Source organism: Thermostichus sp. MS-CIW-34, assembly GCF_054060435.1.
The window spans coordinates 114,268-171,938 of sequence record NZ_JBSSDE010000001.1 but is presented as its reverse complement, the minus strand read 5'-3'; the positions used below and the strand labels follow the sequence as shown (position 1 = coordinate 171,938).

Here is a 57,671-nt window from a genome sequence, read left to right as displayed (position 1 = left end):
AGCGAAATAAAGTCAGGCAGCACCAGGACGCTTAGAGCGGGTAGTTTTTGTTGACTTTGCCAAGACATCCCCTGGTCGTCGCAACGTCAAAAAAGGATTGATTGCCTGAATGTGGGCCTGGGGATAGGCCTGACGGACTTGCTCAACAGTTTGTTGCCAGATGGGATGCTCATCAGTCCAAATAGGATGGCGCACAATCCGCACTTCCCGCCCCCGGTTTCCCGTCCACACCGGCAGGAGAAAATCCTGAGACACTTGCTGGAAGCCTAGGTTTTCCAGCAGTGGCGGCAGTACCTGCTCCACCAAGCGCCGCCAGGGATTTTCCTGCTCTTCCCCCCAAGGGCTCTGCAAATCGACCGGTGCCCTAGCATCTCGCAGAAGGCGCGCCATATCCAAGGCTAGTCGCCAATCCAAGAGCCCGTGGTAGGCTAGGTTGGAGTAATCGCGCAAGCAGTTGTTGCAGGACGTGTCGCAGGTCTGCTGGTGCTGCAGCCAACGGAAGGCCAAACTGTTGGGTTGAGACAAGTCCTCTTGTTCCAGCAGCTTCGAGAAGACCTCCGGCTGAGCGAGGTAGAGGCAATACCCCGCGCCATTCTCCAGCTTGTCGAACAGAAAAGCCTGACCCACCACTCGGCCAGCCTCTTCCTTTGTCTGAAAGCTGGCTTGCAACTCGTCAGGATCGACATCCAAAAAGGTGCAGGCAGCCGCTCGCAACCAGAAGGCGAAGGAATACAAAGCTGCTCGCCCTTCCACAGTTGTTGAGTCAGCAAACACGCCAGGCGGCCAAGTTTGAAGGCTGACCAGCAGCACGTCAGTGCGTCGCTTAGACAGTAGGGCAATCCGATAGGTAGGGCCTATTCCTTCGAAACGTTTCCCCTGAACTTCAGGACAAACATAAGCTCCTGGCCACTTCTTATCCGCTTGTAACAGGAACCCCCCCTCGCCGCCGCGATCATTGACGATTAAAACGTCATCGCTGCCTCCCCGCAGGTGAGCGTTGCCGGTCGTTGCGGTCGTCGCTTCCGCCTTAAGTCCGTCCGCGCCCAAGGTTGGCCGACTGACGCGGGGTTGCCACTCAAATTGACCATCAAAATCCCGCGGCTGCAAGTTGGTGAAAAAGCCCCTGGGTTCCCGCGCATCAATGCAGCGGAGGGTGGTTTGCTGGCATACCGGACAGGCTTGCTTTGCCGGCTTGTGGGTAGCTGGGGGAGGAGAGCAAAGCGGCTGCTGTGGCTGGTAGTCCTCTATCATGGCTTGACAGTTGCAGCACAGACCTAGCCAGCGATTGGGTTTGTCGAGGGGCGGCACCAAGCCGGGACGCGATTGTACGCCTCTTGGGTGAGGCACCAACTCCACCAATCCGCAGGCGGTGTGTACTGCCCGATCTTTGACGATTTCCAAGCCAGGGGCAAACTGTGCAATCGCCGTATCCAAGTCGCGATCAATGGTGCCTTCGCTGGCAGACCAGCGAGTGTAAAGTAACCTCACCCGTGTGGGAAAGCCAAACATGGGCAAAATGCCGGCATTGGCCAGACGTTCGCTAAGTTGATCTTGGCTGTAGGCTTCAGACTCAGCAATCTCGCGAATTTTATTGACCAACTCCTCGCGGATGTAGCGATACAGCTCTTCCTGCTGTTCGGCTGAAATGTAAGTCTGCTGGCAAAGTTGGGCAATCACAGCTCGAATGTCTTGGGGATGGTTGTCAATCCAATCCCGAACCGACGGTTCCACTTGCCGCCAGTTTTTGGCCAAGCCAAATTCGCCGTGGACACTGGTTGCATCTTCGAGATCCGCTGCAACCGATAGATCTTGAAAAGCCTGCCGCAAGACTTCTTTGGCGACGACGCGCCGAGCAATGGTGAGGCTGCGCAGGTCAATGTAGGGCGGGGGTGGCGGATCGCCGGTAATGGCCTCAGGGCGCTGAAAGTAAAAATCGTCATGGCTGCGACCCCGGCAAAACGTAACTGCCAAGGAGACCCCGGCACCGCGCCGACCAGCCCGTCCCACCCGCTGCTGGTAGTTGAACCGTCGGGGCGGCATGTTTGCCATCATCACTGCCAGCAGGCCGCCGATGTCTACGCCAGCCTCCATAGTGGTAGTCACGCTTAACAAATCAATGCCCTGAGCCAGCGGTATTTCTCCCTCTAGGAACACTTCCTGGAACCAGCGCTGCCGTTTGAGGCGATCCTCCTTGTCGGTTTGCCCTGTCAATTCGGCAGCATTCATCCGAAACGGTTCGTTTTCAGGGTCGGAGAGGTAGGCGTAGTAATCCAAATCGCGCGGCAAGCTGCTCGGCTGCAGTCGGATGGCCTGCGGGTCAGAGCGTTTGCTGGTGTTGCGACCGCCACTGCACTCTGGGCACCATCCCCCCGCAGTGTGCAAGTAAAAGGCCCCGCATTGAGGACAGCGGTAGCCTTGAAGACCTTCGCGAGAGACGGGCACAAGGTAGAGGCGATCTGGATCCAAAACCAATCCGTTCTCGCTACGGGTACCGATTTTGTTCAACTCCCGCTCGATCTGGGATTTTAAGTCTGGCTTGCCCTGTTCCTCTAATTTTCTCAAGTATCGCTCCACGTACTGGGGTAATTCCCGCCTAGTACCCGGTCTGCAGAATTTGGAGTATCGATGCCGCTTGCGAATTCCCAATTGGCGGATAACCGCGCTGGCAACGTCTTGCAGTTCCGGAGGAACTTGAGCTGTAACATAGCCCTGTCCAAAAGACTCGATGTTTCTGACCGCATGGGCAAACAGCGTAAACATCATTTCATCAGCTAAATAGGCATCGAGTTCATCGAGGTGTCTGTTTTGCTCTGGTGTTCGGGCAGCAATTCGTGTTACTGGTTGACTTTGCCAGTTGTAGAGCTCAGTCCAGGGATGCCGATCCTTATTGACGGAATAGTAAAGGGCGCTAAAGGACATCCCGCCAGGGCACAGTCCCAAATGTAAGAGCAGGTCTGCCAGGGTGCGCCGCAAGGCAAGGAGAGGAACTTTCTCGCCGTAAGACTTGAGCATCTCGAGCCACAGTTCACGAACTTGCTCGTTGGCAGGTCGCCGGTTTTGAGTCCAAAGCAGAGCTTCTGTAGCAATGTCACCTTGCCGATTAAGAAAGCGATCCCGTGCTGCCCAATCCTCCGCCATCCCCTCAACGTCTTGTAGCAACCGGGGATATTCTCGCAACCGTTGCTGTCGTTCCTCTGGACTGGGCAACTCACAGCGCAGAAAGGCCCGCAGGTCTTGCCTATACTCCTCTGCTGATCGCACTAGCAGCAAGCGCACCATATCGCGATAGTGATCCATTTCCATACCGGCGGCTAACTTGGCTGCGTCCTGGCGGCTATCGGAAAAAACCACCAGCTTGCGGGATTGCGGTGTTGGCATTTCCCGCAACAAAGCTCCGGCAATCACCTGACAGGCTTTTTGGAATCCAGTGCGGTGCACGCGCAAAGGAGTGGGATAGGCCTCACGGAGAGCGCGATCGGTATCGCAGCGAGGGCAGCGGCTCGGCAAGGCGGGCTGATTCCCATCCCCCTCTTTCACTTGGTACACCCAGCCGGGAACCTCGCCTTCTCTAGGGGGGCTTTTATCTTGTCGGAGTTCACCAGTAGCGGGGTTGAGCTTGGCTTCAACCCACCCCCGCTTCGCCTTGCCAGCAGTCCACTCCAAATATTGCGGCTGGGTCGCCCAAGGTTCCGGGTCGTGGGGCAGGGGCCAAAAAACGCGATAATTCCCAGACCTCTGCGTAAGGTTCACCAAATCAGGAATGCCTTCCAAGTCAGGTTGATCGGGAGTGAGGATAAGGGACTCGCCGGATTGGTATGCATAGCCCCCCAGGAATACCTCCCCGCAAACTTCGCAGACGATCAAGTCCAGGACACGCGCCCCGCAGTCGCAACTGAGACGGTGTTGGCTGTGCAAAGCGCCAATGGGTGAAGGCGGCTGGTTGTTCTCCGGAGAGCGTTGCGCAACGCTGCAGTGAGGGTTGCTGCACGCCCAGAGACCTTGCAGGTTGTGAAAGAAAAGGTGACCGCGCACGGGCTGGGGCGATCGCCCGTCTTCTCGCTGAGCTACCGCCGTCGCCATCAACAATCCTCGCAAGGCCTCGGAGACCAGACCGCCTTGGGGCACGGCCGCCCCCGGGAACAGTTGCTGGTCAACTTTTTGGATGGGGGTGGCGCGCACGCTGCCACTAGCTTGCCGACAGGCCTCCCGCAAGGCATCGCCAACCTTGAGTTCTTCGAGGCACTCCCCCAAAGCCTGCTCCAGTGGTTTTGAGCTGGGATCGCCCCCCAGCTCTTGCACCAGCTTGGTCAGAGCTTCTTCGGGGATAGGGAGAGGTCGCAGGGGCTGGAGGGGATCCGCCTGCACATCTCTGGCAAATTGAGCAAAAGCAACTTGATACTGACGCACTCGCGCTGGGGCTTCGGGATCCGGAGCAACTTGTTCTCCAGCGATCACCGCAAAGTTATCGCGCCCAAAAAACTCCCGGAGAAACCGGCGGCCCGCCTCGCCCTCTTCCAAGCTGGCGCTGGTCGCCAAAATTTGTAGCTGTTCTGAGTTGACTGTTAGCCCCAAGCGGTACAGCAGCAAGCGCAGCAAATAAGCTACTTCTGACCCTGGTGTCCCGCGATAGGTGTGCAACTCATCCACAATCAGCAAGAATTTATTACCTCGATCCGCTTGCAACCACGCTTTCGTTTGCTCGAACATCCCAGCCTCAATTTGCCGCATCAGCATAATGTTGAGCATGGAATAGTTGGTAATCAGGATATCTGGGGGATGTTCTTGCATGTCCCAGCGTGAGCGCATTTCTCCCCCATCTAAGCGAGGGAAATAAAATACTAAATCCGAATCTTTATCCGAATTCTTGTTCCGAACAGCAACTCTTCCCTGCTGCTCCTGAAGATCTCTCAATAGCTTGGCCAATTCTTTGACCTTTTCAGGGGTCTGACGACCGGGGAGGGGTGTCTGTCCCGTATAGCGACCGAAGGTGATGCGATTGCCGCCGCGCTCGCGATCGAGCCAGGCATGGGTTTCCGGACTGTCCAACACCTTGCGCAACCGTCGCAATTGATCCTCCACCAGAGCATTCAAAGGATAGAGAATCAAGGCCCGTATCGCCGCCGGTCGTTGTTGCCCTTGGCGCTGTGGTACCCACTTTGGATTGTCTTCCTGCTGCCACCAGAACGTATCGCCACTCTGAGGGGACATGGGATCCCAGGTACGGGATTCCCGGGCAAGGTGGGCTAGGATTGGCAACAAGAAACACTCGGTTTTGCCAGAACCAGTTCCCGTTGTTACTACAATATCCTTCTGGTTAACGATGGCTGCCTTCAAACTTTGCCATTGGTGCTCATACAGCGGAAAGTTTGGAAATAAAGACTGGCCTAGATGTACCAAATCTTCATAACCAGCGGGTAAAGCTTTCGCTGCTTCCTCAAGGGTTTTGCCAGAAGAAGGGTAGAGTGGTGTAGGCTCCAATAGGGGAGGAGTACTAAGCAGAGCATTCTCAGGTCTGTACTGCAAGTGGCGATCCCGCTCGGCGCTAAGAGCAGGGTAACGTAAGGGAAAAGCACTTCTAATGTAAAGCTGGTAGATTCGATCTAACCGCTGATAGATACCGACGAGGTCGTACATGGTTTTTCCTTTGCCTTTGGCAAAAACTGTAACTATTTCTCCAGATCAAAAAACGGCAGCTGTTCACCAATGACTTGCCACACAGTTGGTGCAATGTTCTGATAAATCAGTTCTTCTGTTGTGCGATTGTAGCGAGGCAGACAACCCGATTGCATGACCAAGTAGCGTTCGTAGGCTAGCGGCCAGCGCTGGCTGATAGGGATCGATAGTTCTTGGGCATTGGGGTCGTAACTAACTGATAGGTTTTTGGGAGCAAGATGAGTCAAAGCCAAAAAACGTAAACTGTACCATTCGGCGCTGTACCAAGCGTTGTGCTGGCGGTCGTAGAATAGGGCATGCTGCTGTTGGGATCCCTCCTCGTACAGCTCGTAGAAACCCGTTTCCTCGGCGTCTGGCACATCTACGAAGCTGCTCCCATCGTAGCGCTTTAGTCGATAGCGGTGAAGTGGCACCCAATCGACGACCTTTAGCGTAGCTACCCAATCAGCCCAAGGAGGAGGGGCCTCGACCGGACGAATGGCTAGGGCAGGGTATTTGGTCCGTAACTCGGCAATTGCATTGGCAGCATCAGCTTGCAGCTCAAGCTGCCAACAGGGTGGAGCATCCCTTCGAGGTTGAGGGATCTTCACAAGGCGACCAAACTGCTGCAAAGACTCTTGCAGGCTGGCGTTTCGCTGACCGTACAGCACGTAGCAATTTTTGCTCACTGGCTGCAGGGAAGGTGGCTGCATTTGCCAGTGTTGACCATCCTGAGCTGCCAGAAGATGCCCTAACAACTGCAGCCGACGCCACAACCGACGCGGTTGGACTAGATCTAGGTGACTGCATACGGCTTGAAAGGTTTCCCAAGAACCAGAACCGGCTGCCGATAACCACCAAAGCAGCTGTTCGCACGGCTGGGAGCGATCGCTTCCTGCCGCCTCTGCTATAGGTGTTTCCAAACCAAGTGGGTTGACTTTAGGTGGCCGCTTGACTTGGAAATACTCAATGGGTTGGGTATCCCGTTCCAACTCATAGGCGATACCCACCATGTGTCGAATATCTTCCCAGCAAAATCCTTCTCTTCGAATCCTAACTATACTGATACCTCTCACTGTTTTAATCAGTTGCTCAAGGGTGTTTTGTGTGGATGACCAATCAGAGCGCGCATTTGTCTTAATACCCAAGTAGAAGTAATACTCTCCCCTACTTCTTTCCTTAATGCCCTTCTCAATACGAACATGAGACACAACATCGGCCAAGTTTTCTTGAGTAACCCGCTTTTGTAAGTAATTCAGCAACTTTTGGGGTTTGTATCTGGAGGTATGGGTGCGAAAGCCCCAGTAAGTTTGCTCTGACCGAGAAGATTTTTTCGACATAGAGTTATGCCTCTACTCTAGGGAAGCTAATGACAAATCACCCCAACTCAGGATCTTCAAAAAGCGTTCCTGGTGGGCAGTTCCGCCCCGTACTTGGATTTGGTAAGTACCGGGAGGTAAGTCTGCGGGCAAATCCCAAGGCTGGTTGGTAGAGCGATGGTCTTCTGGAAGATATATGCTCCCGGTACGCACTTCAGTTAGAGTCACGGCTACCGTAGGCTGAAACCCGTACACAGTCACCTTTGGCAAGTGACCCTCGAGCCAACCTTGTCCTTGCGGTACCCGTAGCCCTCCACCCAAGGCAATGTGCAGACGATCGCGTGGTTGTAAGGCCTCTTTCAGCTCAGGATGTTGTAAAAACAAACCGTCCCATACCGGCGCCAGCACCTGACATTCTTGGATTTCCCACCAGCCAGAGGTTACTTCAAAGGCAAGCTGGCGATCGCCCTCCCACTGCAGCAGCTTTTCTTCTCGTAGCTGCTGCAAGTCCAACCAGAGTGCTTCCCGAAACAGCACTGTGAAATGACTGCCCAATTTAGGTGCTCCCCAACTAGCCAGCGCACTAGACTCGGGGTTCTCAGGATCGGGCACCAAGACCCAAAAGTCTCGAGCTGGCAGCTGGAGTTCCCGCAAGTGGGCATGATCTCGAATCGGCCATGACTTCCCCGTTGTTAGATCGGCAGCAGAAAGCGGTGCGCCAACAGGGAAAAACCAACCAGAGCGCTCACAACGCAAGCTACCTAGGTTTTCTACGGTCACCTCGGCAACTGGCCAACGACGCGGAACTTTGGGGTAAGGGTAGTACTCTGGATTCCCCCACCGATCTTCGGTGCGATACAGCCCTGCAATCAGGCACGTGGGGGGACGTCGGCTAAATTGTTCAGGTTTCGGGCATTGTGCGTCTAACCACTCCTGATGGACGGCTAGGATTTCGGCGCCCAGTACCTCGTGTCGCTGGCGATCGTCCAGCAGCTCTTCCAGATGGCGGTTCAGGTTTTTTTCGCTCGCCAAGTCCACCAGTAACTTAGTTTCGCTGCGGGCGGTAGTCCAGTTTTTCTCGTAAAACAGGCAACAGAGCTTTTGGATGTCCGCTTTCCGCAGCAGGGTTTGGGAAATGGGGTAATTCAAATACCGGCGCGGGCCTTCCCCTGGCTCGGCGGTGGCAATCCATCCCTTTACCTCTAGCCATTGGTTCCACTCCTGCCATAGGCCTTCTTCATCTCCAGCTTTCATCCCAGTGGGACGAGTGTCGCCGCCTACCCCCAATCGTTGACAAAAATGGGTAAAGAAGTCCCTCTCATCCAGCTCCTCATCCCTCACCATGTCGTTGGCGGCGAGCACCATCAGCGCCAAGAAGGCAACTCCTGCTGGTTCGGGCAAGCTTTGGTTTTGCAGAGTTGATAGCTGGACTCGCTGGCCATCTACCACCTGGGCGCGCACGGCTTGGCAAAAGTCCTCAACTGGGCCTAAGCCTAGACTTGCTAAAACTTCTTCATCTACGCTGAGGTAAACTGGCGTACCGTGAGGAACTCCCAGCGTTGCCCATTGAACAATTGCTTGGTTCCAGCGGGCATAGTTGTTGTGCAGCGCCACAGTAACCTCGCCCTGGGTTCCTTCCTCAAGCCTAGGCAGGCGTTGAATGCCCAGTTTCCTATTTTTTGAATCCCTTTATGTTTGTTTTAGGTCAAATTGGCAGCAAAACAGAGTCGGCGCTGTAGAGGCTAGCTGCCTCGGAGAGGAAATGGTCGGGCGAGACCGTCGGGAAGCTTACCCCAGATCAAGAGGAGAGGTTTGCCAGTGAGAGCAAGCGCTCCGCAACCTCTGCAGCCACAGGTATCACCGACAGGCGTGTGCCCCGCCGCACCACCTCCAGCTCCTCCGGGGTGAAGGTGGCCCGCAATTTGGCCAAAGGGATCACTCTTTCAAAAGCAGCCAAAAATTGCACCCGCACCGTGTACCACCGGGGATCTGCTGGAGTGGACTTGGGATCGTAGTAGGGGCTGGTCGGATCAAACTGGCTGGGATCCACCACGTGGGTTTCCAGGATCTCCATCAAACCGGCAATTCCGGGTGGCTCGGCATTGGAATGGTAGAAAAAGGCGCGATCCCCAGGCTGCATTGCCTTCAGATAGTTGCGGGCTTGGTAGTTGCGCACGCCATCCCAGAGGGTTTGGCCTTCCCGCTGCAGATCCCAGATGCTGTAAACGCTGGGCTCAGATTTCATCAGCCAGTAGTTCATGGGGCACTAAGCTCTGGGAGCAGATAAAAGGGAGCAACGGGCAGCAAACTCGACAAAGTTTTGCAACATCTGCAAGCCAACAGGGCCCGACTTTTCGGGGTGAAATTGGGTAGCAAACAAGGTGCCGCGGGCAATAGCGGCTACACAGGTTTGGCTGCCGTGTTGGGTGGTAGCAGCCACCCAGCTTGGGTCATTGGGCACTGCGTGGTAGGAGTGGACAAAGTAAACCCAGCTTTGATTCGGGATCCCTGCCCAAAGAGGCGATTGGGGTTGGGTAAGGTGCAACTGGTTCCAGCCCATGTGGGGGATACGCAAGCCCGGCTCCGGTCGAAAGCGCTGCACCCGTCCAGGCACAATGCTCAGCCCTGGCTCTGTTCCCTCTTCGCTGCTTTCGAACAAAACTTGCAGCCCAAGGCAAATGCCTAAAAAAGGCTGTTGCCGCTCCACAGCTTCCCGGATCGCTTTCCCAAAGCCCCGCGCCCGCAGCTGCTGCATGGCTGGGTCAAAGGCCCCATCGCCGGGCAGGACAATGCCGTCAAAAGCCGCTAGTCCAGTTGGCTCTGTTACTAGCTGCACCTCAGCTCCGGCCCGCTCCAGCCCTTTGCAAGCCGAATGCAGATTTCCCGCCTCATAGTCGATCACCGCCAGGCGTACAGTCCCCATGGGATCCCTTCTCGTGAGGAGTTTCGGAGTCTATCAGTATAGTGGTTCTAACCCGTTTGAGCTGACTCATGGCTGTGGCAATTGCTTCGCACGATCCCACTCCGACCGGTACTGCTCCGCAACCCTGTCGCGACCAGGTTGATTGGCCTGAGGCGGCTTACCTGCACATCCCTTTTTGTCGGCAACGCTGCCACTACTGTGATTTTGCCACCGGCCTGGGCACCCGCAAGTTGATGGAAACCTACGTGCAAATGCTCTGCCGAGAGATCGGCGGCGCCTACCGCTACCGCCATCTGGCCGGGGATCCCAGACCGTTGACCAGCATTTTTTTCGGGGGTGGCACCCCTTCTCTGCTGACGGTGGAGCAACTGGGGCGGATCTTGACTCAATTGAGGGAGAGGATCCCGTTTCATCCCGACTGCGAGATTTCTCTGGAGGCCAACCCCGGCACCCTGACGCGGGAGCAGTTGGCGGGCTACCGGGAGCTGGGGGTCAACCGCATCAGCCTAGGGGTACAGGCATTTCAGCCAGAGCTGCTGGCCGCTTGTGGTCGCCTGCATGGAGTGGAGGAAGTTTACGAAGCCGTGGCCGACTTGCAGGCGGCGGGCTTTGAGAATTTCAACCTGGATTTGATCTTTGGGCTGCCCTACCAGACTTTGGAACACTGGCAGCAGTCTCTACGAGCTGTTCTTGAGATTAACCCCACCCATGTCTCCGTCTATGATCTGACGATTGAACCGGGAACCCGCTTTGGTCGGATGTACCGACCGGGAGCAGCACCTTTGCCCAGCGAGGAAACCACAGTTGCCATGTACCTAATGGCGCGGGAGCTGCTCACCGAAGCGGGCTACATCCACTACGAAATCTCCAATTTTGCCCGCCCCGGCTACGCCTGTCGCCACAACCGAGTGTACTGGAAAAATCGCCCTTACTTTGGCTTTGGCATGGGATCCGTCGGCTACGAGGGGGGACGGCGCATTCAGCAGCCCAAAACCCTTTACCACTACTTCGAGCAGGTGAAAGTCGGAGTCCACCCTCTCCCTCCTGAAGCATCCCCAGAGGAAGTTTGGATGGATACTTTGATGTTGGGGTTGCGTCTAAAGGAAGGTCTGGATTTGTGCCATTTACAGGAGCGTTTTGGCCGGGCAAAGGTCGAGCAAGCTTTGGAGAGGCTGGATCCCTATTTTGAGAAGGGATGGGCCAGTTGTGAGGCAGGCCGGCTACGGCTGATTCCGCCCGATGGCTGGCTATTTTCCAATGAGATTCTCAGAGACTTGCTGGCTTGATTCCGACGGTTACTTTCACAAGATTTCTCACCAGAGCCCCCTGTCCCAATTGGCCGAAAACTCAAGCTTTGAGGAGCGTAGGCCATCACCATTTCCAGCAGCCATTAAACCCAACATTTCACAGATCCTGAGATCTCTAATCTTGCAAGAGGGGTTGAGGGGAAAGATACGGAAGCCCAGAGGATCCCTATCGATAGTTGACAAATTGCAGCGCCACCGGGTAGTCCTGCTGCCTAAGCATTTGAATGACCGCCTGTAGCTCGTCTTTATCCTTGCCGGAAACGCGCACCAGATCCCCTTGAATGGCAGGCTGCACTTTCTTAAAGTTGTCGCGGATTTGCTTGGCGATCTGTTTGGCCAGTGTGGCATCAATGCCCTTTTTCAGGTGAACCACCTGGCGCACTCGGTTGCCGCCGGCGCTCTCTGGGGGTTGGAAGTCGAAGATCTTCAGGGATAGACCCCGCTTGGCTGCTTTGGTAAGAAGCAGATCCCGAATGGAGTTGAGGGCCATGTCGTTGGCGGTGGTGATGGTCAGGGATCCCTCCTCCAGCTCAATTTCCGTCTGAGTATCCTTGAGGTCGTAGCGCTGTTTGATCTCCCGTCGGGCTTGATCCACAGCGTTCACCAGTTCCTGCCGATCGAAATCACTGACGATATCAAATGAGTAGGTAGAGGCCATAAACCTTATCTTCGCTATCGTTCAGTATCTTAAGCCCTCAGCCAAGCAGGGATCCCTAACTCTCGGAGAAGCTACAACAGGTAGAAGGATCCCAGTCCAGATTTGCGGAGAAGCAGGATGGCCGATGTTGTTTTAATTACAGGCGCCTCTGAAGGCATCGGCAGAGCTACTGCCTTTACCTTTGCCCGTGGGGGTTACCGATTGGCGCTGGCTGCCCGCACTGCCGAAACCCTGAAGCAAACGGCCATCGACCTAGAGCAAAGCCTAAATGCCGAGGTCTTGGCCGTTCCCACCGATGTCACGCAGCCAGAACAGGTGCAAAACCTGGTGGAGAGAACTCTGGAACGCTATGGCCGCATCGATTGCCTGATCAACAACGCCGGCATCTGCATGAGTGGCCCTTTTTTGCAAACTACCCTGGAACACTGGCAGGCTTTGATGGCGGTCAACTTTTGGGGCTACCTCCACACCATCCGAGCCGTGCTCCCCGACATGTTGAAGCGCAAAAAAGGCCAGATCATCAACGTGGGATCCATTGGCGGCAAAATGCCCCTGCCCCAGATGAGCGCCTATTGTGCCAGCAAGTACGCGGTCAGTGGGCTGACAGAAGCGCTGCGTCTGGAACTGCAACCCCAAGGGATCCAGGTAATTGGCGTCCATCCGGGCATCGTCAGCAGCAATTTCCTCAAGCGAGCCATTTTTCTGGATGAGGTGGGGCCAGAGTCCTCTCCCGATGGCCACTCCCAAACCTCAGGTGGCAAAGCCCGCGAGCAAATGCAACAGGCGCTGGAGAGTTTCTGGGCCAGCCAGCCGGAAGAAGTTGCCGAAGCCATTTGGGACGCCGCTCGCCAGTCCAAGTCAGAGGTGGTGGTGGGCATGGCCCAATGGGCGGTAGGAGCTTACACCCTCTTCCCCGGATGGGTCGGCTCACTGCTCCAGAATGTTCCTCGCTAGGTCAGGTTCTTGGGTGCTGGATAATAAGCGGTTTTGCAGACCCAGCAACAGCAGGAAGAGGGCTAAACTTGGGTATAGTTTGAGGTACCGTTAAACACTGGTATTGGCAGCGGAAGTATGGTTGAATCTGTGCCTTCTCCTTCCGGTACCCACCAGCACATCTTGATCGTGGAAGACCGAGATGGCCGCCGTACCCAGGTGCTGGGATCCGCCAAATACTTCATCGGTCGGGACTTGGCGAACGACATCTGTCTCAACTCTCAGTATGCCTCCCGCTACCACGCCATGCTGCTGCGGATTCCCGCCGAGCGAGAGGGAGAATATTGCTACCGCATTTTGGATGGGGATTTGGAGGGTCGGCCCAGCACCAATGGCTTGTTGATCAACGGCCAGAAATTGACCACCCACCAGCTCAAGTCGGGGGATGTGATCACCTTTGGCCCCGATGCCAAAGCCACCTACAAAATTGTTAAGGCTCCCTAGGCCCAGATCTCTGCAGAGCGTGCAATCGCCCCCCAATCAACAGCAGCAAAGCCAGCACCAAGGCCATCTCCGACAGCAAGGTCGCTAGGGCCGCCCCCTGCCAACCCCACCTTGGGATCCAAACCGCATTCAAAAGCCCATTCAGCCCCAGAGCCATCAGTTGCAGACGGCTGCGGGGCTTTTGCAACCCTGCCCCGGTGAGCAGGTGAGACAGCAAAAGGTGGATCCCCTCTAGCAAAATGACCGGGCTGAGCCAACGCAGGATGAGGGCCGTTTCCCGGTAAGCCGATCCCAGCACCCAGGGGATCCCGTAGGATCCCAGCGCCAGCCCCAGGGCGGCCAAACTGCCGTAGCCCACCACCCAAGGGGAAAGGTGACAGGCGTAGCGCCAGCCTTGTGGGAGTCCTTTTTGGCCTTGGCGGCACAGCTCGGCAAAATGGCTGGTGAGCAGAGCAATCATCGGCGTTTGCGAGAAGTTGATCACCCGATAGGCAGCGCTGTAAAGACCCCCCGCTGCTGCTGAGGCCAAACGGGGCAAGAGCAGCTTATCCAAATCGGTGAAGGTTTTCACCGCGGCCAGCCCCACCGCAAAGTCCCAGCCCGCTGTCAGCCGTTCCCGCAGATCTCTCCAGCTCAGGGCCAAGGGGAGAGAAGGCTCGCTCCACCGTCCCATCCCCCTCGCGATCAGCAGCAGCACGACCAACACCATCAGGCCGTACAGAACAGCCCATTGCACCAGGGATCCCCAGCCCAAGGCCACCGCCAACAACACTGCCCCCAATCGCCCCAGCGCCATGCCCGTGTCGATGAGGGCTACCCCAGCAGCCTGCTCTCTCCCGATCAGGATCCCCCTGTACACCTCTGGCACCGCGATGAACAGCAGATCGCTCAAAAGCAATACCCCCACCACCGCTGCCGGCGTCCCGGCCAGCCAAACGCTCAAGAGGGGCCACAACACCAGCGCCATCCCCCCACAGCCCAATCCCGCCAACCATAAGCTGGGGCCAATCCCCTGGGTGCAAGTCGGGGATCCCTGCCGGCTGAGGCGCTGGATCAGCAGTTCCGATTGGCCCAAATAGCCAAACGGGGCGGCCAGGTTGCTGCAGGCCAAGATGGCGGAGAAAACCCCGAAGGCTTCCGGCCCCAACAGCCGCGCCAACAGGATGAAATAGGCCCCAGACAACCCCAGGCGCAGGCCATTGCCCACCATCAGCCAGGCAGCCTGGCGTAGCCGCTGTTGTTCTGCTCTATCCACGCTGCCACTCCTGGACGAGGCTTGCCAGAGCCAGGGATACTGGATGGATGCTGAGAGGGCCCGCCCAAGAGCGGGCATCTCCTCTTGATTTTGGGTGTATCGGTTGCAATTCTTCTGGCAAGTTCATGGCCAAACTCTACCCCGTCAGCAACGCCGCGCGAAGCCCCCACACCTTGGCAGGACGGGATCCGCAAGCCCTGTTCTCCCCCCATTCCAGACCGCCTGCCCCCCGCCGGGTGCTTCCCCCACCCCCGCCGGACGGCGGTAGTCCTCGTTGGCTGGGATCCCTGCCGACCAAAACGGTGGGGCAAGGCTATCGGGCCGTTGTCTTGCTCTTGCTGGCCAGCCTGCTGCTGTTCGGAGGGCTAGGATCCCGTCTGGCCTACCTGCAGTTGGCGCGCACCCAGTATTACCGCCAGTTGGCCGATACCAACCGCATTCGCCTGCTGCCCCAGCCGCCAGAACGCGGGCGCATTGTGGATCGCAACGGTGTATTGCTGGCGGGCAGCCGATTGTCCCACTCGGTCTTCCTCTGGCCTCTGGTGCAGTCTCGGCAGCGCTGGCAGGAGATGATCCCCAAGTTGGCAGACTACTTGAACATCGCCCCTGAGGAGATCGCCCAAAAGCTAGAACAGGCTGGATATCGTTCCCCTTTTCCCGTGCGCATCCTGCGCAACGCCAGCCCCCAGGTGGTCATTCAACTGGAGGAGATGAGCCGCGAGCTGCCGGGAGTGATGGTGGAGGCGGAGACGGTGCGGTTTTATCCCCACGGCGACTTGGCTGCTCACCTGCTGGGCTACACCGGCGAGATCTCGCAGGAACAACTGCGGGCGGATCCCAGCTATCGCCTGGGGGATATCGTTGGCCTAATGGGAGTGGAGGAATTGTTCGAGAACCATCTGCGCGGCCAATGGGGCGGGCGACAGGTGGAGGTGGACGCCATGGGAGAGGTGCTGCGGGTGCTGGGGGAACAAGCGCCCCAACCGGGCAACACCCTGCAGCTCACTTTGGATGTGCGGCTGCAGCAGGCGGCAGAGCGAGCCCTCGGCCAGCAAAAAGGAGCGGTGATCGCCATGGATCCCAGCGATGGGTCGATCCTGGCCATGGCCAGCTATCCCACCTTTGATCCCAACCTCTTTTCCAGCCGCATCACCCAAGCCCAGTGGGAGAGCCTGCAGCAGCAGGATTTTCCCTTCCTCAACCGCGGCCTGCGGCCCTATCCCCCCGCCAGCACCTACAAAATCATCACCACCGCTGCCGGGATTGAGTCGGGAGCCTTTCCCCCGAATACGGTGCTGCAGACCGGCCCCTACATCCAGGTGGGAGGGTGGCGCTTTTGGGACTGGAACCGGGCCGGCTTCGGGCGGCTGAACTACCGGCAGGCGATGGCCTACAGCAGCGACACCTTTTTCTACCAAATCGCCCTCGGCACCAAGGCTGCCCCTTTGCAAGAATGGTCGCGCCGCTTTGGGTTGGGACAACTGACCGGGATTGGCCTCAAAGGGGAAGCCGCGGGTCTGGTGCCGGATGCTGAGTGGAAGCAGCGCCACTGGCGCGAGCCCTGGTATGTGGGCGACACGGTCAACATGTCCATCGGCCAGGGATTTATTACCGCTACGCCGCTGCAAATGGCGGTGGTAACGGCGGCAGTGGCCAATGGGGGCTGGCGGGTGCGCCCCTTGCTCTCGCACCAGGTGATCCCGGAAAGCCCTGTGCCGCTGCGCCAAAAGGTAGGTCTTTCCCCTGCCACCCTGGAGATCCTGCAGCAGGGGCTGCGAGATGTCGTGGTTTACGGCACTGGCGGCAACGCCAACCTGGGGCCAGGATTTCCCCCAACGGCTGGTAAAACCGGCACCGCAGAGGATCCGCCGCGGCGATCCCACGCTTGGTATGTTGGCTATGCTCCCTACGACCGGCCCGAATTGGTGGTCGTGGTTTTTCTGGAAAACAGCGGCGGTGGGGGTGGATCACGGGCCGCTCCCATCTTTCGAGAGGTGATGCGGGCCTACTTCCGACCCGAGTCGTGAGCCCTAGCTTTCTGTCGGATCCGAGCCAACTGGGTATATGCAGTCTCTTGTCTCCCAGAAAATTGCGTTAAGATCCCCTAAAACCCCTTGCCCAGCAGGCTTCTGCCCTAACTTAGCTGTAGAATATGTCAGTGATTTGGAGCTCAACTGCCACAATCCTGCCATTCGCGCCAGTGGCGCCTTGGCGCATTGCAGGGCAAGCCCCGCTCCCACACACTGAGAACACTCTGGGCCGTGGCCGCTCTGCAACGCCTGAGCGAATCCGCGATCCAGGGAACGCTCTAACTTTATTGCCTAACTCAAAAGGAGATCAGGATGAACAAGGCAGAACTTGTTGATGCCGTCGCTCATCGCGCCAATGTAACCAAAAAAGAAGCGGAGGCTGTCATTTCCGCCGCACTGGAGATCATTGTCGAGGAGGTCGCATCCCGCGATGAAAACGGTGAACCCAAGGGGAAGGTGACCCTGGTGGGCTTCGGCTCCTTTGAGGCTCGCAAGCGCAAAGAGCGGGAAGGTCGCAACCCGAAAACCAACCAAAAAATGGTGATCCCAGAGAGCATCGTCCCCACTTTTACGGCGGGCAAGTCATTCCGCGAAGCAGTAGCAGGGGGGAAATCTTAATTTCGCCGGGTTGGGACAAGGACTCCGTCCCGCTGACGCGAACGGCTGCTGGGTAGGGCGTGGAGCAGCCTCGACATGGTGGCAATTGGGCTTGGGGAGCAGCAATCGCTGGCTGCTCTCCCCAGGAGATTCTGGATTTTTCGGCCAGCTTGAATCCGCTGGGCCCACCGGAATCGGTCTTGCAAGCTCTGACTCAGGCGCTGTCTGCAGCAGACCCGGTTGTAATCAGCCGCTACCCGGATCCCGACTATCGGGAGTTGCGCATCTGTTTAGCCAACCATTGGGCCGTCGATCCTGAGTGGATCTTTGTGGGCAATGGGGCAGCGGAGTTGCTCACCTGGGCAGCCCGGGATGCGCAAGGGCGGGAGGTATGGCTGCCCCAGCCTGCTTTTGGGGATTATGCGCGGGCTCTGCGGGCAGCAGGGGCGACCATCAAGCCGCTGCCTTTTTTCCCCGGCCAGGGATCCCCTAGTTTCGCCTTTCTCCAGGAGCCGCTTCCGGCGGCAGGCAAGGGGAGCCGAGTGCTCTGGCTGAACAACCCTCATAACCCGACGGGCTGGCTGATCCCGCAGCAAGATATCCTGCCTCTCCTGCCCCAGTTCGACCGGGTGGTGGTGGACGAGGCTTTTATGGACTTTTTGCCGGGGGAGCCCACCCTGAGCTTAAACTCCAGGCCGTCGGCAATGCCCCGCAGCCAAACCTTGATCCCCCACCTGGCGGCTCACCCCAACACCATCGTCATCCGTTCCCTCACCAAGTTTTTCACCCTGCCCGGCTTGCGCATTGGCTTTGCGGTGGGGCACCCGGATCACTGGCAGCGCTGGCGGCAGTGGCGGGATCCCTGGAGCGTCAACGGATTGGCGGGAGTGGCAGTGGCGGCAGCTTTGGCCGATGAGGACTTCCGCCGGCGCACCTTGGCCTGGCTACCCGTGGCCCGAGAGCATTTGCTCAGGGGTTTGCAAGCGCTGCCCGGCTGGGATCCCTGGCCTGGTCAAGCCAATTTTGTGTTGGTGCGCTGCCCTGGCTCTGCCACGCAAATTCAGCGGGCGCTGCTGCAGCGGCACCGGATTCTGGTGCGGGATTGCCTGAGTTTTCCCGAGCTGGGAGATCGCTACCTGCGCATTGGCCTGCGCACCCTGCCGGAGCAGGAGCAGTTGTTATCCGCCTGCCGGGAGATCCTGGAGAATAGCTAGGGATTTTTCTGCGGGAGAAATTCTCATGCCCGAAGCTACCGCCTTTTGGCCGGAATGCAACGCCCCTATCGTGCGGGGGGTGGCCCATTACAGCGATCTGGAGTTGCTGCGGGCCTTTCAACGGCAGCCGGAGGTGGCCCGCTACTTCATCAGCCTGTTTTGCCGCTACTGCCAGTGGGTGGACGGGATCCTTGCCGAACATCTGCCGCCCGAGCAGTGGGCTGCCTATCGAGAGCAGGTTTGGTTGCGGCTTTACCTGCGCCTACAGCGCCTAGATGTCCACAGCCTTGTGGAAGAAGCGGCTGGCGAAGGGGATCCTGTGCTGCGACCCTGGCTGGCGGAGCAAACCCGTGAGCTGATCCAATCCTTGGATGGGATCCCCACCCGCCCTCAAGCTTCTTGCAGTCTCGACTCCACCAGAGGCGGGGCAAAGTCCTCTCTTTCACCGGCACTGGCCTGTTATTTGACTGCTGGTTTGGATACCTTGCCGGGGGATCTGCGCTTCATTCTGCTGCTGCGGGATCGCTTTGGCTGGCCACCGGTTCGCATTGCCGACCAACTCAAGGCTGACGGATATTACCTCGCCCCAGAAGACGTGGATGCCATCGTTGCCTCTGCCCGCCAGATCTTGCTTCAGAACCTACCGACAGATGTGCGTGCCCTCTATCTGGAGGCAAAGCCCTAGAAGACTGCCATAGCCCTGTGGCATGGTGGTTTATGGCAAGGTATGGGGCGCTGGCAATCCTTGTTCCCAAGGTGGGTTCTCCTGTTAGGCTGTTTCCGGCTGTAACAGTGGATCGGCATTGTTTGCTCTCCGACTTTACATCAAGTTGAGTGTGGGCTGTCTATGAGTCCTTCTCCGCTTCCCCCAGACCCTACCCAACCCCTGTCTCCGGCACAGCAGTCCCATTCACATCCAGTTCCTCAACTTGCTCTTCAGGAAGCGCTGAGCCATCTGCATTTGGATGTGCTGAAAGAACTGGAGCGATTCCGCCTCTGGCAGCGTTTGCAGCGCATGGACTCTGTCCCGCCCCCACGAGCAGGTCAGCTTGGGAATACCAGCTCTGTACAGCGCCCTTCACCTGTGCTCATTCAAGAGGTGGTGGAAGACTTGGAAGAGGAAGAGATGCCACGGGGATCCTTTTCGCCCCTCTGGGTCTTGCTGCTGTGGGTGCTTTCCTGCGCGGGGATTGGCTTTGGGGTGCGCTGGCTGATCTGGCCGGAAGAACTGTCCCTGCCCCAAAGTGCTGCCAGCAGGGCGGAAGAAGGGATCCCTGCCCAGCTGGATTTGGCCCAGTTGCCCCTGATCCCACTGGAACCGGTGGAAGGGCAGGTGGGAGAGGAGTTCTATTCCGGTGGCTTGGATCCGGATCGGCTGGCGCTGGGCTTGACGGCCACCCCGGACTTGAAGGACGTACAGGTGGATCCTCTTCAAGGCGTTCCTAACCTGCTGGACAGCCTGCAGACCGACTTGGCCTTGGCTTCCAAGGAACCCTCTCCCCCCAGCTTGCAAACGGTGGAGCAGTTGGCAGCCAGCCTGGAGCGCCCGTCCCAACCTTCATCGCCTACTTCTGCGGGATCCCAGAACGTGGTGCCCCTAAGCGACAACAGCGTAGACTCTCTGGGGCCGAACCGCGGCGAGGGAACCTTCTTGGTGCTCACTACCTACTCGGGAGATGAGAGCTTGGCACGTGCTCGAGAAGTTTCTGATGGGGCCTTTGTCAAAGATGTGAATGGCCAGAAGTTTGTGCAGTTGGCAGCATTTAAGCAACTGGAGTATGCCCGCTATCATGCGGAAACCCTGAAAAATAAGGGCTTTAACGTTACAATTGCTGAGCAGTAACTTTGGCCATCCCGTCACTGCTGACCTGCGCCAAAACCCAATTCATCCTGGTTGGCAGCAAACTTTGTATTTCAGGGATCCCATCTTGGGAGAAGAGCTGGAGTCGATCCCATTGTAGTCATTTCAAGTTAGGTTAAGACGCTTCCCAACTGCTCAGCGGTGCCGCCCAAGCCTTCCACGCCGCTTCCGCGACCACCCCCAGGCAATGCGACGGAACAGTTTCATTCCTCATTACGGTCGTTTCATTCCAACTAGGACACTGCACTCACACCTAAAACAACACTAAAACAAACGTTAAATGCACAGGGCCAGAGGGCTTTTCAAGGACTCCGTCCCGCTGGCGCGATCAGCAGCCCAGGAGTCTCACCCTAACCTGAAATAACTGAAACGACTATAAAATGACTGCGGCCGGCTGAAGACCGGAAAGGGTCTTAAGTTGGTTCGGAATAACTGGCTATAGATCCCGAATCCAAGGGATCCGAGAGAGAGGTAGCCGCCGCCAGATCCCTTCACTTCCTTCTGGATCGAGCAGGCGCCAGGCCAGCAACCCGGTTGCCGAGAGGAAAACCAGGGCCAGCAACAACGCAAGGGCATTCTGTAGGCTTTTCAAAAAGGGCCAGAGGCGGGCTGTGCTCGGCCCCACCTGAGCAGCTCCAGACCGCTGCCGCGCCTGGGCGGGGGGGTTCCCGGAAGCTGGAGAGGAACTCAAGGGACGGGCAGGTGGAGCGAGGGTAGAGGACGTCAACTGGGCGGCAGGAATGGGTGGCCCTGGTAACCGATTCAAAGCCATAACCACAGCCTGAGGGCGCTGCTGCTGACGCATCCACCGGTTCAGCTCTGCCAGAGAGATGGCACAGAGGTTGTTGAGACCCAGACCCTGAATTTGCCCCACCAAAGGCCGGTCGTTGCTGACCAAAACCACCAGCGTTCCCGGCTGCTGCTGGGCCAGGGCATAGGCGCATTCGGCAATCGCTTCTTCCAAACGTACCCTCATGGACTGATCGCCGGCACCAGCACCACCCACCAGGGCACGGGCTTCTGAGACGGCAAACCCTAGACTGGGCCAGTGGCGCAAAAACTCGCGGGCTGTCGATTCTTCTTGGGGATCAATAGCCTGCCGGCTCAGGCGTTCTAGCTCGGCCATCACTGCCTGCGGCAGCACACACACCCCAAATCGAGCCCACTCTTGCCATAGAGCCAGACGACCGGCCAGGATCACCGGGCTATCGAAGACGAGGAGAGGCGGGATCTCGGCCATGGGATGCGCCAGCGTTGGACTTAACCTCAATTGTGCAGCTTCCCCGAAGACTTGGGTAGCAGGGATCCCTCTGCCAGGCAGAGGCGGATGGCCAGTGGGTAGAGGCGGTGCTCCTGGGTCTGGATGCGCCGGTAAAGGGATTCCACGGTATCTTCGGGCAGAACCGGCACGGCTGCTTGGGCCACGATGGGGCCACTGTCCATTTCCAAGGTGACCCGATGGACAGTGCAGCCGGCAATTTTCACGCCGCACTTCAGGGCTTGTTCAACAGCCCGCAGGCCCTTGAAGCTGGGCAGCAGGCTAGGATGCAGGTTCAAGACGCGATCCGGGTAGGCGGACAACAACACCTGGGTAACCAGGCGCATCCACCCGGCCATGATCACCCATTCCACGTGATGCTGCCAGAGCACTTGGAGGATAGCTGCATCCAGGTCTTCGCGACAGGGGTAGTCTCGGTGGTCGAGCAAGACGCAAGGGATCCCTCGCTTTTGGGCCCGCTGCCGCACATAAGCTTTGGGATTGTTGGTGATGACCACAGCAATCTGGGCCTGCAGTTCCCCAGCCTCAATGGCTTGGGCAATAGCTTCGAAATTGCTGCCATTGCCGGAAGCCAAAATGCCAAGGATCCCCGGTTGAGAGGGCACTGGGATCCCGTCGGGATCCGGCCAGAGTAAGCTGGGTAGGTTCATGAGCGCTTGGTGGGAAAGTCTGCAGCCCCGCTATTTTAAACCCAAACAGATTCCCTTCTGGTTCTGGCCAGGTTGATCCAGAGAGGGATCCAAAAACTTGACCGTCGCCGGCTTTGACAGGCGCACCCGCGCCATCGAGCGCTGCACGGATCAAGCCCAAGAGGAGCTGCGGGAGATGCCTCAAGAAATGCGGAAAATGCAGCAGGAGATCCGCGATCTCTCAAGCTCCTCCAAAAATAGGCCAAGTCGATCAAGTCGATCCCAGCAGTTGAGGCCGGATCTTATGGACTCCGTCCCACTGTGGCGAGCGGCCACCTGATCTAGAGTGGGTCTAGAGTGGGAAAGCATGGGCAGTGGGTGTGAGAGCATGGCTCCTTTGCAACGACGACGCCGGCGGTTTTGGATTTGCAGCATGGTAGTCATCCTGTCCGGGTTTATGGGATCCCTGCTGGCGGGATCAGCGCAGAACCTGGGAGCACAAGCCCAGCAGGGCCTGACTCAAGCCCAACTGGAGCAAGCTCAATATGTGCGCAGTTGTGGTGGTTGCCATGTGGCGTTGCCCGCCCAAGTGTTGCCCACTGAAACCTGGCGACGGCTGCTGCAGGATCCCAACCACTATGGCCAGCAGATCCAGCCCCTGAGCGGTGTGGCTTTACAACTGGCCTGGGGCTATTTGCGGCCCAACTCCCGGCCCCTGCGACAGGGGGAACAGGTGCCCTATCGCTTGGCAGATTCTCGCTATTTCCGTGCCCTGCATCTGCAAGTGGAGTTTCCCACTCCTGTGCGGGTGAGCGCCTGTGTGGATTGTCACCCCAGGGCCAATGGGGGGGATTTTGCCAGCCTCTCTGCAGAATGGCAATCTTGAGGAGCGCAACTGAGGCAATGCAGGTGGATCTGGCCACCATTCTGGCAGGCTATGCCCAAGGCTACTTTCTGATGGCCGACGAAGAGACGGGATCCCTGGCCTGGTACGGCACCGACCGGCACGCGGTGATCCCCCTCGATGAGCGATTCCACTGCCCCCGTTCATTGCGGCCCTTGGTGCGCAGCAATCGCTTTCAGGTGCGGCTGAACTGTGCTTTTGAGCAGGTGGTAGAGGGCTGTGCCGCTCGTCCCCAAACCTGGATTAGCCCCGAGCTGAAGCAGATTTACGCAGCTCTGCACCGGTCTGGCTTTGCCCACAGCTTTGAAACCTGGCAGGGAGAGACCTTGGCAGGCGGGATCCTGGGTATTGCCCTTGGAGCGGCGTTTATCGGCGAGTCGATGTTCTACCGCATCCCCAACGGCTCGAAGGTGGCCTTGGTGAAGTTGGTGGAGCACTTACGGGAGCGGGGCTTTCGCCTATTCGACGCTCAGTTGATGAACCCGCACCTGGCCCGTTTTGGTGCCTTTCTCATGGATGGACAAGAGTACCTGAAGCTATTGCAGCAGTGCCTGGGGATCCCTTGTCGGTTCAATTAAATCTGCAATGTTACGATAGCCGCCGACAAAACATTGCAGCGGCTCTTGGTGGAAAATAGAAAGGGAATCCGTCCCGCTGTTGCAGGCGGATACATCCTGTGGTGGGCCCACACATGGGATCCGATGGGGAGGTTGCCATGAGCCAAAAGCTTCTGTTTGTCTGTCTGGGTAACATCTGTCGCTCTCCTACTGCTGAGGGCATCACCAATCACCTTTTGCGCAGCAGCGGCCATAAGGAAGCAATTATCTGCGACTCAGCAGGTACGGCAGCCTATCACATCGGCAGCCCCCCAGATAGGCGCATGCAACAAGCAGCCCGATGCTATGGCCTAGAGCTACAAGGCAAGGCCCGCCAGATTCGACCTGCCGACCTGCGCGAGTTTGACCTGATCCTGGCTATGGATCGACAAAATTACCGCGACATTCTCAGCTTGGATCCCCAGGGAAAATATGCCGAGAAAGTGCGCCTGATGTGCAGCTATTGCCGCTCTCATTCTGACGAAGAAGTTCCGGATCCCTACTACGGGGGTGAGGCTGGATTCCATTACGTGATCGAGCTGCTCTGGGATGCCTGTAGCGGCTTGCTGGAATCCCTGGTTCCCGGGATCCAATGCCCACCGTTGCCGCCCCGTGCTTGAGAGCTTGTGTGTTTACTTATAGTCAATTCAAATGGCGATGAGACGGTAGCCAGTACAATAGCTCCGTTCGCGATAGTCGTTCCGAATAAGTCTGGGACATTTGCCCTGCCTTCGATCTCTAACCGGCCAACACAAACATACCCCTTATCTGTCTCCCAAAGCAGACTATGGGAACCTGGGATCCCCAAGTTGCTTTCCTGCAGTCTGAAACAACCATATATCCTGGCCCAGAGGGATCCTCATCTAACTTAATTGCCTCTATTTCCGATCTTACTCTGTTCTGCCAATCTCTAGAAGGCACGAACCACCTCCCGGAGAACGGATTCTTGCAGATAGGGCTTGAGGGAGTCAGGCGTACCTAGATCAACCGGACTCTCTAAAATTTCCTCTAGATATCGTTTCAAGCGTGCAAAAGTGAACAATCCAACTGGACGGTCAAACTCTACTAGCAGATCGATATCACTGTCTGTTTGCGCTTCATCCCTTGCTACTGAACCAAAGAGCATTAGAGACTTTACGCCAAAGTCCTTCAGAGTGTTCTGGTGATTTGCCAGTAATGTAAGGACTTCCTGTTTTTGCATTACCCAACCTGCAATGAAAAGAAAAGTCCATTAGGAATTATAGCTCACCTATTTCCTCTCAATTACGACTCAAACAAAGATTCATAACGCTTTGCAGGTCGCAGGCACAGTTGAGCCGAGGCACACCTTGCAGAGGACAGGGATCCCTGGGTTCCCGCAATGAGGGCATTTGAGCTTGCTCATCATCTTGTCTCTGGGTACATCTAACGGCACGCACATCTTGCCTTGCCATTAACAGCCAGTTCAAGAAACTTGTCGTCTTTGGGATCACGACACGTCGCCACGCGCTCTACAATCTCCACCAAGACGCCATCTCTAACGAAAGTGCTCAAGAACTCCATCCGTTCTTCCTCGGTTATATACCTTTCAAATCCTTTGCGCCGCAGGACATCGCTCAATTCTTCTTCTTTACACGTGGGGTGGGAACACAGTGTGACTTGAGGGGGGAGAAATCAACCCCGTCATCCCTCACCGTGAACCTTAGCCTCCCTGCTTGCAGTGGCACCCTGCATGTCTTATCAAGGAACCCATCCCAAATCGGATTCTCGATTTCGGTCCCGTACCTCATTACGCATCTCCCCCCCGCCTTACCCGCCACTTCGATGGTCGTAGAGCCGAAGGCGAAGAAGACCAACCGCCGCTCAGGAGTACACGCGCCGAAATCGATCTCAATATCAGCGCGCCCTCCCTGAGCGTGAGTCGGTACAGATGTCAGTGGCAAGACGAGCAGCGCCGAGGCCATAACCCTGAGAGCTATACATCTCTTCATCGGCAGACTTCTCATTATGAACCGCATCGATCAGCCATCTAACGGCCTGCGCTTCACCTGCGCCGCGAAGCGCAGCGGAGCGGTGTCAGGTGGAAGCGCGTGTTGGGCGGCGTAGTTGTTGTTCATGGTCTGTACTTCCGGTTTAAGGTGTCTGCCGCCCATGCTAAGGCGATTGAAGATTCATCGGTAACATGAATCCAAAACCTTGCGCCAAAATTATTTTTATCTTGGAACGTTCCTATAAGCTTGCCATCTTCTTCTCGAACATAGAATCCAATACCCTTAATTGATTTCTGCTTGTCGTAAGGCAATGAGTTCGCTGTTACTATCCATGGGTTTTCCCGCCAAACTTTTTCCACGAAATCTCTAAACCCAATTGGGTAATGGTCATCTCTAAACGATGGCTCTTTTTTATTTTCGGCTGGTATTAGTCTTACCGGCTTTGGGTTGCGGATACGAAAACCTGTTAAGTAAATCTGCCCTATCGGACTTAATTCGTAAACAGACTCCCCATCAACAACAATCTCTGCCAATAAAACACGAAGCTTTTCGTCAATTTCACCTAATTCACTGCGCGAAAACGCTCCGCCGCGTTCAAAGTCTGTTAGTACATCTGCATTTTGTGCAAGAATTTCGTAGTCGAATGATATGGGCAACGGAGGAAAATCTATAATTTCCGAAAATCTCTCGTGTTTATAAAAAACAGGTATGTTCAATGCCTGCCCAACAATAACGGCTATTGCTATTTGCGCTTTGTATCCGCCAGTTGCGTCAATGGCGACATATTCAGCACCACCAAATCTTTGTATATATTCGCCAGCTTTGCGAACAAGATTTCTTAAGCCGTGAACTCTAAAATCTGTGGGGCGCTCATCTTGAAGATTATCAACAGTTTGATATTCGAGATTTCGTAAATTGAGGTCGGTACGTCGTTCAAAATAGCGCTTTAGAAATTCTCCTGTGTTTTTTCCTTTAGGAGTATCCGAAACAAGAAAAATTAGATTTTCAAGTTCAAGCCAGCTTTTTCTTCGGGCTTCTTCTATTGTGTTGATTTCAGCTATTGTGTTGATTTCAGCGCCGCACACTCTGTCGGTTGGCGAGACTCTAAGCATCTCTTCAGCTAAATTTGTCCAATTTTGTTCATCATAAGCCTTGCGAATATTTTCCCAATTTGATGGCACATTGGGTGTAGTTGCTGACAAACGACTTAAGTTGCCTTCAAAAAGACTTGTTCCAACCGTGCATATCAAAGTATTTCTCTGGGGCATAAAATCTCTCCCAACTTGAACTTAGGCGAAGCCGCCCAACGTCTGAACTCACCCGCGGCCACTGGCTTTGGATGATATGAACAGCTTAGCATACGGTCGGGTGCAGTGACTTGTTATGTTGTGTAAATTTTTCCACCGATCGGTTCAACTACCCACAGACCCCAGCGCCCCTTCACCAACAACCTTGACTAGGCACAAGTCTAGCGCTGGCAACATAACGGCCGAACTCACCCGCCACCCCAAACCAAGGATCCCAATCAGTAATCTACCTCAAGGTCGGGTGCAGTGACTTGTTATGTTGGGTGACTCTCTCTACCTAGATCTATCTGGATCCTCCAAGACCAGCCTCCCCAGGGATCCTTTGACCCAATCATCCACAATCTACCAGGGCTGGCAATATAACGGCTGAATTCACCCGCCACTAGTTTTGAGTAATGGATGGATTATAGCATCAGGTTGGGTGCAGTGATTTGTTATGCCTCAACCCTTCCATAATTCATATCCCTTTCGTTTTTCTTCTTGAATATTGTCAATTGACAGCCCCACATACAATAAAATCTTTTCAGCGTCTTTTCTCGCATCATAGCTACTAAACTTTTCATTTGACAGAGGAATAATTTCCCCCGAACCTGTTCGCAGAAAAAGAGAGTAAAAAAGTGTTTCTCCATCATCAAGCTCCTCAATAATTACAGAACGAAGTTCATTTAAGCTCCAAATTCTAGGTTTATAGAGATATCGCTTTATGCTCAAGTATCCTGCGACTCTCTGAACAATTCTGTATTTTTCTTTGTCAAAGGTGGTAACTTTTTCGTGCCCAAGAAGAATACAACCACATAAGATTGAAATAAAAAGAGACAGAAGTGCAAGCCCTAGCCAATAAGTAGATATAATTCTTTGAATATTTGGGATTATAAGCAGAACCTGAATAATCGAGTTATAAAAAGCAAATCCACTTAAAACACCTATAAGCAACCAAATGAGTTGAAATGCAATACCATTATCACCATACTGTATTCTATCTCTAATTTGGCATAACGGCTAAGCTCACCCGCCACCAGTAGTTTTGAGTAGTGATTGGATTGTAACATCAGGACGGGTGCAGTGATTTGTTATGTTGTGTAAATTTTCACTAGTCGCTTCCACTACCCACCGACACCAGCGCCCCCTCACCAACAACCTTGGCTAAGCACAACTCTGGCGCTGGCGACATAACGATGGCGATCAGCTGCGGCGCGGAGCGCCGTCAGCTGCATCGCATTGTTATGCGGCAGGCTGACTAACTTGGCCGTCACGGTGAACGAATCCGGTGACGCTGTCGCCAACATGCAGCCTGACCATCTTGCCGCGCCTTGCCAGATAGCGAGGCCCCGCAGCGATAAGTACGATGATTCCCCAGCACGTAATTAGCGCTCCAGTGATGTTGACCACGAACGGCGAGGAAATATCCGAGGTAAAAGCGACGTCGACCGTAGCATGAAAAATCGCCACAACGAGAATGCTGCCACGACTCTCGTTATAAAGCCATGTGAGCAATACCGCACCCGTGAGCAAGCTGAAGAACCAACCGGTGACGCCTGGCACATTCATGCTGGTATAGCCGGGGCGGTAAAAGAAAAGCGGCAGGTGCCAGAGCGCCCATCCGCACGTAAGTAGCAGCGAAGCGACCAGAGCGGAATGGCGGGTTTGCAGTCGAGGAAGGGCGAACCCTCGCCAGCCCGCCTCTTCGCCAAAGCCGAACGAGACAATGTTGTAAACAAGGAATCCGAGAGCTGAAAACTGCAAGAATTCGCGTGATCTGCCGACGCCCGACAGCGACACGCTCTCCCCATTCAGCAGCGATGCCGCAACGACGGCGAGTGCAAGAAGAACATAGGGGGCAAAGAGCGCGACTGCGACCCAGACGAGTCTCCCGCGCCACAAACCCATGCGTCGTAGCAGATCCGCCGGTCCCGCCAGCCCGGTTTCCATGGCGGACACGAGGAAGGCTGCGGTGATTGGCCCCAAGGCGCCGAGTGCATGGTGATAAGGAATTACCGGCAACCCGTGTATGCCAAACGCAGGCAGCCACAGCGGTGCCCAGAGTACCCACGAAATGCCATAGGCGAGAGCAAAGAACGTTGCAAGAGGGTGACGACGACACATGCTCGATGGTCGCATGGTTTCAGAGTACACCGGGAGGTCCTGCCGCATAACGGTGAAGTTGTGTGGCGGCAGATAACCTTAGAATACCCACCAATAACCTCTGTTCCGTCCGCACCAACGCAGTGTTAGATGCCTGACAACCTGACAACTTTAACAAACTTTACCTGACGACCCTTGACCTTATATCAAAGTATAAGGTTTACTATGAGCTTATCAGGCTGTAATGGAGTGATGTCAATGTTTCAAGTGGGGGAAGTCTCGCGTCTGTTAGATATTAATCCACAAACCCTTTACTTTTATGAGCGAATTGGGTTAATTCCATCCCCACAGCGCACAGAAGCAGGGTATCGGCTATTCAGTCAACAAGATGTGGAGCGGCTTACCTTTATTACACGGGCTAAATCTTTGGGGCTTAGTCTAGATGAAACTAAAGACATTCTTGCGTTAAAGGATGGGCGATCGCTCACTTGTCAGGCGGTTTATGAACGTCTCAGCAAAAAAGTTAATGAAATTGAAGATACGATTCGCCAATTACAAATTCTTCATAATGAGCTAACACCACTGGCTCAACAGTGCTATGCCAATTTGCAAAAAAATGATCAAGAATGCGTTGTCCTAGATCAGTTTCAAGTCAAGCCTTTGAGAAATTAATGCTATTGCGATCTGACGTAAACATTGGGAGGAAAATTCTTATGAAACCGATCACAGTTGAAGTACTGGGAACAGGCTGCAAAAAATGTCAGCAACTAGAAGCTAATGCCAGAGAAGCGATCGCTGCACTTAACCTAGAAGCAGAAATTTTTCACATTACTGACCCCATTGAAATTGCCAAGCGAGGAGTTATGTCTACACCTGCACTGACTGTTAATGGTAAGGTCGTGGGTAAAGGTAAAGTGATGACCAGTGAGGAAATTCAGCGACTCTTACAGATGTAGAAGAGAGGACAAACAATGTTCGATCCGTTTTATCCATTCGACTGGCTGGCAACACAGATCGTCACTCGTCTATTAGGACTGTCAGTTGAATCTCATCTCGGAGCTAGCTTGCATTTTTTCCTTTACGATGTCCCCAAAGTTTTGACCTTATTGATTGTTATTAGTTTTGTTGTGGGAACATTTCAGAGTTTTTTGCAACCTGAAAACGTGCGGCAATGGTTAGAAGGTAAGCGCACTTTGGGCGGAAATATTCTAGCGGCGATGGTGGGGATTGTCACACCTTTTTGCTCTTGTTCTGCCGTACCCCTATTTATTGGTTTTTTGGAAGCAGGTATCCCTCTGGGTGTGACATTTTCTTATTTGATTTCTGCCCCAATGGTAAATGAAGTAGCTGTTGTACTGTTGTGGGGGTTATTCGGGTTAAAAGTCACACTTCTATATATTGGCTTTGGGGTTGGATTAGCGATCTTAGCTGGTTATATCATCGGATGGCTCAAGTTGGAAAAATGGGTTGAATCTTTTGTATGGCAATTTCAAAAAGCCCACCAAGACAATGCTCAAGAGGACAACCTTAACGCCAATCATGTCACTTGGAAACAGAGGTTTCAGCAGGGATGGTTTCAGTCCAGTGAAATTGTGCGATCGGTATGGCTTTATGTCGTTGTCGGTATTGCGATCGGTGCTGGAATTCATGGCTATGTCCCAACCACTTTAGTTACACAATTAGCAGGGTCTAGCAACCCATTCGCTGTTCCTGTTGCTGTAGTGTTGGGTGTACCTCTCTATGCAAACATTGCTGGTGTTATGCCAATTACCGAAGCATTGGTTAACAAAGGAATGCCGATGGGTACTGTATTAGCGTTCACAATGGCTGTGACGGCTCTCTCATTGCCTGAGATGGTCATCCTGAGAAAAGTTCTTCGCCCTCAACTTTTAGCTGTGTTTATTAGCCTAATGACTTTTGGAATCATCAGTATCGGCTACCTGTTTAATGCACTCCTTGTCTAACTACCCCTTTGCTCTCAATCAGGACTGGGAGGATAGCCACAACCAGGGAATAAGGGCATCTAACGGTTGAACTCACCCGCCACCAGTATAGCTAAGCATACAAAGGTTGGCATGATATGGGTCGCTGGGCGTAGCCCCACATTGGTTTCCCAGAATCTTAAGGCGACAACCTTAACCTACCTAGCTATAGTTTTGGGTAATGACTAAAGTATAGCTTCAAGTCGGGTGCAGTGATTTGTTATGTTGCACTTACAATTGGTAGCAAATATTGATACGAGTTTCTAATTTGCTATTCAAAATCTTCATCATTAATCCTTTTCAATGAGGATTGATTGAATGCTTTAAAGGTTAGATTTGGGTACTGTTGCACAATAGCTCTCAATTCTTCAAAAACTGGGCTCGCACCCTCAACCCCAGTTACAACGCACCAGATACGCGCTCGTGTAAGTGCAACAAAGGCTTCGTTACGCTTCTGTAGTTCTGACTCTCCTCTCCAAGCTAATGGCTGGGTAGCACAATGAAATCTGCAAGCATAAACCTTCCACGCCTCATTGCCCTTGGCTCGGAAAATTGTTGAGATCGTGATGCAGTTATCCATGCGAAAGATATCCAGATTTGTATCAACACCTGCAATAACGCTTTGGATACCTCGCCTTGAGAGTTTAGATTTTATTGCTTCAAAGTACTGCTGTTCTTTATCACCAGTGGGGCAAGTAATCAACAAGTCCCAAGGGTCGAAGCCTAACTTCAGATCTTCCTCCACTTGTTGAGCAATCCATTCCTGCTCTTCCAACTCATCCGAAAAAGTCTGGATGCGTAAAGGTGAGCCTAAAGCGTCCTTGTGAGGAAAATCATCACTGTCTATGGGGTGAGGGCTGTTTTTTGCCTCGCGCGTAACTGTGACTGTTTTGCCAGCTTTGACACTTGCATCTGAAAAATCTCCATCCAGAACAGTGTAACCTAGTTTTTCCCAATCCTCTTTGTTACTCACTCCTTGCAAACAACCCTCTTGTCGCAGTAAGCCCATGTTGATAGCGTGAGCAGCCATGAGAAGCATTTTAGGTGTTCGGTAGCATCGGTTTAAATTGTGTGCCTTGCGCAGTCCTCCTTCGTAGGTAGGGCTGGTTATGGTTCCATCAGGAAGTTTGTTCCCACCTAAATCTACTACTGGTGTTCCATCTGGATTAAGCCCAAAGATATGCAAAGGACGAGGTACCGTCAGGGTTCCAATCCCCTGTGCTTCGTCGTATGCCCAATAAAGTCGTTTTGGGTCAGATAAACTTTTATAAGCTAATCGATAGAAGGATGGGGGCAAATCCTGTCCTTCGTCTATCAAGATCGCATCAAAAAGTACAGGTATGTTTGGTACATTTTCTTCTAAAGAATCACAGATGTATTGAAAAGCTTCTGACGGAGAGCAGGAGCGTCCAAGACTATGTTTAACGTCGTTGACACTCAGAGGACGTATTCCCGATTTTTGGGCTAAGTTACGGTAGAAACCGTTACGCTCTCTTGAACCCCAAGCATGTAGTACTTGTACATTGTGCCAGTCTGGTTCTACATCTCCTTCATCTTGCCGAACCATTTCACGATAGTAAAGACCAATTAAACCTATGATTTGGTCGTAAAGTGCCCGTGTAAAAAAAACAAAAGCAATTTTCCAGTCAGGGTGCGCGGCATGGATTTTTGCGGCTCTCTTGGCAAATAGAACGGTTTTCCCTGTTCCTGCTAATCCTCTAACACGCTGAGGGCCATCTGGAACCTCAAAAGCTACCTTTTGCTGTTGATCGTCCAGAAAACGAAGGCGAGATTCCAGATAATGGATGACTCTTAAAGGATTTTCGGGTGGTGTTCCTGTGGGTATGGCTCTAGCTTCTTGTCTTGGTAGCGAACCGCCCAGTAAAGCAACTATGTTTTGCCACTGTTCATCAGATAGAGGACGCTGTGGATTTTCGCAAGCGCCCAACTGTAGTTTTTCTCGGAGAGTCGATGGCTTCAGATCCTCCTCCAGCAAAACAACGCCATGGGTACACGGCAAGTCAGAAAATCCTTTATCTTGCCATTCTTGCTCTTTAACAAAGGGTAATACCACTCTGTAGTGTGAGGCGACCAGTCCTCGTGTTTCTCTTCGTTCTGTGAGTTTCGCACTTATTGCAAACATGCCATCCTCAGCTTGAAGCATAGGCAATTCCTCTTCCCTATGCCAATTAGTCATTTTCCACTGATGCCCTTCGATACTTTCAATGTTAGCGATACTGCACCCTTTACACTCAAATACCCACAATCCTAAATCTCTGTGCATAAAGATAACGTCAGGTTCTCTGGTGAGATTGCCTGTGCGTTTAAAAATTGGATACCTAAAGTAAGCTACGCATGGCTCATTCTGAAATGTCTTTTTGAGGCATTCCCAAAACTTTTTCTCTGCTGTGTTTGGGTTAAGTGGAGCATAGTTCTGGAACTTACCTTCTGACATGCTGTCTCCAAATGACTAAACTAAATCTATTTGACTAATAAGACAAGCAATATAACGGCTGAACTCACCCGCCGCCAGCAGTTTTGGGTATTTCTCGAATTTTAACATCAGGTCGGGTGCAGTGACTTGTTATGTTGTGTAAATTTTTCCACCGATCGGTTCAACTACCCACAGACGCCAGCGCCCCTTCACCAACAGCCTTGACAAGGCACAGCTCTGGCGCTGGCAACATAACGGCCGAACTCACCCGCCACCCCAAACCAAGGATCCCAATCAGTAATCTACCTCAAGGTCGGGTGCAGTGACTTGTTATGTTGGGTAACCCATCAGCCCCAAAAGCATCAGGATCCCCAGCCTCGTTTTGTCCAAGTGGTGCGGAATGGACCCCAACGGAAGATTTTTCTGAATCGCCAGCTCATAGAGTGTGTTGTCCTTTCATAATCGCTTGCCAATTTGGTAACCGAGCACGGCGCCTGCCACGAAACCCCAGAAACCCAAAACTAATGCACCGACGATTCCGAGTATTAATCCGCCAAGGATGCCGTGGGAAGAATCAAATTTCTTTGACGGAGATGTGGTCGATGACGGAGTACCACTAGGAGTAGCACGTTTGCCCGAATAGATAGTATTAAAATGGGAAGAATCAAATTTCTTTGACGGAGATGTGGTCGATGACGGAGTACCACTAGGAGTAGCACGTTTGCCCGAATAGATAGTATTAAAAACTGATTCGTCAGGTTGTGAAATTGGGCGTCGAATCTGTGGAGATAGCGATACAGACGGCTTGACTCCAAGCCATTGGCGAGCTTCTTCCTCGCCTGACAATATTTGAACTTGAGACGGAAGTTCAATTGTCATCTGCAGTCTGTCCCGATACAGTCTGTCCCGATACCTACCAATTACGCCAGTAACTTTGACCCACTTGTGAACGAGAGAAAGAGGATCAACTTTATCACGGCGGAACGCATCCAGGGAAGTCGACCACAAAACAAGTGTAAAGGTTTGGTGTGGGTAAGAACCGAAGTTGAGGAATATGTAAGGTTGTCCGTGCTTAGTTTGTGCAGAATGGTAATCGGTAATCAGTCCGATTACTTCCACCCGGTCGCCGATATGTTCTGAGAGTGAGCCAGAAAGAGAAGCGTCAATGACTGGATACTGGCTGCGCCTTTGGGGAACAGTAACGGCTGGAGCGGGAGGGCGGACTGTGATCTTTGGAAAGGTGAAGTTGCCAGAAATGAACTGATCAAGAGACGGAACTTTATCGAATTCGAGCCTGCAAACACCCCTGAATCTCTCCACAAGAGGGGCAAGTTGGGAGATTCTAGAAATGTCAATGAGAAGTGGAGATGACTCGACATCTGCAAAGTCATTTGAGCAAAATAGGATATTCTCGCTGTTGTTGTACTTGTGCCAGAGAGGGGGCGAAGCGGCGACCGCTGAAAGACCGAGATATATCACGATGGCCGAAAACCGGTCAATCGTTGAATTGTAATGAGCAGCGGTTCTTGAAGGATGCTGATAGTTAAGATGTCCGATCTCATTTGTCTTAAGGCTGGAGAGTTCGGGGAGGTAGAATCCATCGTAATCGATAAGGTAGAGCTTCCCTTGCTTGACGAGAATATTACCATGCTGGAGATCCCCGTGAGCTACTTTGAGGCTTTCGAGACGTTGCACCAAATCGACAAACTCTGGAATGAGCTTAGAAATCTCTCCAGGCTTAGAGATATTGATATTGCGGTCGATGAAGGTGTTCAGAGTTTCGCCATCGAGCCACTGCATCTTTATGATGGGATGCCACTGGTTGCCAACTCTAATTCCTTCATTAAGACAAATGGCCTTTACAAAAAAACCGTCTGTACAGGTTTGCAGGAACCGCCCAATAGCTTCATAGCGTCTCTGCAAATCTGGAATGGTTCTGGTGAAACAGCGGACTGCCCAATGTTGCGAATGATTTTTGAGATGAAATGTGGTTGTGAACCCTCCGGAGTAAGGCTTAGGAATTCCGAACTGATCAGGTTCTGGGATGGAAACCTTTAATTCCGGATCGCTGAAAGCTGTGTTGGGGTTTTGAACTGCAGCTAAGTATTCATCGCCTCTTGGTAATGGCATAACAAATTCAGAGCCTCACTAAGAGTAAGGTGATGTCATCATTTTTCAGGCGGGTAGAACGACGCGCATCATTCGCCCACGCTTTGAATGATTCCTGAGGCGACGAATTCTCGGTAAAACCGTAGAGAATGTTCCAGGGCTTTTCATTGTTCTCATGCTCGGTGAGGAACCAACACGCGAGGGCATCTGTGGCAAGTAGCAAGAGATCGCCTGATTGCCATTCTGCAGTTTGGCGCTTGACTTTCTCCCAGAGTTGCGAATTGCGGGCCAAATTGGTGGAAAGCAAAGTCGGAGAACTTCCAAATTCGCTTGCGCTGGAAATGGGAAAAGAGAGGACAAGATCATCATTGCGGACTTGAAAGAGACAACTGTCACCGACTGCTATTGCTGACCAAGATCCCGATTCGTTTGAATCGTTTGAGTTTGAGGTGAGTTCGACGCCGAGCAGCGTTGCGAAGGCTCCAAGGCGAACCTTTTCTTCTGCAAACCAAGGCAATGGTCTACGGTTTACAAAAGTGTGCCATCGCTTCGATAATATTTCCGTGCGGGCCTGCAGAGCCTGGATGTTCGTGAAGCGTTCTTTGACAAAAGCACGAGTGAGCATCTTAGCCCAATCGGATGCAAAAGAACTCTCAGTTGCACCGTCGGCAATAGCTATTGCAAAAGTCTCCTGATCGATTATGCCATCTATTTTGGGGGCGAAAGCGTCCTCGTAATCGGCTTCTTCATTGCCAAGCTTTTGCAGCCAGAAATGGTGTAGTGAGAGTCTCATAGGTTCCAAAACTAGCGCAGATTGCTTGGACGCGTTCCAATATCCAAGAAACGAATTACCGAAACGATATCAGCGTTGAAAACAAACCCACGGCTTGCCTCCGAGATATGATATCCTTCCTGTTTTGCTGCATTCTGGATGTGTGTTGGCAGTATGCTCGACATACTGAAGAGTAAGCGGGCAAACTCATCGGGCAGTCCGCTATCGGAGTCTGGAAATTCAATAGGATTAGCCTTCTGAGAAGACAAGTGAACATTGAATAGCAAAACGTTACCATCAGAGCTCGCTAATGATTTGATTTCGTTTGCAGCATCAGAAGGGTTTCCATCTGTCGCCTCACCGTCTGTTATGTTTATCACAATGGGAGGAAAGCAGGAAGGGTGCTGGGCAATCCAGTCTTGAACGATCGTCTTGGCCTGCGTTAATGCTTGGCACATTGGAGTTCCTCCGTTAGCGACGGGATCAAACCAAATTGGGAACTTGATAGTCTGTTCCACGAGCCCGCCGGCTCCATCATCCACTTTCTTGCTACGCTCCTCGATTCGAGCCGGTGAATTTGCGATTTGGCTAATGGGTGATAAATCCTTGCCAGCGAGAGAGCCCATAAAGGCTGAACCGACTGAAGCACCATAACCAATTACGCCAACATAGTAATAGTCTCGAACTCCATCGCTCTTGGCACACTTGATGACTAAGTTTTGAAGCAGCTTGTTGATTGCATCGGAGACACCATCCGCTTTTCTTTTGTTTGGCCCACTACCACCGAACGGGTCTGACATCGATCCCGACTGGTCAATGAGGAACAAGAAACAACTCGGATTGGCTCGACTAATTTCGGCTTGATATGGCATTGCGATTTCCTTTCAGATTATTACATTATTAATTGTTGACTTGTAGAATGCAGAGCCGCACTTTCACATAACGTCTCGGCAAACAACGCCGCCGTTTTGCGAACTAGCTTCCGGTACTCGAATCGGGACAGCGCCATGGCGAAGGTGAATCCAAGAAGAAGGGCAAGCAGTCCCAGGGTTGCCGCTTGAATGCTCCCGATCTGAATTCGCGTCAGCTCGTTTTGTGCTTGGCGTCCTCTGCGACCGAGTTTGTACCCCGAGCCCGCAGCGATCACCATGCATGCAAGCAGCGCGATGGCGATCAGTGCCACTGGTTGGTGATAGAGCAACTCGGTCGTCATTAAAAGCTCCCTGTCGCCTAACATGTGTTTCTGCAGCTAGATGACTGATAATCACCTAAGAAGCAGACTTTTCCATCGCCTAGTGTAATGCTGCCCTAATTTGTCTGTATAGTCAACATTTTGAGCGATAATTACCTCCAAAGGGTTTTTATCTGGCTGAATGAGCATTAACACACCCATACCTAGACTCAGAAAGCTCCTGGAGCAAGTCAGCTAGAAATCGCAGGATCCGCACACTGTACTCATAAAGTCAGTGTCGGGAGGAATGTGCAACTTTATTTGCTCTATGTTATGATAATAGTGCGGACACCAGAAACGGTTATTTAAGGCACTGGCAACGGTCGATTGGGGCTGCCGTAAACCAGCCTAGAGGTCCGGGCTTGTCTTGTTCTCTGGTAGAGCAGAGCAGGCCCAGGGCTACTAAAAGCCTACTCTGTACCGCTAAAGCGGTACGGAGTCGGGTAGTTTACTTGCCACACCTTCCGCCATAGTTTTGCCACTCATCTCCTGCAAAACGGCTACGACATCCGCACCGTCCAAGAATTGTTGGGCCACAAAGATGTCAAAACCACCATGATTTACACCCATGTGCTGAATAAAGGCGGGCGCGGGGTGAGAAGTCCATTGGATCCTTAGAAGGGGACGCTCTCTGGGGAAGGGATCCTCTTCCCCTTTACAGTACCTCAGCGATCATTGCGAATTATTACGACCTTGCCGCCATGCTCCCAGCAGGGATCCGTTTCTCTGGTAGAACGGGAAACAGACAATAGGGGATCCTGCCTATCGCGTCAGCGGGACGGAGTCCTTTCGCGTCAGCGGGACGGAGTCCTTTCGCGTTAGCAGGACAGAATCCTTTCCCCGGTTTACCCAATTTTTGCATTGCACGACGGAGAGCGACCGCATGTTTACTCTGGTTAAGCCCATCACCCGCCACGTTACCCCTGCCGAGGTAGGGGATCGCCGCTTGATGAAGGTGGTGTATGTGGTGTTGGAGCCGCAATATCAGAGTGCCCTGACGGCGGCTGCGCAGCGCATCAATGCCCACAACTCCAAGCTGGCGGTGGAGCTGGCCGGCTACCTGGTGGAGGAGCTGCGGGATCCCGCGGGCTATGAGGCTTTTCGGCGGGATCTGGAAACGGCCAATGTCTTTATTGGATCCTTGATCTTCATCGAGGACATTGCCCAGAAGGTGGTGCAGGCGGTAGAACCCCTGCGGGAACGGCTGGATGCGGTGGTGGTGTTTCCCTCCATGCCGGAGGTGATGCGCCTGAACAAGATGGGAGCCTTTTCTATGGCGCAGCTGGGACAGTCCAAGAGCGCCATTGCCCAGTTCATGCGCAAGCGCCAGCAGGGATCCAACTTCCAGGAGGGGATGCTGAAGCTGCTGCAGACGCTGCCCAAGGTGCTGAAGTATCTGCCCTTCGACAAGGCGCAGGATGCCCGCAACTTCATGCTCAGCTTCCAGTACTGGCTGGGGGGATCCCGCGAGAACCTGGAGAACTTTTTGCTGATGTTGGCGGATCGCTACCTGCCGGGGATGCGGGATCAGGTGCAGTTTGCTGAGCCGGTCACCTACTTGGAGATGGGCATCTGGCACCCCTTGGCGCCGCAGATGTTTGCCAGTCTGGCGGAGTATTTGGATTGGTACAACGCCCGCGAGGATCTGCCGCAGGACGTGAAGGATCCCTTGGCTCCCTGCGTGGGGTTGGTGTTGCAGCGCACCCACCTGGTGACGGGGGATGATGCCCACTACGTGGCCATGGTGCAAGAGCTGGAGTCGCGCGGGGCGCGGGTGGTGCCGGTGTTTGCCGGGGGTCTAGATTTCTCCAAGCCGGTGAACGAGTTTTTCTGGAACGCGCAGAAGACAGCGCCCATTGTGGATGTGGTCGTGTCGCTAACCGGGTTTGCCCTGGTGGGAGGGCCGGCGCGGCAGGATCACCCCAAAGCAGTGGAAGCGCTGCAACGGCTGAATCGCCCCTACATGGTGGCGCTGCCCTTGGTGTTTCAATCGACGGAGGAATGGGCTGCCAGCGACCTGGGCCTACACCCGGTTCAGGTGGCTTTGCAGATTGCCATTCCCGAGCTGGACGGGGCAATCGATCCCATCATCCTCTCAGGGCGGGACGCGGCCACCGGCAAAGCTCACGCAATGCAGGATCGGATCGAGCTGATCGCGGCGCGGGCCATTAAATGGGCCAATTTGCGGCGCAAGCCCAAGCTGGAGAAGAAGATCGCCATCACCGTTTTCAGCTTCCCGCCGGACAAAGGCAATGTGGGGACAGCAGCCTACTTGGATGTATTTGCCTCTATTCACCGGGTGATGCAGGCCCTGGCCCACAACGGCTATGACCTCGGCCCCGAGCTGCCCAAAACCCCGCAGGAGCTGATGGAGTCCATCCTGCACGATCCCCAGGCCCAGTACGCCAGCCCGGAGCTGAATGTGGCCGCCAAACTGTCGGTGCGGGAGTACGAGGCGCTGACACCCTACGTGAAAGCCATCGAGCAATACTGGGGGCCAGCGCCGGGGCACCTGAATACCGATGGGCAAAATCTGTTGATCTACGGCAAGCACTTTGGCAATGTGTTCATCGGGGTGCAGCCCACCTTCGGCTATGAAGGGGATCCCATGCGGCTGCTTTTTTCCAGGTCAGCCAGCCCCCACCACGGCTTTGCTGCCTACTACACCTACCTGGAGAAAGTGTGGGGGGCGGATGCGGTGTTGCACTTTGGCACCCATGGATCCCTGGAGTTTATGCCGGGCAAGCAGATCGGCATGTCGGGCGAGTGCTATCCGGATAATCTAATTGGATCCCTGCCCAACCTGTACTACTACGCCGCCAACAACCCCAGTGAGGCCACTATTGCCAAGCGGCGGGGCTACGCCTGCACCATCAGCTACCTGACGCCGCCGGCAGAAAACGCCGGCCTCTACAAGGGGCTGCAAGAGCTGCGGGAGATGATCGGCTCCTACCAAACCCTGCGGGAGGGGGCGCGGGGCATCGCCATCGTCAACGCCATCTGCGACAAGGCGCGGCTGGTGAACCTGGACAAGGATGTGGAGTTGCCCCAGGGGGACGCCGCCCAGTTGAGCTTGGAAGAGCGGGACAGGGTGGTGGGCAAGCTCTACGCCCAGCTGATGGAGATCGAGTCGCGGCTGTTGCCCTGTGGTCTGCACGTCATTGGAGCGCCCCCCACCGCCGAAGAGGCGATTGCCACCTTGGTGAGCATTGCCAGCATCGACCGCCCGGAAGAAGGGATCCTCGGCCTGCCCCGCATTCTCGCCCAAAGCCTGGGCCGGGATATCGATGAGATCTACCGCAACCGAGATCGGGGGCACCTGGCGGATACGGAGCTGCTGGATCGCATCAACAAGGCCTGCCAGAAGGCGGTGGCGGCGCTGGTGCAGGAGCAGACCGACGCCCAGGGCCGGGTCGCGCGGGTGGCCAAGCTCAACTTTTTCAACATGGGCCGGCAAGCCCCCTGGTTGGCAGTCCTAAAAGAAGCGGGCTACCCCCAGGTGGATCCGGATCTTTTGAAGCCCTTGTTTGAATTTCTGGAGGAGTGCCTCAAGCAAATTACGGCAGATTATGAGCTGGGATCCCTGCTGCGGGCCTTGGAAGGGGAGTACATTTTGCCGGGGCCAGGAGGGGATCCCATCCGCAACCCCAATGTGTTGCCGACAGGGCGCAACATCCACGCTTTGGATCCCCAGTCCATCCCCACGGCAGCCGCGATTAAGTCTGCGGAGATGGTGGTGGAACGGCTGCTGGCTCGCGAGATGAGCAGTAACGGTGGCCGGTACCCGGAAACCATCTCGGTGGTGCTCTGGGGCACCGACAACATCAAGACCTACGGGGAGTCGCTGGCGCAGGTGCTGTGTTTGCTGGGGGTGCGACCCAAACCCGATGCCCTGGGGCGGGTGAACAAGGTGGAGCTGATCCCCTTGGAGGAGCTGGGCCGGCCCCGCATTGATGTGGTGGTGAACTGCTCGGGGGTGTTCCGGGATCTGTTTGTCAACCAGATGGATCTGATCGACCGGGCGGTAAAGCTGGCGGCCGCAGCGGTGGAGCCACCGGAGCTGAACTTTGTGCGCAAGCACGCCTTGCAGCAGGCAGAAGAACTGGGGCTGACGTTGGAGCAGGCGGCAACGCGGGTCTTTTCCAACGCTTCCGGATCCTACTCCGCCAACATCAACCTGGCGGTGGAAAACAGCTCTTGGGAAGATGAAAGCGAGCTGCGGGAGATGTACCTATCCCGCAAGTCCTTTGCCTTCGGCTCCAACCTGCCCAACCAGCAGATGCGACAGCTCTTCGAGGCCAGCCTGAAAACGGTGGATGTGACCTTCCAGAACCTGGACTCCTCGGAGATCAGCCTGACCGATGTCAGCCACTACTTCGACGCGGATCCCACCAAGCTGGTGCAAAGCCTGCGCCCCGACGGCAAGGCCCCCTCGGCCTACATGGCAGATACCACCACGCCCAACGCCCAGATCCGCACCCTGAGCGAAACCATCCGTCTGGACGCCCGCACCAAGCTCCTCAACCCCAAGTGGTATGAGGGGATGCTCAAGCACGGCTACGAAGGGGTACGGGAGATCGCCAAGCGGTTGGTCAACACTTCGGGCTGGTCGGCCACGGCAGGTGCGGTGGACAACTGGATCTACGAGGAAACCAACGAGACTTTCATCAAGGATGAGGCCATGCGGCAGCGCTTGATGAACCTCAACCCCCACTCCTTCCGGCGCATTGTCGGATCCCTGCTAGAGGTGCATGGGCGCGGCTATTGGCAGACTTCCCAGGCCAATATCGAGCGCCTGCAGGAGCTGTACCAGGAAGTGGAAGACCGGATCGAGGGGGTGGAGTAATTAATATGGTTGTTTCAGGTTAGCGTGAGACGTCTGGGCTACTGTTCGCGCCAGCGGGACGGAGTCCTTAGACCTTACGTGAAGTCGGCAAAAGCTGCAACCATGGCCGGATCCTTGCCCAGGGCTTCTGAAGCAGCAGTGGATCCTGCCAAGTTCGTTGATTACTCTATGAATCCAGCTAATCCTGGAAATCAAGGCAAGTGGATTGCCTTTGCAGAGCTTGGCTATGATGTCAGTACACCAGAGGGAAGAAGGGTGGGATTTGCTCACATTCTGCAACAGGTTACTGCTGCTCTGCCTTGCGCCTTAGCCGGGGATCCGTTTCCAACACCCTATGGAAGCCGCTATCGAGTCAAGATTGAAATTTTGGGCCTCAATCAGAAAAAAGGCACTTTAGTGACCGTGTGGCAGGTTGATAAGGAAAGTTTAATCCCTCGTTTGGTCACCAATTGGCTAGAGGTACACAATGATGAGTAAAACCACTTCTAGAATCAAGCCATACAGTAGAGTTAAAACTGTGGCAGATGTCAAGGAGTATTTCAGCGAGACCACTATTCCTGCTGGAACTCAGGGATCCATTGTGGAATGTTACTCAGATCCCACTGAAGGCTATGCGGTTGATTTAGCGGTTCCGGATTTGAGCTTGGTAGGAGGTTTTCGATATTTTAATCTCATTCTTTTTCCCGATCAGTTTGAAGTCATAGATCCCGAAACATGAAGTATCCAATGTTGAATGGACGTTCCCTCTACCCCACCAGGTCAAGCCAGCGCAGGTAGCCCTCCACCAGTTGGGATCCGGCTAGAGCGGCTACCCCTCCGCCCATAGCCAAGTAGGGGCCGAAGGGGATGGGCTTTCCCAGGCGGGCCCGCCCCTTGGTCATGGCCAGCAAGCTAGCCAGCAGGCCAAACCCGGAACCCAAAAGAAGGGCCACCACCACCCCCTGCCAGCCCAACCACATGCCGATCAGGGCCAACAGCTTGCCATCTCCCCCGCCCATAGCCTCCCGCCCCAAGACCCAACGGGCCAAGAGGCCAATGCCCTCCAGCAGCCAGAGGCCCAGCACAGCTCCTGCAATCCCTTCCACCAGTGACAGGCCTGTAGCGGCCAGGGATCCGGATCCCTGGAGCCACGGCAGAGCCAGGCGGGCCAAAAGCCCCACCACCAGGCCTGAACGGGTCAGCTCCTCCGGCAGCAAAAAGGTATCCAGATCGATGAGCGCCAGGGCCAACAGCCAGCTCAACAAGATGCAGGTGAGGATCCCTTGGGCAGAAAACCCCAAAGCGCCGATGCTGAGGGCAAACAGGCCCATTGTCAACGCCTCAACGGCAGGGTAGCGCCAGCTAATCTGCGCTCCACAATGGCGGCAGCGACCGCGCAGCAACAACCAGCCTAGGATGGGAATGTTCTCCGTGGGGCCCAGCGGCGTCTTGCAGCTTGGACAATGGGATCCGGGATGGAGCAGAGAAAGGCCCTGCGGCAGACGATAGACCACCACGTTCAAGAAGCTGCCCACACAGGCCCCCAACACCAGCACCAGCACCCAGGCCAACAGGCGCAGCTCCCAGATTCTGTTGGCGTCGGCGCTGCTCAGCCACATCATGCTCAGCCACATCATGTGAGCGTTGTGCAGTAGGGGAGAATCTCGAGCATGGCAGCCATTCCCATCGCGTCGGCAGGACGGAGTCCCTAAAGGCAGAAAAAGGAAGGATCTGCTCTGTCAGCGCCGACCTCGTGCCTCACCGCAGCGGCTCCAACTGCTGCAGCGGAATAAAAGTTTCCTGGGGCAAGAGAATGGGAAACTCGGAAAAGATCAGATCCCCTCGCAGGGTACGGCGGTGAATAACTACCCCCCGCGGAGGTTGCTCCAGCACTTCCGGTCGATACTGCAGATGAAATTGATAAATCTGGCGAGCCGCTTGAAGCAGAGCGCTGTCCATGAGCTGTTTTCCTTGCCAAATTCACAACTACCCTAACGACATTCCCATCGCGTCGGCGAGACGGAGTCTTTAGACCTTTTGGGATCCCCAAAGTTCTGTCTGCCATCCCTCAGACTTTTTTAGAACGGTTAAGGCTTCTGAAAAGCCGGGGATCCCCTGAGCCGAACACCTGCTGCTTCCCAAAAGACAAGTCACCCGCCCCCGCCAGCCTAAACTTAGGATATCGCCGCCGAGGACTTATGGGTCACCTCCGCCCACTCAATTCTCGATGTCTGTCCAGGAATGGAGGCCATAGAGCACTCTGGAGTTGTCGGCAGCCAGCCTAAGACAGTTTGACGTCAGGGCTGGGGGAGATCAAATCTGGGCCAATGCTGTAGGAGGAGCCACGGTAACTGGGTTTGGGATTGAGCTTGTCTTGAAAGCGGGTGATGATCTGGATGGTGCGCTGCACATCTGCCGGAAAGATCACCACCAGGTCTCCGGGTTCGGCTTTCTCCAGAGCGGTTTCGATGGCAGTAGCCTCATCCAAGATTTCCTGCAGACGATCCCCTGCCTTTTCCTGTTCCCAACCCTGCCGGATTAGGGCGGCCACCTCGCCTGGTTCCCGTCCTCGCCGGTCATCATCTTCTTTGACAATGGCTCGGTCGAACATGCGCGCTGCCAGGACTCCCAACTCTCGTAGGTCGCTGTTGCGCCGATCCCCAGGCCCGCCGATAACCCCAATTTTTCGTTGGCAATCCCAGCGCTCCAGGGTACTTTGAATGGCTTCGTAACCTGCTGGGTTGTGGGCATAGTCCACCAGCACTTGGTAGCCCCCCACATCGAACAAGTTGAGGCGACCAGGGGTTTGGGCCACAGAACTGGTGAAGGTGCCCAGTGCCATGCGGATGTCGTCGATGGAAACCCCGTGCAGGAAGGCTGCCAAAGTAGCGGCCAGCACATTTTGGATCATGAAGCTGGCCTTGCCAGAGAGGGTGAGGGGAATTTTGGTTACATCTTCTATGCGCAGTTTCCAGCCCCGTTTCAAAATGGAGATGTGGCCCTCTTCATAGACAGCTGCTATGCCCCCGGAAGCAATGTGCTTTTGAATGAGGGGATTTTCCGGGTTCATGCTGAAATAGGCCACTGTCGCCTTGACATTGGCGGCCATGGCGGCCACCAGACCATCATCGGCATTCAAGACAGCGTAGCCCCGCTCGTGTACCGCTTCCACCAAGACGGATTTGACGCGGGCCATGTCTTCCAGGGTTTCGATATCCCCTAACCCCAAGTGATCTGAGGTTACGTTGAGCACCACGCCGATATCGCATTCCGGGAACCCCAGACCCTCTCGCAAAATGCCGCCCCGCGCCGTTTCCAGCACCGCCACTTCTACGGTGGGATCCCTGAGCACCAGGCGGGCGCTGTGGGGGCCGGTCATGTCTCCCTTGGCAATTTGATGGTTTTGGATGTAAACGCCGTCGGTGGTGGTGAAGCCGACCCGCTTGCCGATGCCTTTGAGGATGTGGGCGATCAGGCGGGTGGTGGTGGTTTTGCCGTTGGTGCCGGTGACGGCCAGGATGGGGATGCGGGTGTGGCTGCCGGGGGGAAAGAGCATGTCGATGATGGGCTCAGCCACATTGCGCGGGATCCCTTCGCTGGGGGCCAGGTGCATGCGCAAACCCGGAGAAGCGTTCACCTCGACAATGCCGCCACCGGTTTCGTTGACGGGCTGGGCAATGTCCGGGCAGATGAGGTCGATGCCCGCCACATCCAGGCCGATGATCTGAGCTGCCCGTTCGGCAATGAAGGCGTTGTAGGGATGGATGATATCGGTGCAATCGACGGCGATGCCTCCGGTGCTCAGGTTGGCGGTGGATTTGAGGGTGCAATGTTCTCCTTCGGGCAGCACTGTATCCAGGGTGTAGCCTTTGCTTTCGAGGATGCGCAGGGTCATGTCGTCAACGCTAATTTGGGTCAGCACGTTTTCGTGGCCAAACCCCCGCCGCGGATCCCTGTTGACTTCGTCGATCAGCTCTTGAATGGTGGAGCGGCCATCTCCCACCACATAGGCTGGGATCCGCTTGGCCACAGCCACCAGCTTGTTGTTGATCACCAGCAGTCGGTAGTCATCCCCCACCAGGTGCTTTTCCACCAACACCACATCGGAGTATTGGCTGGCGGCATCGTAGGCGATCTCGGCGGCTTCCAGGCTGGTGATGTTGACGGTGATGCCCTTGCCGTGGTTGGCGTTAAGGGGCTTGATCACCACCGGAAAGCCCCCGACATCCTCGATGGTGGCTGCCAACTCGCTGCGGCGACGCACCGTATAGCCCTTGGGCACCGGGATCCCCATGTCCTGCAGCAGTTCTTTGGTGGCCTGCTTGTCGGCGGCCAGGTCGGCGGCAATGATGCTGGTTTTTTCAGTGGTGGTGGCTTCGATGCGCTTTTGGTAGACGCCGTACCCCAGTTGCACCAGGGATCCCTTGTTGAGGCGCAGATAGGGGATCCCGCGCAGGGCGGCCTCGTCCAGCAAAGCTTGGGTGCTGGGGCCGAAGCGGACGTTCTCTCGGATCTCTCGCAACTCTTGAATGTCCAGTTCTAGGTCGCGGCGGTAGTCTTCTCCATCCACCAAAGCCTGACAGAGGTAGACTGCAGCTTTGGCCGCAAAGCGCCCGGCCTCTGCCTCTTGATACTCGAACACGACGTTGTAGGTGCCGGGGGTGGAGGTTTCGCGGGTGCGGCCAAAATCCACTTTCATGCCGGCCAGAGTCTGCAGTTCCAAGGCCACATGCTCCACCACATGGCCCATGAGGGTGCCCTCTTCCACCCGTTGCAAGAATCCCCCATAGCAGCCGCGGGAGCACTGGTGTTCCCACAGTCCCGGCAACAGGGCCTCCAACCTTTCTTTGAAACCCGGGATGGTGTTGGTGGGTCGCTCCTGCAAGTCTTCCAGATCAAGCCGCATTTGAATCAGCTTATGACGACGGATGCTCCAGTAGTTGGGGCCACTGAGAACGCGGATGGATCGGATGCGCATAGGGTCTAGGGGAAACAGCGGGGAAGGGGACAGATAACTTAGGGTCGTTTTAGGGTCGTTTTCAGGATGCCGGCGCAGGAAACTGCCAAGGACTACATCCCGCTGGCGCGACCAGCCCTAATCTACACTCCCTTTGCCAAGGTCGAGAAAGAGTATCCTTTAATACAATTCTTTCGGTACAATTCTTTCGGCAGGCGAGCAAGGTTAAGACAACGCAATGGATCCCGCTTGACCACATCGGTACAGTGGGGGGCAGACGGGTCTGCGGCACATGGAAAGAACCTATCTGCTGGGGTTGGGCTGGATCTTGGGCCTGCTGGTGCGGGCTTGGCCCCAGGCTGCCGGGTGGGGCTGGGGGATCCTGCTGGGATTGGGGCTGGCGGGATCCCTGCTGTGTCGGCGGCGACTGCGTTTGGCCCGCACTTGGCTGGCGATGGGGCTGGTGGGGTGTCTAGCTTGGGGTTACCTGGGTTGGCGGCAGCCTTTTCCCGGCCCGACGGATATCAGTCTGTTGGCCCCCCAGCAGCAGATGAACTTGGTGGGCACCGTCCTCTCGGAACCTCGTCCCACCCGCAGCGAACGGCGGCAATTTTGGCTGAGAGCAGAGCAGGTGCTCAACGCCGACTCCACGGCCCGCCAGGTCAGCGGCAAGCTCTACGTCACCACCGGCCCTGAGGCCCTCCAGGACAAGGATCTCCACCCCAACCAACGGGTGCGCCTGACGGGATCCCTGTACCTTCCCAGTCCGGCCTTGAACCCGGGCAGCTTTGATTTTCAAGCCTACCTGCAGCGCCAGGGGGCTTTTGCCGGCTTCAGCGCCCGTGAGGTGATCCTGCAGCCGGGGGGAAGAGGTTGGGGGGGCTGGGTGTTGCGGCGGCGGGTGCGAGAGGCGTTCGTTGCTGGATTGGGGGAGCGGCAGGGGAATCTGTTGGCTTCCTTGGTGCTGGGATCCCGGGCCGCCCAATTGGATTTCGACTTGCAGGATGCCTTACGGGAAATCGGCATGGCCCATGCGCTGGCCGCCTCTGGGTTTCATGTGTCGCTGTTGGTGGGGGTGGTGTTTGTCCTGACGCGCCGGCTGGCGGTGCGCCTGCAGCAGGGGATCATCCTGGCGGTGCTGGGGCTTTATATCGCCCTCACGGGGTTCAGCCCTTCGGTGTTGCGGGCAGCACTGATGGGGGCAGCAGCCATGGTGGTGCTGACGGAGCCGCGCCTGCAGGGAAAAGTTAGGCTCAATCCGCTGGGCACGTTGCTGGTGGTGGCGGTGGTGTTGCTAATCTATCAGCCCATGTGGATTACGGATTTGGGGTTCCAGCTCAGCTTCGCCGCCACCCTGGGCCTGCTGGTGGGGACAGCTCCCATCGTTTCCCGCTTGGACTTTTTACCCCCGGCAGTGGCCACCGCCTTGGCCGTTCCTCTGGCCGCCCAGATCTGGACTTTGCCGCTGCAGGTGGCCATCTTTGGCCGCATCCCCACCTATTCACTGCTGGCCAATCCCCTGCTGATGATCCTGTTGCTGCCGCTGCTGGTGGCGGGGTTCGGGGTGGCCTTTGTGGCTTTACTCTCTCCAGGGCTGGGATCCCTGCTGGCAAGGCCCCTAGGGCTGCTTCTCACGCCTTTGATCAACTGGGTGAGCTGGATAGCCGGTTGGCCCTTCAGCTCCTACTACACCGGCGGAGTTTCTCTGCTCCAGTGCTTGCTCCTCTACGGGGCGCTGGTGGCCGTGACCTTTTGGCCGCGGTGGCGACAGGCCTTCCGCTGGCAGGGCACTGCCTTGATCCTGGTCGGGATCCTGTTGGGGCCGGGGTTGTGGCCGGGGCCGCCGGTCCAAATTACCGCCTTGGCCAGTGGACGAATTCCCATCCTGGCCATTCAAGCGGAAGGACGCCACCTCTTGCTCAACAGCGGGGATCCCCGTTTGGCAGAACGCACGGTGTTGCCCTTTTTGCGGCAGCAGGGCTTGCGCCGTCTGGACGGGGCGGTGGCCATGACCTCCGCCGGCTCTGCCAATGGCGGCTGGGAGATCCTGCTGTCGGCTTTCTCCAAAGGAGTACGTCCCGCCAACGCAATTGGGCAATTCTGGGATGGGGGAGGGGCTAATGCGGCTTCCGAAAGTTACCTGCGCTCCCTCAGTGCTGTGCAAGCTGCCGGGATCCCCTATCGAGTGTTGCAGCCTGCCGACCGGATCCCGGTGTCGCAGCGGTTGAGCCTACAGGCCATCCACACCAACCCCCTGGTGTTGACTTTAGAAACAGAGGGATCCCATTGGCTGCTGCTGGGCTCTGCCGGCACCCATGTGCAAGCCGAGCTAACCGGATCCCCGCTGATGCCGGCCCAGATCGACTGGCTGTGGTGGGACGGGGGATCCCTGATTCTGGATCTGTTGGAGCGCTTTCAGGTGCAGGCGGGCATCAGCTCTGGCCCTGTCAGCGAAGCAGTGACTGCCTGGTTTCGGCAAAAACAACGGCCCCTCTACGTAGCCGATCGAGCTGGAGCGGTGAGCTGGTCGCGACGGGGAGTGCAAACCCTGAGGGCGCAATTGGAGTAGGGCCGGTTTCCAGACCAGGCAGCTTTCTCAGCAGCCTCCCAGTTATCCTGTTTTTGCAACTACGAGCCTCAATCGTTCTCAAGCGTTAATTATTGATTCATGACTGCCTTATGAGCATAGCTGCCAATTAGGCTAAGAATAGCCTCAAGAGGTTTTGCAGCGGGTGATCCATGTCCAAGGCAGAGATGGCGCTGAGCTTTCTGGCCCAGATTCCTCCCGGCTATCTCAACCTGATGGGGTATGTGGACGAGTCGGAAGTGAATGGGCCGGGCTGCCGTGCGGTGGTGTGGGTGCAGGGCTGCTTGCGGGAGTGCCCAGGCTGTTTCAACCCGGCTTCCTGGCCGTTTGTCATCCATCAACTGGTGAGCGTGACCGACCTAGCAGCCCAAATCCTAAGCAACCCCAAAAATCAAGGGGTAACCTTCTCCGGCGGGGAACCCTTCTGGCAGGCTCCTGCCCTGGCCAGCTTGGCGCGGCTTCTCAAGGCCAAAGGGCTGACAGTGATGTCTTTTACCGGCTTTACCCTAGAACAGTTGCACTCCCCCCAAGCTCCTCCCGGCGCCCAGGAGCTGCTGCAAGAGCTGGATATTTTAGTGGACGGCCCCTATCTCCAATCTCAGGCCATTCACTCCCCCCACTCGCTGGTCTCTTCCCGCAACCAGCGGGTGCACGTCTTCAACCCCGCCTTGCAAAACCAGCTTAATTGGGCCAGTGACCAGGTGGAAATTCATATCCTCAAAGATGGAACCCGCATCGTTACCGGCTACGGCAGCCAGTTTCTCCTCGACGAGGCAGGCTCTTGAACTGCAGTGATCCTTTATCCTACACCTGCAGCGGTTCCCTGAGACAAGCGGGCAGTTGCCAGCACATCTCCAGCCAGTTTTTTAGCTCTTCCGGTTGGCCCATGAGGCTCATTTCCACCAGCAAAATGGCGGCCCGGTCGGCGGCGCCTTTGGATCCGAGACGAATTAGGGCAGACAGGCTCTCTTCCCGCCAGCAGATGGATACCCCCTGCCGGATCAAGGCCTGGGCGGCAGCGGGAATGCACGAGGGTGGCACCTGGATGTCTCGCCGCTCGTAGTCGACAGTAGGTAGCATGAACGGCAACCCAAATCTTTATTATGTTTTAATCTTCTTCCCTTTTCGCTTGTCTGTCACGGGTCTTTGCAAAGTATGAAGTAATCTTTTGTAAACTTTGTAGAGTTCTCGACATCGTTGAGAACAGTGGGCGAGCAAGCGCGGGATCTCTCGCGGGATCCCTGGAGAAAACTTAAAAGATAGCGGCGATTTCTCAGCCTCATTTCCCCACAGCCGCGAGAATGGCTGCATGCGCAGGAGATGGGGAGATGCGAGCAGAAGGTTGGGAAAGGCGAGTTGGTCGCTGGTTGCCCAAGGCCACCCTTGCCGGAGCCGTATTGATCCTAGTGGCGATGGGCAGGCCGCTGCGACTGGTGGGCAACGGAGAAAATATGGTGGTGTTCACCTGGGGAGGGGGGGTGAGCCCGATGGCTTTGCAGCCTGGTCTCCATTGGGTGCCGCCTTTTGTCTCGCGCACGGTTACCTTCGATGTAAAAACGCAGGCCCTCACCTGGAAGGACAACGACCCGACTGCCTACGCGCCGCGGCTGGTGGCCCTTTCTCAGGATGGGCAGCAGATTGCGGCTGAGGCGACGCTGCAGTTTCGCATTGTGGACGCCCCCAAAGTCTACACACAACTGGGGGAGAACTACCTGGATCGCATCGCTCCCATTGTTCGGTCGGTCATCCTGAACGAGACCAGCGGCTTTTCCGCCCAGGCTCTGTATTCCACGGAGCGCCCGCTGCTCCAGGGCCAAATCCGCGAACGGGTGGCTCTTCTGCTGAAGGAATACGGCATCGAGGTTTTGGATTTTCTGCTGCGGGATGTGGATTTCGATCCTGATTTTGTAGCGGCAATTGAGGCAAAGACCATTGCCGAAAATCAACTGGCGCAAAAGCAATTTGAGATCGAGCAGGCCCGCCAAGATGCCCGCGCCATCATTTCTCAAGCTGAGGCGGAAGCCGGTCAATTGAGAGCCAAAGCACAGGCCCTCACCCAAAATCCGCAGTACCTAGAGGTGGTCAAAGCCGCGGTACTGGGATCCCGTCTGGAAACTTTGATCACCAAATAACTCAACAGGAAATCAATCCTTTTAGCCTGTCCCCAATTTCCTCAGCTCTTCTCACCGACCCTAAAACGGGAGCAGCCGCCATGTATCCAACAGGAGAAGCACCCCACAGCAGAGCCGGTTGGCTGACCGCGGGAGGGATCGCCGTCTTGGCGGCCCTGGGAGTGCTCCGCGCTTGCCTGTACGTCACTTTGCCCGGACATGCCACTGTAGTTTTCAATACCTTTTCCGGGTTGCAGAAGGGGCGGGTGGAACTGCCAGGGGCCATCTTCCGGATCCCGGGGATCGAGACGCCGATCACCTACACCGTGCTCACCCGCGTTTGGGAGTTTACCAACAACCCCGCCTCGGCCAATGCCATCAGCAACGCCATCACGGTGAACACCGCCGATGGACAAGCCTTTGTCATCGATGTGGCCATTGCCCTCAAGCCCAACCTCGCCACTTTGGATGAGCTGCACGCCAGCATCGGCGAGAACTATCTTTCCACGGTGGTGGTGCCAGTGGTGCGCTCCAAAATTCGGGATATCTCCGCCTCTTTCGATTCGGAAGACTTCTACCGGAAAAGCCAGCGGGCCGCCATCGAACAACGAGCGCTGGACTTGATTCGCCAAGAGATGCCTACTGTCAACCGCGATGGCCAAACCCTGCCTCTGGTGCAGGTGGAGAGCCTGTTTCTGGGCAACCCCGATTTCCCACAAGCCTTAAGAGACTCGATTGAACGCAAACAGGTGGCCTCGATTACAGCACAGACGGCGGCAGTACGGGCGCAGATCCAGGAAAAAGAGACGGAGCGACTGTTAATCCTGGCGGCGGCCAACCAGCGGGCCATTGAGCTGAAAGGACAAGCGGCAGCGCAGAACGCGCAACTGGCGGATCTGCTGTTCTACGAGAAGCTGCAAGAGCGCATCCAAAACCCGACGGACTCGCTGCCCCCTTTGCGCATCATCCGTGTCGAGGGCGATGCCACCGTGTTTCTCAATGTGGATCCCCATCAGGCAGCCTTACAAAGAGCGCAGTAGGTTCAGCAAAGTTGCGGATTACAGACTTAAAAGTCTGAGTATAAAGTGTGTCCAGATGTGAAGGCGAAGGGATGTCATTCGAGTTCGTTGACATCCTACCGCCAAGTGTTTGGACTGGGATCCCCTGTGGGGTTGCGCCGAATCCGGCTGAGGGGGAAAGCTCGTACTCGATGCAAGACTAGATTTTGGCCGCCATGAACTCCCGCCTGACTCACACCCCCTTTCCCCGTCTAAACCCGAAGCTGGCGGAGGCGGATCATGTTTTGGTGGTGGACGATCAGGCCAGCAGCCGCCTCTACATCGGTGAGCTGTTGCGGTCGGCCCACTTCCGCGTGAGCGAGGCCACCAACGGCGAAGAGGCTTTGGAGGCTGTGGAGCGGCTTCGGCCAGACTTGGTGCTGTTGGATGTGCTGATGCCGAACATGAGCGGGTTCGATGTCTGCCGGCAACTGAAGGCCAATGAGCTGACCCGCCTGATCCCCGTTGTGCTGATCACTGCCCTGACCGACCGCTCCAATCGCCTGATGGGGATGCAGGTGGGGGCCGACGACATTTTGACCAAGCCCTTCGATCACGTGGAGCTGCTGGCGCGGGTACGCTCATCCATCCACCAAAAGCGTTTGAACGAAGATCTGGATCACGCCGCCAAGGTGTTGTTTGCCATTGCCCGCGCCGTGGAAAGTCGGGATCCCACCACGGGTGACCATTGCGAACGCTTGGTGGCCATGGGGGAACAGTTTGGTCGTTACTTGGGGCTGTCTCGTCAACAGATCAAGGCCCTGCGCTGGGGCGGCTACCTGCACGACATCGGCAAAGTCGGGATCCCGGATGCGATTTTGTGCAAGCAGGGCAAGCATACCCCGGAAGAATGGGAGATCATGAAATCCCATGTGTTGATTGGCGAAGACATCTGTCGGGGCTTGCGCACCATGCAGGATGTGCTGCCGATCATCCGCCACCACCACGAGCGTTGGGATGGCAGCGGCTACCCGGATGGGCTGGCAGGCGAAGAGATCCCTCTGTTGGCCCGCGTCTTTCAGGTGATCGACATCTTCGACGCTCTGATCTCCCCTCGCCCCTACAAACCGGCCCTGACCGCCGAACAGGCCCTGGAAGTGCTGCGGGAGGAAACCCGCAAGGGCTGGCGGGATCCGAACTTGGTGCGCGAGTTTTGTGACTTTATGTTTGTTACGGCCTTTAATCTGCTGGAGGCGGGATAGGGGCTGGGGTTCCGGGCCAGGCTGGACAGGCAGCTTTTGGGGTTTGGGCGACGACAACTACTCCGGCCACCGGGATCCCGGCAGCGGCCAATACCTGCTGGGCGGCTTGCACAGTAGAGCCGGTGGTGTAGATGTCATCCACCAGCAACACCGGTGTGGCCGGAACTTGTTTCAGGGCAAAGGCCCCGGCCAAGTTGTGCTGTCGTTGCAGCGGGTTGAGCTCATGTTGAGCCGCTGTGGCCCGCACCCGCACCAGAGCCTCAGGCCAATGTCTCAGACCTGTCCGCTGGCAAAAGGCTTGGCTGATCAAGGCGGCTTGGTTGTAGCCCCGTTGCCGCAGGCGCTCCGCATGAAGCGGGATGGGCACCACCGTATAGTCCAAGCCATAGGCCCTACGGGAGCCTGAAGACGGCTGTCGGCTTTCCACCCAGCGGGATCCCAGCCATTCTCCCAAAACCGAGCCAATGCGCCGTTGTCCTTCGTACTTCAGGCAATAGATGGCCCTGCGCAGCGCCCCCCGGTGGATCCCCCAGGCGTAAAGTGGCCAAGGCGAGGTGGTGACTGGCCAAGTGGCAAGGCGCTCCGCCTGCAACCGCTTTTGACAGTCTTGACAGAACACGGCCTTGGCAGGGCGCCGGCAAAGCGGACATGGAGGCACAATCCACCAATCTAACCAGCCCATCGTCTGCTAGGGATCCTTTCTGGTGTGCAGAGTCTCCTAAAAAGCTGAGGCAAGGGGGGAACGAGGCCGAAATTCAGACTCGGCCAGGCTAACAGCCCAGCAGTCCATCCCCAAGTTGACGCTGGGATCCCGCCTTGCTAGGATTCAATATCGCCGGATAATTCAACCGGATAATTTAAAATTTAAGCCGTGACCTTCTCTGCCAGCCCATGCCCACCATTCAGCAACTGATCCGTGAGGAGCGCAGCGTTGCCGCTCGCAAAACCAAGTCCCCTGCCCTGAAGGCTTGTCCACAGCGGCGGGGGGTTTGCACCCGAGTGTACACGACAACGCCCAAAAAGCCCAACTCGGCCCTGAGAAAAGTGGCTCGCGTTCGCCTCACTTCCGGCTTTGAGGTCACTGCCTACATTCCTGGCATCGGCCACAACCTGCAGGAGCACTCTGTGGTCATGATTCGCGGTGGGCGGGTTAAGGATTTGCCCGGCGTGCGTTACCACATTATCCGGGGCACCCTCGACGCTGCAGGGGTCAAAGACCGCAAACAAGGCCGCTCCAAATACGGGGCGAAACGGCCCAAGCCGGGCCAAGCTCCAGCCGCCGCTGGCAAGAAAAAATAGCTTTGCCCTCACCCTCAACCCTCCATATCCCACTCGTCATCTTTCTTTCTGCCATCCTCATCTGAACAAGCAACCCAGCTCCTATGTCTCGCCGCAACCGTGCCCCTCGTCGTGATGTGCCCCCGGATCCCAAGTATGGGAGCCGTCTGGTTACCATGCTGATCCGCAAGTTGATGATGAGGGGTAAGGCATCCCTGGCTGCCAGGATCCTCTATGAAGCTCTGGACATTGTGCGGGAGCGCACCGGCCAAGACCCACTGCCCTTGCTGGAAAATGCTGTTCGCAACGCCACCCCACTGGTGGAGGTGAAAGCCCGCCGGGTGGGCGGAGCCACTTATCAGGTGCCTGTGGAGGTGAGAGGAGAACGGGGCACTTCCCTAGCGCTGCGCTGGTTGGTGACCTTTTCGCGCACTCGTCCAGGTCGCACCATGGCCGCCAAGTTGGCCAATGAGCTGATCGATGCAGCCAACGAAACCGGCAGCGCCATTCGACGGCGGGAAGAGGTGCATCGCATGGCCGAGGCCAACAAGGCCTTTGCCCACTACCGCTACTGAACTAGCCTGGCGGAGCAGTGGAGACTTTTGGGATCCCTGTTCTGCCCAGCCCGAGTTCCAGCGAGGTGGAGAAAAATCGGCAAAAAAGATTAGAATTGTAAAGGATTTTTTAGTTTGCCCAAGTCGCAGGGCGACGAGGATTGGGAGGTTGACGTGGCACGCACAGTTCCCCTAGAACGAGTCCGAAACATCGGCATCGCGGCTCACATCGATGCTGGCAAGACCACGACCACAGAGCGGATTCTCTTCTACTCCGGTCTGGTGCACAAAATTGGCGAAGTTCACGACGGAACTGCGGTCACCGATTGGATGGCCCAGGAGCGGGAGCGGGGCATCACCATCACTGCTGCGGCCATCACCACCCGTTGGACTAAGCGGGATCCCGTAAATCCTTCCCAGCCCCTCTCCGGCGCACCGGAGTACACCATCAACATCATCGATACTCCTGGGCACGTCGATTTCACCATTGAAGTTGAGCGCTCCATGCGGGTGCTGGATGGGGTGATCGCCGTCTTTGACTCGGTGGGCGGCGTGCAGCCTCAGTCTGAGACCGTCTGGCGGCAAGCCAATCGTTACAATGTGCCCCGCATTGCCTTCGTCAACAAAATGGATCGCATGGGGGCCAATTTCCTCAAGGTTTACAACCAGATCCGAGAGCGCCTCAAGGCCAATGCTGTGCCCATCCAACTGCCCATCGGTGCCGAAGACGGGTTTTGCGGCATTGTTGACTTGGTGCGGATGCAAGCCCGCATTTATATGGATGAGATCGGCAAAGACATTCGTCCGGCCCCCATCCCTGAGGAGATGAAAGATCTCGTGGCAGAGTATCGGGCCAAGCTGGTGGAAGCAGTGGCCGAGACGGACGAAGCTCTGATGGAAAAGTACTTCGCCGAAGAAGATCTGAGCGAAGCCGACTTGATGGCGGGTCTGCGCAAAGGCACGATCAGCGGCCAAATTGTGCCCATGCTGTGTGGCTCTGCCTTCAAGAACAAGGGAGTCCAGATGCTGCTGGATGCAGTGGTGGATTACCTGCCCTCGCCTGTGGATATTCCGGCCATCAAGGGGGTGCTGCCAGATGGCTCAGAAGTGTCCCGCCGTGCCAGCGACGATGAGCCCTTCTCCGCCCTGGCCTTCAAGTTGATGAGTGATAAGTACGGGGATCTCACCTTTATTCGCGTCTACTCGGGGGTGTTGACCAAAGGTACTTATGTGCTCAACTCCACCAAGAACAAGAAGGAGCGAATTTCGCGGTTGGTGGTGCTGAAGGCCGATGAACGCTTGGACGTGGATGAGCTGCGGGCAGGAGATCTGGGAGCTGTGGTGGGCCTCAAGGACACCACTACTGGGGACACCCTCTGCGACGAAAATGCGCCGGTGATCCTGGAGTCACTGTTCATCCCAGAGCCGGTGATCTCAGTGGCTGTAGAACCCAAAACCAAAGCCGATATCGATAAGCTCTCCAAGGCCCTGCAGGCCCTGGCCAAGGAGGATCCCACCTTCCGCGTGTCTGTGGATCCCGAGACCAATCAA

General features: G+C 55.7%; 50 protein-coding genes and 1 pseudogene (1 of these 51 running past the window's edge). 27 read left to right on the top strand and 24 right to left on the bottom strand.

The features are described 5' to 3' along the window. Positions 1-12 precede the first annotated feature (12 nt). From ACVWYY_RS00770 to hisH, 5 genes are all read right to left on the bottom strand, one after another. Complete coding sequence (locus tag ACVWYY_RS00770; protein WP_414388537.1) at positions 13-5,634, bottom strand: DEAD/DEAH box helicase; 5,622 nt, start codon at positions 5,632-5,634, stop codon at positions 13-15. 32 nt (positions 5,635-5,666) lie between these two features. Next, positions 5,667-6,992: a hypothetical protein gene (locus ACVWYY_RS00765; RefSeq protein ID WP_011432521.1), complete on the bottom strand. Its 1,326-nt coding sequence runs from the start codon at positions 6,990-6,992 to the stop codon at positions 5,667-5,669. Positions 6,993-7,004: 12 nt separating this feature from the next. Beyond that, positions 7,005-8,585 (bottom strand): hypothetical protein, encoded by a 1,581-nt coding sequence (locus ACVWYY_RS00760; RefSeq protein ID WP_011432522.1) that lies wholly within the window; start codon positions 8,583-8,585, stop codon positions 7,005-7,007. Positions 8,586-8,769: 184 nt separating this feature from the next. Further along, a complete protein-coding gene (locus ACVWYY_RS00755; RefSeq protein ID WP_414388527.1) occupies positions 8,770-9,231 on the bottom strand; it encodes an EVE domain-containing protein in 462 nt (153 codons plus the stop codon). Between the two features lie 6 nt (positions 9,232-9,237). Next, positions 9,238-9,894 carry an imidazole glycerol phosphate synthase subunit HisH gene (gene hisH, locus ACVWYY_RS00750; protein WP_414328912.1) on the bottom strand — a complete coding sequence of 219 codons (657 nt, stop codon included), beginning with the start codon at positions 9,892-9,894 and terminating at the stop codon, positions 9,238-9,240. A 68-nt stretch (positions 9,895-9,962) separates the two neighbouring features. Here hisH and hemW point away from each other — a divergent pair, with 68 nt between their 5' ends. After that, on the top strand, positions 9,963-11,180 hold the full coding sequence (gene hemW, locus ACVWYY_RS00745) for a radical SAM family heme chaperone HemW (protein ID WP_457402099.1): 1,218 nt from the start codon (positions 9,963-9,965) through the stop codon (positions 11,178-11,180). Positions 11,181-11,367: 187 nt separating this feature from the next. Here the strand turns inward: hemW and ACVWYY_RS00740 are convergent, their stop codons facing one another. After that, positions 11,368-11,859, bottom strand: coding sequence for a YajQ family cyclic di-GMP-binding protein (locus ACVWYY_RS00740; protein WP_011432526.1), 492 nt, complete (start codon positions 11,857-11,859; stop codon positions 11,368-11,370). A 117-nt stretch (positions 11,860-11,976) separates the two neighbouring features. On the opposite strand from ACVWYY_RS00740, the gene ACVWYY_RS00735 reads away from it, so the two are divergent. Further along, positions 11,977-12,813 (top strand): SDR family oxidoreductase, encoded by an 837-nt coding sequence (locus ACVWYY_RS00735; RefSeq protein ID WP_414343420.1) that lies wholly within the window; start codon positions 11,977-11,979, stop codon positions 12,811-12,813. A gap of 117 nt (positions 12,814-12,930) precedes the next feature. Then, positions 12,931-13,296, top strand: a complete 366-nt coding sequence (locus ACVWYY_RS00730; protein ID WP_011432528.1) for an FHA domain-containing protein — start codon at positions 12,931-12,933, stop codon at positions 13,294-13,296. Here the strand turns inward: ACVWYY_RS00730 and ACVWYY_RS00725 are convergent. Next, positions 13,283-14,551 carry a lipopolysaccharide biosynthesis protein gene (locus tag ACVWYY_RS00725; protein ID WP_414352208.1) on the bottom strand — a complete coding sequence of 423 codons (1,269 nt, stop codon included), beginning with the start codon at positions 14,549-14,551 and terminating at the stop codon, positions 13,283-13,285. The genes ACVWYY_RS00730 and ACVWYY_RS00725 overlap by 14 nt on opposite strands. A gap of 125 nt (positions 14,552-14,676) precedes the next feature. On the opposite strand from ACVWYY_RS00725, the gene mrdA reads away from it, so the two are divergent. From mrdA to ACVWYY_RS00695, 6 genes are all read left to right on the top strand, one after another. Then, positions 14,677-16,578 (top strand): penicillin-binding protein 2, encoded by a 1,902-nt coding sequence (mrdA, locus tag ACVWYY_RS00720; RefSeq protein ID WP_414373296.1) that lies wholly within the window; start codon positions 14,677-14,679, stop codon positions 16,576-16,578. Between the two features lie 315 nt (positions 16,579-16,893). Continuing rightward, complete coding sequence (locus ACVWYY_RS00715) at positions 16,894-17,199, top strand: HU family DNA-binding protein (protein WP_414332065.1); 306 nt, start codon at positions 16,894-16,896, stop codon at positions 17,197-17,199. A 59-nt stretch (positions 17,200-17,258) separates the two neighbouring features. Beyond that, positions 17,259-18,392, top strand: coding sequence for a threonine-phosphate decarboxylase CobD (gene cobD / locus ACVWYY_RS00710; RefSeq protein ID WP_457439269.1), 1,134 nt, complete (start codon positions 17,259-17,261; stop codon positions 18,390-18,392). A gap of 25 nt (positions 18,393-18,417) precedes the next feature. Then, on the top strand, positions 18,418-19,077 hold the full coding sequence (locus ACVWYY_RS00705) for a hypothetical protein (RefSeq protein WP_011432533.1): 660 nt from the start codon (positions 18,418-18,420) through the stop codon (positions 19,075-19,077). A 282-nt stretch (positions 19,078-19,359) separates the two neighbouring features. Then, a complete protein-coding gene (locus tag ACVWYY_RS00700; protein ID WP_457439267.1) occupies positions 19,360-20,235 on the top strand; it encodes a hypothetical protein in 876 nt (291 codons plus the stop codon). Continuing rightward, entirely contained in the window at positions 20,222-20,353 is a 132-nt protein-coding gene (locus ACVWYY_RS00695; protein ID WP_414373289.1) for a hypothetical protein, read from the top strand. The genes ACVWYY_RS00700 and ACVWYY_RS00695 overlap by 14 nt, the downstream gene beginning before the upstream one ends. A 336-nt stretch (positions 20,354-20,689) precedes the next feature. Here ACVWYY_RS00695 and ACVWYY_RS00690 read toward each other — a convergent pair whose 3' ends face one another. Together ACVWYY_RS00690 and purN are read right to left on the bottom strand one after the other, a co-directional pair. Further along, positions 20,690-21,493, bottom strand: coding sequence for a PIN domain-containing protein (locus tag ACVWYY_RS00690; RefSeq protein ID WP_457402108.1), 804 nt, complete (start codon positions 21,491-21,493; stop codon positions 20,690-20,692). A gap of 26 nt (positions 21,494-21,519) precedes the next feature. Next, the gene (gene purN / locus ACVWYY_RS00685; RefSeq protein WP_414352200.1) at positions 21,520-22,182 is read right to left on the bottom strand and encodes a phosphoribosylglycinamide formyltransferase; all 663 of its coding nucleotides are present in this window, start codon (positions 22,180-22,182) and stop codon (positions 21,520-21,522) included. A gap of 97 nt (positions 22,183-22,279) precedes the next feature. Here purN and ACVWYY_RS00680 point away from each other — a divergent pair, with 97 nt between their 5' ends. From ACVWYY_RS00680 to ACVWYY_RS00665, 4 genes are all read left to right on the top strand, one after another. Beyond that, positions 22,280-22,501: a hypothetical protein gene (locus ACVWYY_RS00680; RefSeq protein ID WP_011432538.1), complete on the top strand. Its 222-nt coding sequence runs from the start codon at positions 22,280-22,282 to the stop codon at positions 22,499-22,501. Between the two features lie 93 nt (positions 22,502-22,594). Next, positions 22,595-23,047, top strand: coding sequence for a hypothetical protein (locus tag ACVWYY_RS00675; RefSeq protein WP_414357960.1), 453 nt, complete (start codon positions 22,595-22,597; stop codon positions 23,045-23,047). Positions 23,048-23,064: 17 nt separating this feature from the next. Continuing rightward, positions 23,065-23,643 (top strand): leucyl/phenylalanyl-tRNA--protein transferase, encoded by a 579-nt coding sequence (gene aat, locus ACVWYY_RS00670; RefSeq protein ID WP_457402257.1) that lies wholly within the window; start codon positions 23,065-23,067, stop codon positions 23,641-23,643. A 137-nt stretch (positions 23,644-23,780) separates the two neighbouring features. Further along, the gene (locus ACVWYY_RS00665) at positions 23,781-24,281 is read left to right on the top strand and encodes a low molecular weight protein-tyrosine-phosphatase (protein WP_011432541.1); all 501 of its coding nucleotides are present in this window, start codon (positions 23,781-23,783) and stop codon (positions 24,279-24,281) included. Positions 24,282-24,571: 290 nt separating this feature from the next. On the opposite strand, the gene ACVWYY_RS00660 is transcribed toward ACVWYY_RS00665, so the two are convergent. From ACVWYY_RS00660 to ACVWYY_RS00640, 5 genes are all read right to left on the bottom strand, one after another. Next, positions 24,572-24,862: a nucleotidyltransferase family protein gene (locus tag ACVWYY_RS00660; protein WP_011432542.1), complete on the bottom strand. Its 291-nt coding sequence runs from the start codon at positions 24,860-24,862 to the stop codon at positions 24,572-24,574. A 203-nt stretch (positions 24,863-25,065) separates the two neighbouring features. Continuing rightward, a complete protein-coding gene (locus tag ACVWYY_RS00655) occupies positions 25,066-25,260 on the bottom strand; it encodes a PIN domain-containing protein (protein WP_202943711.1) in 195 nt (64 codons plus the stop codon). A 493-nt stretch (positions 25,261-25,753) separates the two neighbouring features. After that, positions 25,754-26,899 carry a putative CRISPR-associated protein gene (locus tag ACVWYY_RS00650; protein WP_457402111.1) on the bottom strand — a complete coding sequence of 382 codons (1,146 nt, stop codon included), beginning with the start codon at positions 26,897-26,899 and terminating at the stop codon, positions 25,754-25,756. Positions 26,900-27,379: 480 nt separating this feature from the next. Then, positions 27,380-27,871, bottom strand: coding sequence for a hypothetical protein (locus ACVWYY_RS00645; RefSeq protein ID WP_457402112.1), 492 nt, complete (start codon positions 27,869-27,871; stop codon positions 27,380-27,382). A 288-nt stretch (positions 27,872-28,159) separates the two neighbouring features. Then, positions 28,160-29,056, bottom strand: a complete 897-nt coding sequence (locus ACVWYY_RS00640) for a CPBP family glutamic-type intramembrane protease (protein WP_457439265.1) — start codon at positions 29,054-29,056, stop codon at positions 28,160-28,162. A gap of 222 nt (positions 29,057-29,278) precedes the next feature. Between ACVWYY_RS00640 and ACVWYY_RS00635 the strand changes: the two genes are divergently transcribed. The 3 genes from ACVWYY_RS00635 to ACVWYY_RS00625 are packed head-to-tail and all read left to right on the top strand — an operon-like array spanning position 29,279 to position 30,984. Beyond that, the gene (locus tag ACVWYY_RS00635) at positions 29,279-29,692 is read left to right on the top strand and encodes a heavy metal-responsive transcriptional regulator (RefSeq protein WP_457402116.1); all 414 of its coding nucleotides are present in this window, start codon (positions 29,279-29,281) and stop codon (positions 29,690-29,692) included. A gap of 41 nt (positions 29,693-29,733) precedes the next feature. Then, the gene (locus tag ACVWYY_RS00630) at positions 29,734-29,976 is read left to right on the top strand and encodes a thioredoxin family protein (protein ID WP_457392600.1); all 243 of its coding nucleotides are present in this window, start codon (positions 29,734-29,736) and stop codon (positions 29,974-29,976) included. A 15-nt stretch (positions 29,977-29,991) separates the two neighbouring features. Next, on the top strand, positions 29,992-30,984 hold the full coding sequence (locus ACVWYY_RS00625) for a permease (RefSeq protein ID WP_457402118.1): 993 nt from the start codon (positions 29,992-29,994) through the stop codon (positions 30,982-30,984). A 289-nt stretch (positions 30,985-31,273) separates the two neighbouring features. On the opposite strand, the gene ACVWYY_RS00620 is transcribed toward ACVWYY_RS00625, so the two are convergent. The 5 genes from ACVWYY_RS00620 to ACVWYY_RS00600 form a co-directional block, all read right to left on the bottom strand. Continuing rightward, complete coding sequence (locus tag ACVWYY_RS00620; RefSeq protein ID WP_457402120.1) at positions 31,274-33,457, bottom strand: DEAD/DEAH box helicase; 2,184 nt, start codon at positions 33,455-33,457, stop codon at positions 31,274-31,276. Positions 33,458-33,892: 435 nt separating this feature from the next. Continuing rightward, entirely contained in the window at positions 33,893-35,566 is a 1,674-nt protein-coding gene (locus ACVWYY_RS00615) for a hypothetical protein (RefSeq protein WP_457402122.1), read from the bottom strand. A gap of 7 nt (positions 35,567-35,573) precedes the next feature. Then, positions 35,574-36,338 (bottom strand): protein phosphatase 2C domain-containing protein, encoded by a 765-nt coding sequence (locus tag ACVWYY_RS00610; RefSeq protein ID WP_414388693.1) that lies wholly within the window; start codon positions 36,336-36,338, stop codon positions 35,574-35,576. A gap of 11 nt (positions 36,339-36,349) precedes the next feature. Continuing rightward, the gene (locus ACVWYY_RS00605) at positions 36,350-37,189 is read right to left on the bottom strand and encodes a VWA domain-containing protein (protein ID WP_457402124.1); all 840 of its coding nucleotides are present in this window, start codon (positions 37,187-37,189) and stop codon (positions 36,350-36,352) included. 20 nt (positions 37,190-37,209) lie between these two features. After that, on the bottom strand, positions 37,210-37,530 hold the full coding sequence (locus ACVWYY_RS00600) for a hypothetical protein (RefSeq protein WP_457402126.1): 321 nt from the start codon (positions 37,528-37,530) through the stop codon (positions 37,210-37,212). A 468-nt stretch (positions 37,531-37,998) separates the two neighbouring features. Between ACVWYY_RS00600 and ACVWYY_RS00595 the strand changes: the two are divergent. The 3 genes and pseudogenes from ACVWYY_RS00595 to ACVWYY_RS00585 all read left to right on the top strand — a co-directional run. Beyond that, positions 37,999-38,166: pseudogene (locus ACVWYY_RS00595) on the top strand (tyrosine-type recombinase/integrase); the annotation flags it as partial. 265 nt (positions 38,167-38,431) lie between these two features. Next, the gene (locus ACVWYY_RS00590) at positions 38,432-42,394 is read left to right on the top strand and encodes a magnesium chelatase subunit H (protein WP_457439263.1); all 3,963 of its coding nucleotides are present in this window, start codon (positions 38,432-38,434) and stop codon (positions 42,392-42,394) included. Between the two features lie 102 nt (positions 42,395-42,496). Next, positions 42,497-42,871: a DUF6883 domain-containing protein gene (locus tag ACVWYY_RS00585; RefSeq protein WP_414330567.1), complete on the top strand. Its 375-nt coding sequence runs from the start codon at positions 42,497-42,499 to the stop codon at positions 42,869-42,871. A 269-nt stretch (positions 42,872-43,140) separates the two neighbouring features. Here ACVWYY_RS00585 and ACVWYY_RS00580 read toward each other — a convergent pair whose 3' ends face one another. The 3 genes from ACVWYY_RS00580 to cphA all read right to left on the bottom strand — a co-directional run bounded on the left by ACVWYY_RS00580 (position 43,141) and on the right by cphA (position 47,351). Further along, complete coding sequence (locus tag ACVWYY_RS00580) at positions 43,141-44,010, bottom strand: prepilin peptidase (protein ID WP_457410976.1); 870 nt, start codon at positions 44,008-44,010, stop codon at positions 43,141-43,143. 121 nt (positions 44,011-44,131) lie between these two features. Continuing rightward, a complete protein-coding gene (locus ACVWYY_RS00575; protein ID WP_011432545.1) occupies positions 44,132-44,332 on the bottom strand; it encodes a hypothetical protein in 201 nt (66 codons plus the stop codon). Positions 44,333-44,654: 322 nt separating this feature from the next. Beyond that, positions 44,655-47,351, bottom strand: a complete 2,697-nt coding sequence (cphA, locus tag ACVWYY_RS00570) for a cyanophycin synthetase (protein ID WP_457439261.1) — start codon at positions 47,349-47,351, stop codon at positions 44,655-44,657. A gap of 271 nt (positions 47,352-47,622) precedes the next feature. On the opposite strand from cphA, the gene ACVWYY_RS00565 reads away from it, so the two are divergent. Together ACVWYY_RS00565 and ACVWYY_RS00560 are read left to right on the top strand one after the other, a co-directional pair. Then, positions 47,623-49,899 (top strand): ComEC/Rec2 family competence protein, encoded by a 2,277-nt coding sequence (locus ACVWYY_RS00565; RefSeq protein ID WP_457439259.1) that lies wholly within the window; start codon positions 47,623-47,625, stop codon positions 49,897-49,899. 170 nt (positions 49,900-50,069) lie between these two features. After that, a complete protein-coding gene (locus ACVWYY_RS00560) occupies positions 50,070-50,702 on the top strand; it encodes a 4Fe-4S single cluster domain-containing protein (RefSeq protein WP_414330282.1) in 633 nt (210 codons plus the stop codon). 19 nt (positions 50,703-50,721) lie between these two features. On the opposite strand, the gene ACVWYY_RS00555 is transcribed toward ACVWYY_RS00560, so the two are convergent. Continuing rightward, a complete protein-coding gene (locus tag ACVWYY_RS00555) occupies positions 50,722-50,997 on the bottom strand; it encodes a hypothetical protein (RefSeq protein WP_414330279.1) in 276 nt (91 codons plus the stop codon). A gap of 248 nt (positions 50,998-51,245) precedes the next feature. Here ACVWYY_RS00555 and ACVWYY_RS00550 point away from each other — a divergent pair, with 248 nt between their 5' ends. From ACVWYY_RS00550 to ACVWYY_RS00540, 3 genes are all read left to right on the top strand, one after another. After that, complete coding sequence (locus ACVWYY_RS00550; protein ID WP_414413669.1) at positions 51,246-52,049, top strand: prohibitin family protein; 804 nt, start codon at positions 51,246-51,248, stop codon at positions 52,047-52,049. 80 nt (positions 52,050-52,129) lie between these two features. Next, positions 52,130-53,068, top strand: coding sequence for a prohibitin family protein (locus ACVWYY_RS00545; RefSeq protein ID WP_457402135.1), 939 nt, complete (start codon positions 52,130-52,132; stop codon positions 53,066-53,068). Between the two features lie 194 nt (positions 53,069-53,262). Further along, entirely contained in the window at positions 53,263-54,288 is a 1,026-nt protein-coding gene (locus tag ACVWYY_RS00540) for an HD-GYP domain-containing protein (RefSeq protein WP_457402137.1), read from the top strand. On the opposite strand, the gene ACVWYY_RS00535 is transcribed toward ACVWYY_RS00540, so the two are convergent. Next, positions 54,266-54,907, bottom strand: coding sequence for a ComF family protein (locus ACVWYY_RS00535; RefSeq protein ID WP_457439257.1), 642 nt, complete (start codon positions 54,905-54,907; stop codon positions 54,266-54,268). The genes ACVWYY_RS00540 and ACVWYY_RS00535 overlap by 23 nt on opposite strands. A gap of 272 nt (positions 54,908-55,179) precedes the next feature. Here ACVWYY_RS00535 and rpsL point away from each other — a divergent pair, with 272 nt between their 5' ends. From rpsL to fusA, 3 genes are all read left to right on the top strand, one after another. Beyond that, complete coding sequence (gene rpsL / locus ACVWYY_RS00530; protein ID WP_011432553.1) at positions 55,180-55,587, top strand: 30S ribosomal protein S12; 408 nt, start codon at positions 55,180-55,182, stop codon at positions 55,585-55,587. Positions 55,588-55,670: 83 nt separating this feature from the next. After that, a complete protein-coding gene (gene rpsG, locus ACVWYY_RS00525) occupies positions 55,671-56,141 on the top strand; it encodes a 30S ribosomal protein S7 (RefSeq protein ID WP_011432554.1) in 471 nt (156 codons plus the stop codon). Between the two features lie 153 nt (positions 56,142-56,294). Further along, positions 56,295-57,671, top strand: the 5' portion of a protein-coding gene (gene fusA / locus ACVWYY_RS00520; RefSeq protein ID WP_457439255.1) for an elongation factor G. Its footprint extends 747 nt past the window's final position; the window shows 1,377 of its 2,124 coding nt (coding positions 1-1,377); its start codon is at positions 56,295-56,297; its stop codon lies off the right edge, out of view.

Coding starts and splice junctions, on each gene's coding strand:
- ACVWYY_RS00770 (WP_414388537.1), bottom strand. CDS start 5,634: ATGTACGACCTCGTCGGTATCTATCAGCGGTTAGATCGAATCTACCAG.
- ACVWYY_RS00765 (WP_011432521.1), bottom strand. CDS start 6,992: ATGTCGAAAAAATCTTCTCGGTCAGAGCAAACTTACTGGGGCTTTCGC.
- ACVWYY_RS00755 (WP_414388527.1), bottom strand. CDS start 9,231: ATGAACTACTGGCTGATGAAATCTGAGCCCAGCGTTTACAGCATCTGG.
- hisH (WP_414328912.1), bottom strand. CDS start 9,894: ATGGGGACTGTACGCCTGGCGGTGATCGACTATGAGGCGGGAAATCTG.
- hemW (WP_457402099.1), top strand. CDS start 9,963: ATGGCTGTGGCAATTGCTTCGCACGATCCCACTCCGACCGGTACTGCT.
- ACVWYY_RS00740 (WP_011432526.1), bottom strand. CDS start 11,859: ATGGCCTCTACCTACTCATTTGATATCGTCAGTGATTTCGATCGGCAG.
- ACVWYY_RS00735 (WP_414343420.1), top strand. CDS start 11,977: ATGGCCGATGTTGTTTTAATTACAGGCGCCTCTGAAGGCATCGGCAGA.
- ACVWYY_RS00730 (WP_011432528.1), top strand. CDS start 12,931: ATGGTTGAATCTGTGCCTTCTCCTTCCGGTACCCACCAGCACATCTTG.
- mrdA (WP_414373296.1), top strand. CDS start 14,677: ATGGCCAAACTCTACCCCGTCAGCAACGCCGCGCGAAGCCCCCACACC.
- ACVWYY_RS00715 (WP_414332065.1), top strand. CDS start 16,894: ATGAACAAGGCAGAACTTGTTGATGCCGTCGCTCATCGCGCCAATGTA.
- ACVWYY_RS00705 (WP_011432533.1), top strand. CDS start 18,418: ATGCCCGAAGCTACCGCCTTTTGGCCGGAATGCAACGCCCCTATCGTG.
- ACVWYY_RS00690 (WP_457402108.1), bottom strand. CDS start 21,493: ATGGCCGAGATCCCGCCTCTCCTCGTCTTCGATAGCCCGGTGATCCTG.
- purN (WP_414352200.1), bottom strand. CDS start 22,182: ATGAACCTACCCAGCTTACTCTGGCCGGATCCCGACGGGATCCCAGTG.
- ACVWYY_RS00675 (WP_414357960.1), top strand. CDS start 22,595: ATGGTAGTCATCCTGTCCGGGTTTATGGGATCCCTGCTGGCGGGATCA.
- aat (WP_457402257.1), top strand. CDS start 23,065: ATGCAGGTGGATCTGGCCACCATTCTGGCAGGCTATGCCCAAGGCTAC.
- ACVWYY_RS00665 (WP_011432541.1), top strand. CDS start 23,781: ATGAGCCAAAAGCTTCTGTTTGTCTGTCTGGGTAACATCTGTCGCTCT.
- ACVWYY_RS00660 (WP_011432542.1), bottom strand. CDS start 24,862: ATGCAAAAACAGGAAGTCCTTACATTACTGGCAAATCACCAGAACACT.
- ACVWYY_RS00650 (WP_457402111.1), bottom strand. CDS start 26,899: ATGCCCCAGAGAAATACTTTGATATGCACGGTTGGAACAAGTCTTTTT.
- ACVWYY_RS00640 (WP_457439265.1), bottom strand. CDS start 29,056: ATGCGACCATCGAGCATGTGTCGTCGTCACCCTCTTGCAACGTTCTTT.
- ACVWYY_RS00635 (WP_457402116.1), top strand. CDS start 29,279: ATGTTTCAAGTGGGGGAAGTCTCGCGTCTGTTAGATATTAATCCACAA.
- ACVWYY_RS00630 (WP_457392600.1), top strand. CDS start 29,734: ATGAAACCGATCACAGTTGAAGTACTGGGAACAGGCTGCAAAAAATGT.
- ACVWYY_RS00625 (WP_457402118.1), top strand. CDS start 29,992: ATGTTCGATCCGTTTTATCCATTCGACTGGCTGGCAACACAGATCGTC.
- ACVWYY_RS00620 (WP_457402120.1), bottom strand. CDS start 33,457: ATGTCAGAAGGTAAGTTCCAGAACTATGCTCCACTTAACCCAAACACA.
- ACVWYY_RS00615 (WP_457402122.1), bottom strand. CDS start 35,566: ATGCCATTACCAAGAGGCGATGAATACTTAGCTGCAGTTCAAAACCCC.
- ACVWYY_RS00610 (WP_414388693.1), bottom strand. CDS start 36,338: ATGAGACTCTCACTACACCATTTCTGGCTGCAAAAGCTTGGCAATGAA.
- ACVWYY_RS00605 (WP_457402124.1), bottom strand. CDS start 37,189: ATGCCATATCAAGCCGAAATTAGTCGAGCCAATCCGAGTTGTTTCTTG.
- ACVWYY_RS00600 (WP_457402126.1), bottom strand. CDS start 37,530: ATGACGACCGAGTTGCTCTATCACCAACCAGTGGCACTGATCGCCATC.
- ACVWYY_RS00590 (WP_457439263.1), top strand. CDS start 38,432: ATGTTTACTCTGGTTAAGCCCATCACCCGCCACGTTACCCCTGCCGAG.
- ACVWYY_RS00585 (WP_414330567.1), top strand. CDS start 42,497: ATGGCCGGATCCTTGCCCAGGGCTTCTGAAGCAGCAGTGGATCCTGCC.
- ACVWYY_RS00580 (WP_457410976.1), bottom strand. CDS start 44,010: ATGATGTGGCTGAGCATGATGTGGCTGAGCAGCGCCGACGCCAACAGA.
- ACVWYY_RS00575 (WP_011432545.1), bottom strand. CDS start 44,332: ATGGACAGCGCTCTGCTTCAAGCGGCTCGCCAGATTTATCAATTTCAT.
- cphA (WP_457439261.1), bottom strand. CDS start 47,351: ATGCGCATCCGATCCATCCGCGTTCTCAGTGGCCCCAACTACTGGAGC.
- ACVWYY_RS00565 (WP_457439259.1), top strand. CDS start 47,623: ATGGAAAGAACCTATCTGCTGGGGTTGGGCTGGATCTTGGGCCTGCTG.
- ACVWYY_RS00560 (WP_414330282.1), top strand. CDS start 50,070: ATGTCCAAGGCAGAGATGGCGCTGAGCTTTCTGGCCCAGATTCCTCCC.
- ACVWYY_RS00555 (WP_414330279.1), bottom strand. CDS start 50,997: ATGCTACCTACTGTCGACTACGAGCGGCGAGACATCCAGGTGCCACCC.
- ACVWYY_RS00550 (WP_414413669.1), top strand. CDS start 51,246: ATGCGAGCAGAAGGTTGGGAAAGGCGAGTTGGTCGCTGGTTGCCCAAG.
- ACVWYY_RS00545 (WP_457402135.1), top strand. CDS start 52,130: ATGTATCCAACAGGAGAAGCACCCCACAGCAGAGCCGGTTGGCTGACC.
- ACVWYY_RS00540 (WP_457402137.1), top strand. CDS start 53,263: ATGAACTCCCGCCTGACTCACACCCCCTTTCCCCGTCTAAACCCGAAG.
- rpsL (WP_011432553.1), top strand. CDS start 55,180: ATGCCCACCATTCAGCAACTGATCCGTGAGGAGCGCAGCGTTGCCGCT.
- rpsG (WP_011432554.1), top strand. CDS start 55,671: ATGTCTCGCCGCAACCGTGCCCCTCGTCGTGATGTGCCCCCGGATCCC.